Origin of the sequence: Streptomyces sp. NPDC005485 (genome assembly GCF_040606085.1) — a bacterium.
Taxonomy (GTDB): Bacteria; Actinomycetota; Actinomycetes; order Streptomycetales; family Streptomycetaceae; genus Streptomyces.
Window position 1 is genome coordinate 1 of sequence record NZ_JBEXDZ010000013.1, and the last position, 57671, is coordinate 57671.

At 70.5% G+C, this 57671-nt stretch carries 47 protein-coding genes and 1 pseudogene; 21 read left to right on the plus strand and 27 right to left on the minus strand.

From position 1 onward, the window contains the following. Window positions 1–43: 43 nt before the first annotated feature. The 7 genes from ABZS97_RS07175 to ABZS97_RS07205 all read right to left on the minus strand — a co-directional run bounded on the left by ABZS97_RS07175 (window position 44) and on the right by ABZS97_RS07205 (window position 10078). Complete coding sequence (locus ABZS97_RS07175; RefSeq protein ID WP_356134539.1) at window positions 44–3646, minus strand: DUF4082 domain-containing protein; 3603 nt, start codon at window positions 3644–3646, stop codon at window positions 44–46. Between the two features lie 68 nt (window positions 3647–3714). Next, window positions 3715–4833, minus strand: a complete 1119-nt coding sequence (locus tag ABZS97_RS07180; protein ID WP_356134542.1) for a DegT/DnrJ/EryC1/StrS family aminotransferase — start codon at window positions 4831–4833, stop codon at window positions 3715–3717. Continuing rightward, window positions 4830–5519 carry an acetyltransferase gene (locus ABZS97_RS07185; RefSeq protein WP_356134544.1) on the minus strand — a complete coding sequence of 230 codons (690 nt, stop codon included), beginning with the start codon at window positions 5517–5519 and terminating at the stop codon, window positions 4830–4832. The genes ABZS97_RS07180 and ABZS97_RS07185 overlap by 4 nt, the downstream gene beginning before the upstream one ends. Further along, window positions 5516–6655 (minus strand): DegT/DnrJ/EryC1/StrS family aminotransferase, encoded by a 1140-nt coding sequence (locus ABZS97_RS07190; protein ID WP_356134547.1) that lies wholly within the window; start codon window positions 6653–6655, stop codon window positions 5516–5518. The genes ABZS97_RS07185 and ABZS97_RS07190 overlap by 4 nt, the downstream gene beginning before the upstream one ends. Further along, window positions 6652–7650 (minus strand): NAD-dependent epimerase/dehydratase family protein, encoded by a 999-nt coding sequence (locus tag ABZS97_RS07195; RefSeq protein WP_356134549.1) that lies wholly within the window; start codon window positions 7648–7650, stop codon window positions 6652–6654. Before ABZS97_RS07195 ends, ABZS97_RS07190 begins: the two co-directional genes overlap by 4 nt. 29 nt (window positions 7651–7679) lie before the next feature. Continuing rightward, entirely contained in the window at window positions 7680–8735 is a 1056-nt protein-coding gene (locus tag ABZS97_RS07200) for a Gfo/Idh/MocA family oxidoreductase (RefSeq protein ID WP_356134551.1), read from the minus strand. A gap of 23 nt (window positions 8736–8758) precedes the next feature. Next, window positions 8759–10078: a sugar transferase gene (locus ABZS97_RS07205; RefSeq protein WP_356134553.1), complete on the minus strand. Its 1320-nt coding sequence runs from the start codon at window positions 10076–10078 to the stop codon at window positions 8759–8761. A 461-nt stretch (window positions 10079–10539) separates the two neighbouring features. Between ABZS97_RS07205 and ABZS97_RS07210 the strand changes: the two genes are divergently transcribed. The 4 genes from ABZS97_RS07210 (at window position 10540) to ABZS97_RS07225 (ending at window position 15007) form a co-directional block, all read left to right on the plus strand. After that, window positions 10540–11388, plus strand: coding sequence for a glycosyltransferase family 2 protein (locus ABZS97_RS07210; RefSeq protein ID WP_356134555.1), 849 nt, complete (start codon window positions 10540–10542; stop codon window positions 11386–11388). Between the two features lie 26 nt (window positions 11389–11414). Beyond that, a complete protein-coding gene (locus tag ABZS97_RS07215) occupies window positions 11415–12686 on the plus strand; it encodes an MFS transporter (protein WP_356134557.1) in 1272 nt (423 codons plus the stop codon). Window positions 12687–12709: 23 nt separating this feature from the next. Next, window positions 12710–13732 (plus strand): TolB-like translocation protein, encoded by a 1023-nt coding sequence (locus ABZS97_RS07220; protein WP_356134559.1) that lies wholly within the window; start codon window positions 12710–12712, stop codon window positions 13730–13732. Window positions 13733–13852: 120 nt separating this feature from the next. Then, window positions 13853–15007: an amidase domain-containing protein gene (locus tag ABZS97_RS07225; RefSeq protein WP_356134561.1), complete on the plus strand. Its 1155-nt coding sequence runs from the start codon at window positions 13853–13855 to the stop codon at window positions 15005–15007. A gap of 149 nt (window positions 15008–15156) precedes the next feature. Here ABZS97_RS07225 and ABZS97_RS07230 read toward each other — a convergent pair whose 3' ends face one another. From ABZS97_RS07230 to ABZS97_RS07240, 3 genes are all read right to left on the minus strand, one after another. After that, window positions 15157–17247 carry a SpoIIE family protein phosphatase gene (locus tag ABZS97_RS07230; protein ID WP_356134563.1) on the minus strand — a complete coding sequence of 697 codons (2091 nt, stop codon included), beginning with the start codon at window positions 17245–17247 and terminating at the stop codon, window positions 15157–15159. A 556-nt stretch (window positions 17248–17803) separates the two neighbouring features. Beyond that, a complete protein-coding gene (locus ABZS97_RS07235) occupies window positions 17804–18526 on the minus strand; it encodes a peptidylprolyl isomerase (RefSeq protein WP_356134565.1) in 723 nt (240 codons plus the stop codon). A gap of 179 nt (window positions 18527–18705) precedes the next feature. Next, on the minus strand, window positions 18706–20046 hold the full coding sequence (locus ABZS97_RS07240) for an AbfB domain-containing protein (protein ID WP_356134685.1): 1341 nt from the start codon (window positions 20044–20046) through the stop codon (window positions 18706–18708). A 318-nt stretch (window positions 20047–20364) separates the two neighbouring features. Between ABZS97_RS07240 and ABZS97_RS07245 the strand changes: the two genes are divergently transcribed. The 3 genes from ABZS97_RS07245 (at window position 20365) to ABZS97_RS07255 (ending at window position 23695) form a co-directional block, all read left to right on the plus strand. After that, entirely contained in the window at window positions 20365–21786 is a 1422-nt protein-coding gene (locus tag ABZS97_RS07245; RefSeq protein ID WP_356134567.1) for an amidase, read from the plus strand. Between the two features lie 26 nt (window positions 21787–21812). After that, the gene (locus ABZS97_RS07250; protein ID WP_356134569.1) at window positions 21813–22031 is read left to right on the plus strand and encodes a hypothetical protein; all 219 of its coding nucleotides are present in this window, start codon (window positions 21813–21815) and stop codon (window positions 22029–22031) included. Window positions 22032–22207: 176 nt separating this feature from the next. Next, entirely contained in the window at window positions 22208–23695 is a 1488-nt protein-coding gene (locus ABZS97_RS07255) for an SPFH domain-containing protein (protein WP_356134571.1), read from the plus strand. A gap of 102 nt (window positions 23696–23797) precedes the next feature. Here the strand turns inward: ABZS97_RS07255 and ABZS97_RS07260 are convergent, their stop codons facing one another. Further along, window positions 23798–24325, minus strand: coding sequence for a DinB family protein (locus ABZS97_RS07260; protein ID WP_356134573.1), 528 nt, complete (start codon window positions 24323–24325; stop codon window positions 23798–23800). A 74-nt stretch (window positions 24326–24399) separates the two neighbouring features. Then, window positions 24400–25491: a glycosyl hydrolase family 18 protein gene (locus tag ABZS97_RS07265; protein ID WP_356134575.1), complete on the minus strand. Its 1092-nt coding sequence runs from the start codon at window positions 25489–25491 to the stop codon at window positions 24400–24402. A 71-nt stretch (window positions 25492–25562) separates the two neighbouring features. On the opposite strand from ABZS97_RS07265, the gene ABZS97_RS07270 reads away from it, so the two are divergent. After that, window positions 25563–26018 carry a type II toxin-antitoxin system PemK/MazF family toxin gene (locus tag ABZS97_RS07270; protein WP_356134577.1) on the plus strand — a complete coding sequence of 152 codons (456 nt, stop codon included), beginning with the start codon at window positions 25563–25565 and terminating at the stop codon, window positions 26016–26018. 228 nt (window positions 26019–26246) lie between these two features. Here ABZS97_RS07270 and ABZS97_RS07275 read toward each other — a convergent pair whose 3' ends face one another. Next, window positions 26247–27083, minus strand: coding sequence for a TIGR02452 family protein (locus ABZS97_RS07275; RefSeq protein ID WP_356134579.1), 837 nt, complete (start codon window positions 27081–27083; stop codon window positions 26247–26249). Between the two features lie 257 nt (window positions 27084–27340). Between ABZS97_RS07275 and egtA the strand changes: the two genes are divergently transcribed. From egtA to egtD, 4 genes are read left to right on the plus strand one after another with little or no spacing between them, the layout of a single operon-like run. Beyond that, window positions 27341–28615 (plus strand): ergothioneine biosynthesis glutamate--cysteine ligase EgtA, encoded by a 1275-nt coding sequence (gene egtA, locus ABZS97_RS07280; RefSeq protein ID WP_356134581.1) that lies wholly within the window; start codon window positions 27341–27343, stop codon window positions 28613–28615. Beyond that, a complete protein-coding gene (egtB, locus tag ABZS97_RS07285) occupies window positions 28612–29937 on the plus strand; it encodes an ergothioneine biosynthesis protein EgtB (protein ID WP_356134583.1) in 1326 nt (441 codons plus the stop codon). The genes egtA and egtB overlap by 4 nt, the downstream gene beginning before the upstream one ends. After that, window positions 29937–30782, plus strand: a complete 846-nt coding sequence (gene egtC, locus ABZS97_RS07290) for an ergothioneine biosynthesis protein EgtC (RefSeq protein ID WP_356134585.1) — start codon at window positions 29937–29939, stop codon at window positions 30780–30782. The genes egtB and egtC overlap by 1 nt, the downstream gene beginning before the upstream one ends. Then, entirely contained in the window at window positions 30779–31741 is a 963-nt protein-coding gene (gene egtD, locus ABZS97_RS07295) for an L-histidine N(alpha)-methyltransferase (RefSeq protein ID WP_356134587.1), read from the plus strand. The genes egtC and egtD overlap by 4 nt, the downstream gene beginning before the upstream one ends. 31 nt (window positions 31742–31772) lie before the next feature. On the opposite strand, the gene ABZS97_RS07300 is transcribed toward egtD, so the two are convergent. Next, on the minus strand, window positions 31773–33032 hold the full coding sequence (locus tag ABZS97_RS07300; protein ID WP_356134589.1) for an extracellular solute-binding protein: 1260 nt from the start codon (window positions 33030–33032) through the stop codon (window positions 31773–31775). Window positions 33033–33376: 344 nt separating this feature from the next. Between ABZS97_RS07300 and ABZS97_RS07305 the strand changes: the two genes are divergently transcribed. Continuing rightward, window positions 33377–33592, plus strand: a complete 216-nt coding sequence (locus ABZS97_RS07305) for a dodecin (RefSeq protein WP_356134591.1) — start codon at window positions 33377–33379, stop codon at window positions 33590–33592. Window positions 33593–34025: 433 nt separating this feature from the next. On the opposite strand, the gene ABZS97_RS07310 is transcribed toward ABZS97_RS07305, so the two are convergent. After that, window positions 34026–34520 (minus strand): hypothetical protein, encoded by a 495-nt coding sequence (locus tag ABZS97_RS07310; RefSeq protein ID WP_356134593.1) that lies wholly within the window; start codon window positions 34518–34520, stop codon window positions 34026–34028. Window positions 34521–35215: 695 nt separating this feature from the next. Between ABZS97_RS07310 and ABZS97_RS07315 the strand changes: the two genes are divergently transcribed. From ABZS97_RS07315 to ABZS97_RS07325, 3 genes are all read left to right on the plus strand, one after another. Further along, window positions 35216–35449 carry an AbfB domain-containing protein gene (locus ABZS97_RS07315; protein WP_356134595.1) on the plus strand — a complete coding sequence of 78 codons (234 nt, stop codon included), beginning with the start codon at window positions 35216–35218 and terminating at the stop codon, window positions 35447–35449. Window positions 35450–35499: 50 nt separating this feature from the next. Then, a complete protein-coding gene (locus ABZS97_RS07320; RefSeq protein WP_356134597.1) occupies window positions 35500–36846 on the plus strand; it encodes a jacalin-like lectin in 1347 nt (448 codons plus the stop codon). Between the two features lie 135 nt (window positions 36847–36981). After that, entirely contained in the window at window positions 36982–37713 is a 732-nt protein-coding gene (locus ABZS97_RS07325) for a DUF4232 domain-containing protein (protein ID WP_356134599.1), read from the plus strand. Between the two features lie 10 nt (window positions 37714–37723). Here the strand turns inward: ABZS97_RS07325 and ABZS97_RS07330 are convergent, their stop codons facing one another. Beyond that, on the minus strand, window positions 37724–39700 hold the full coding sequence (locus tag ABZS97_RS07330; protein ID WP_356134601.1) for a ricin-type beta-trefoil lectin domain protein: 1977 nt from the start codon (window positions 39698–39700) through the stop codon (window positions 37724–37726). 580 nt (window positions 39701–40280) lie between these two features. On the opposite strand from ABZS97_RS07330, the gene ABZS97_RS07335 reads away from it, so the two are divergent. Beyond that, window positions 40281–42125, plus strand: coding sequence for a glycoside hydrolase family 9 protein (locus ABZS97_RS07335; RefSeq protein WP_356134603.1), 1845 nt, complete (start codon window positions 40281–40283; stop codon window positions 42123–42125). Window positions 42126–42181: 56 nt separating this feature from the next. Here the strand turns inward: ABZS97_RS07335 and ABZS97_RS07340 are convergent, their stop codons facing one another. Next, a complete protein-coding gene (locus ABZS97_RS07340; protein WP_356134687.1) occupies window positions 42182–43150 on the minus strand; it encodes an aldo/keto reductase in 969 nt (322 codons plus the stop codon). A 133-nt stretch (window positions 43151–43283) separates the two neighbouring features. Here ABZS97_RS07340 and ABZS97_RS07345 point away from each other — a divergent pair, with 133 nt between their 5' ends. The 3 genes from ABZS97_RS07345 to ABZS97_RS07355 all read left to right on the plus strand — a co-directional run bounded on the left by ABZS97_RS07345 (window position 43284) and on the right by ABZS97_RS07355 (window position 47713). Continuing rightward, on the plus strand, window positions 43284–44291 hold the full coding sequence (locus ABZS97_RS07345) for an LLM class flavin-dependent oxidoreductase (protein WP_356134605.1): 1008 nt from the start codon (window positions 43284–43286) through the stop codon (window positions 44289–44291). 53 nt (window positions 44292–44344) lie between these two features. Continuing rightward, window positions 44345–46690 carry an excinuclease ABC subunit UvrA gene (locus tag ABZS97_RS07350; RefSeq protein ID WP_356134607.1) on the plus strand — a complete coding sequence of 782 codons (2346 nt, stop codon included), beginning with the start codon at window positions 44345–44347 and terminating at the stop codon, window positions 46688–46690. Window positions 46691–47263: 573 nt separating this feature from the next. After that, the gene (locus ABZS97_RS07355) at window positions 47264–47713 is read left to right on the plus strand and encodes an RICIN domain-containing protein (protein WP_356134689.1); all 450 of its coding nucleotides are present in this window, start codon (window positions 47264–47266) and stop codon (window positions 47711–47713) included. Between the two features lie 55 nt (window positions 47714–47768). On the opposite strand, the gene ABZS97_RS07360 is transcribed toward ABZS97_RS07355, so the two are convergent. The 9 genes and pseudogenes from ABZS97_RS07360 to ABZS97_RS07400 form a co-directional block, all read right to left on the minus strand. Beyond that, the gene (locus ABZS97_RS07360; protein ID WP_356134692.1) at window positions 47769–48770 is read right to left on the minus strand and encodes an aldo/keto reductase; all 1002 of its coding nucleotides are present in this window, start codon (window positions 48768–48770) and stop codon (window positions 47769–47771) included. Between the two features lie 2 nt (window positions 48771–48772). Continuing rightward, window positions 48773–48931: a hypothetical protein gene (locus ABZS97_RS07365; protein WP_356134609.1), complete on the minus strand. Its 159-nt coding sequence runs from the start codon at window positions 48929–48931 to the stop codon at window positions 48773–48775. A gap of 169 nt (window positions 48932–49100) precedes the next feature. Then, window positions 49101–49592: pseudogene (locus ABZS97_RS07370) on the minus strand (sugar kinase); the annotation flags it as partial. Between the two features lie 6 nt (window positions 49593–49598). Beyond that, window positions 49599–50480, minus strand: coding sequence for an amidohydrolase family protein (locus ABZS97_RS07375; protein ID WP_356134611.1), 882 nt, complete (start codon window positions 50478–50480; stop codon window positions 49599–49601). 62 nt (window positions 50481–50542) lie between these two features. Beyond that, window positions 50543–50890: an L-rhamnose mutarotase gene (locus ABZS97_RS07380; RefSeq protein ID WP_356134614.1), complete on the minus strand. Its 348-nt coding sequence runs from the start codon at window positions 50888–50890 to the stop codon at window positions 50543–50545. Continuing rightward, window positions 50887–52815, minus strand: coding sequence for a hypothetical protein (locus ABZS97_RS07385; RefSeq protein WP_356134694.1), 1929 nt, complete (start codon window positions 52813–52815; stop codon window positions 50887–50889). Before ABZS97_RS07385 ends, ABZS97_RS07380 begins: the two co-directional genes overlap by 4 nt. A gap of 149 nt (window positions 52816–52964) precedes the next feature. Further along, window positions 52965–53870 carry a carbohydrate ABC transporter permease gene (locus ABZS97_RS07390; protein WP_356134617.1) on the minus strand — a complete coding sequence of 302 codons (906 nt, stop codon included), beginning with the start codon at window positions 53868–53870 and terminating at the stop codon, window positions 52965–52967. A 55-nt stretch (window positions 53871–53925) separates the two neighbouring features. Then, a complete protein-coding gene (locus tag ABZS97_RS07395) occupies window positions 53926–54840 on the minus strand; it encodes a sugar ABC transporter permease (RefSeq protein WP_356134619.1) in 915 nt (304 codons plus the stop codon). Then, window positions 54837–56201: an extracellular solute-binding protein gene (locus ABZS97_RS07400; protein ID WP_356134621.1), complete on the minus strand. Its 1365-nt coding sequence runs from the start codon at window positions 56199–56201 to the stop codon at window positions 54837–54839. Before ABZS97_RS07400 ends, ABZS97_RS07395 begins: the two co-directional genes overlap by 4 nt. Window positions 56202–56575: 374 nt before the next feature. Here ABZS97_RS07400 and ABZS97_RS07405 point away from each other — a divergent pair, with 374 nt between their 5' ends. After that, window positions 56576–57373 carry an FCD domain-containing protein gene (locus tag ABZS97_RS07405; RefSeq protein ID WP_356134623.1) on the plus strand — a complete coding sequence of 266 codons (798 nt, stop codon included), beginning with the start codon at window positions 56576–56578 and terminating at the stop codon, window positions 57371–57373. 74 nt (window positions 57374–57447) lie between these two features. Here ABZS97_RS07405 and ABZS97_RS07410 read toward each other — a convergent pair whose 3' ends face one another. Further along, window positions 57448–57654, minus strand: coding sequence for a DUF5988 family protein (locus tag ABZS97_RS07410; protein WP_356134625.1), 207 nt, complete (start codon window positions 57652–57654; stop codon window positions 57448–57450). Window positions 57655–57671 lie beyond the last annotated feature (17 nt).

The following is a 57671-nucleotide window of genomic DNA, read 5'->3' on the forward strand; positions in this document are numbered from 1 at the left end:
CCCCGGGCGGGGGTGCGGACCATCGACGGTGTGTGGGGACGGGTCAGTTGTTCTTCTTCTTGAAGACGGTCTTGCTGGTCAGGGTCCAGCTGTGGGACTTCACCGTGTGGTGGTGCTTGTCCTTGGCCGTGACCGTGACCTTGAACCGGGTGCCGTCCGGCAAGGGGGCGGACAGATGGACGGACACCTTGTGGGTGGCCCGGTCGTAGGAGACGACGCCCGTGACGTGGAGCTTCCTGGCGTCCTTGGAGCCGCGCAGGATGGTCACGGTCGCCTTCACGGACGACACCTCGGCCTTGGCCGGCACGGTCGTGACGAGGGCGCTGGCCGCGTCGGCGGTGTGCGCCACCGAGGACGCGGTCACCTCCGAGGCGGTGGCCGTCGCCAGGGACGCGCTCGGGTTGTCGGCGGTGAAGACGGGGCCGACCCAGTAGTTCGCGGATCCGTAGGAACCATTGGGGAAGGCCGCGTCGGAGCCGTACTTGTAGAGCCCGTTGTGGTGCGTGACGGTGTCGGTCGTGGCCGTGAGCGGATAGGACTTGTGAGCCGCGGCGAAGTAGCCGCCGTCCACCGCGTAGTTGCCGTTCGGCGCGTGGTAGGACACGACGTACGGGGTGTCGGCGGTGATCGCCACCGGAGTGGCGAAGGTCAGCGTCTGCCAGCCGGACGCCGTCTCGTTGGTGAAGGTGCCGCCGGCGATCAGTGTGCCGGAGTCGGTCCACAGGCTGCCGGTGTGGACGCCCGTGTTGCCGGTGCCCTTGTAGAAGGTGACGCCCGTGACCCAGCCGGCCGCAGAGGACGTGAACCTGGCGCCCAGCTCGACGGAGTTGGGGTCGGCGGTCATGTCGGTGTTCGCCGGCACGGCGGAGGAACTCCACAGCGTGCAGGGGCAGGTCACCGCGGGCGGGGTGGAACTGGTGGTGAACGACCAGGTCACCGGGTCCGCCATGGCGTTGCCCCACACGTCGGAGGCCTGGACGGAAGCGGTGTACTTCGTGCTCAGCTCCAGCTCCGTCGACGGAGTGAAGGTCGCTTTGTTCGACGCGGGGAAGGTGACGGCCCCCGGCACGGCGTTGCCGTCCGGGTCCTTCAGGGTGAACGTCACGCTGTCGGTGTCGACGGCCGCGCTGAAGGTGGCCGACACCGGTGCCGTGATCGACGTTCCGGTCGCCCCGGACGTCGCGGAGGTCGAGGTGACGGTGGGCGGGGTGGTGCTGGCCGTCGAGGTGTCCAGGACCACGTCGACCCAGTAGTTGCTGCCGGAGGCCTGCGAGGACGGGAAGGCGCTGGTCGAACCGTAGTGGTAGACACCGTTGCCGCCGTCGGTGCCGGTCTTCAGGGCCGTCAGTGGCGCCAGGCCGGCGTCGCTGCTCGCGAAGGAGGTGTCGTGGGAGTATCCGCCGTTGGGGGCGAAGTACGAGGCGACGTAGGTGGTGTTGGCCTTGACGGTCACCGGGGTGGAGAAGTTCAGCTGCTGCCAGCCGGAGGCCGTCTCGCCGGTGAAGGTGCCGGTGGCCAGGCGGGTGCCGGAGGCGGACCACAGGCTGCCGGTGTGAGTGCCGGTGTTGACGGGCGACTTGTAGAAGCGGACACCGGTGATCGAACCGGCCACCGTGGTGCGGAACTTGACGCCGAGCTCCAGAGAGCCGCCGTCGCCGGCGTTGACGGTGCCGGGCACGGCCGAGGCCGGCCAGATGGTGCAGGGGCAGGCCTGGGGGCCGACGGTCAGCGGGACGGTGGTGACGGCGCCGATGTTGACGCTGTCGTCGACGGCGCGGACCTTGATGGACGCGGAGCCCGGGCTCGTGGGCGTCCAGCTGTAGCTCCAGGACGCAAGACCCTTGGCGGCCTGCCAGGTCGATCCGCCGTCGGTGGACACCTCCACGCGGGCCACCACTCCCCCACCGGAGTCGGTGGCGGTGCCGGTGATGTTGACCGGCTTCAGCGCCGGGACGGTGGCCCCGGAGGCCGGGCTGGTCACGTGGATGGTCGGGCCGGTGGTGTCGGTGGAGGCGGTGGCGGCGACGAGGTTGCTCTGCAGGGACTTCGGCTGAATCCCCATGTCGGCCAGGATGTTCACCGTCGCCTGCTGCATCCGGGAGTCCTCGGTGACCACCGTGTCATCGGGGTTGTAGGTGGGCACGTTGGCAAGGCCCCACGACCACTGCACGGTCCCGGTCCCGAACACCAGGGCCCCGGAGTCCTGGTCGCGGAACTCGACGAGATTGTGCGTCGCCGTGCCGTTGCCGTACAGGTTGCCCCAGTCCAGCCGGTAGGTGCCGTCGGTGATGTCCACGGTCGTGGACGACACGTCGATCTGTCCGGTGGGTCTGGTGCTGTTGTCGAGGTCGCTGTCCCACTCGTAACCGAGCGTTCCGGTCGGGAAGGTCGCGGTCTGGCCGGAGTTGAGACCCGCGACGGAGGTGTTGCGCCAGATCCGGTTCTTGCCGTACGAGCCGGGGACGGTGATCGCGTCGTTGCGGTAGCCGTTCGCCTGGAACATGGAGCCGGTGAGGATGTTCGGCGGCTGGTAGGTCTGGCCGTAGCTGGTGCTGGTCGGATCCATCCAGGTGCCGGTCCAGGTGCCGCTGGGGTCGGCGATGCCGTTGTTGAACGCCATCTTGGTCATCTTGTAGCAGACCAGGGTGCGATCGGCCGTGTTGGTGCCGTCGATGCTCGGGGCGAACCGGGTCTTCCAGAAGACCTCGTTGCCGCTGAAGAAGCCCTGCCGCACGCCGGCTTTCCGCGCCGCCAGGACGTTGGAGTACTGGCTCTGTGTCCAGTACTCGTCGTGGCCGGACGACATGTACACCTTGTGCTTCTTCAGCAGGGTCGCGCCGTTGGTCGACGACACGTCCACGCCGGACAGATAGCTCACGTCGTAGCCGTTGCGCTCCAGCCAGGACAGCATCATGAACTCGGAGCCGTAGATGCCGTTGTCACCGCCGATGTCCAGCGGCCGGTTGTAGCTGACCTCGTAGGCCCGGGCGTCCGGCGCGGGTCCCGTGCCGCCGTAGAAGTCCTGGCCGCCGTAGTCGTTGTAGGCCTGCCAGGTCTGGTCGCTGGTCTGCACGACCATGTCGGAGGTGCTGGAGTCGCTGCGGACGACGAACGGGTACGACATCAGGCCGTCGCCGTCCGTCTGCGTCAGGTTCGCGATGTACAGGCCGGACACGGCGTCGCTGGGCACGGTCCAGTTCGCGGTCACGGGCCAGTTGCCGCAGTCGACCAGGCCGGTGCTGGCCTTGGTGGTGCAACTGGCGGCCTTGGACGTGTAGTTGGCCGGGTAGGTCACGGCCGCCTGCGCCGCGGTCGACATCTGGCGCGCGCCGTCGCCGCCGTACCAGCCCAGCCGGTAGATCTGCACGTTGTACGAAACCGGCGACTGGATCTTGAACTGGACGCTGTCACCGGCCTGGACGCTCTCCTTGGTGGAGAAGCCCTTGATGTCACCGTAGGCGTTGGGCGAGAACCAGTCGGATTTCGGGCTGCCCGCCTTGGAGTTCTCGCAGACGATCGGGTTCGAGCCCGATCCGCACGGATCCGATGCCGCCTGGGCCGGCACGGCCTGCGGCAGCACCGCCCATATCAACGCTGCTGCGACGGCGAGGCGGCCGCCCCGGAGCCGTCTGCTCCATCTGTTCATGTGTACCTCTCAGCGGTGCTGTGCCAGACCGACAGGTGAAGTCGGGGGGTGCGTGAAGCGGGGACCGGTCAGCCTCGGAGCGCGTCCGTGAGCGCGTCGACGACTCGCTGCTGCTGGTCGGGGGTGATCTGCGGGTAGAGCGGAAGCGACAGGATCCGGTCAGCCGTCTTCTCGGCGTTCGGGAAGTCGCCCCGGGAGTGGCCGAGATGGCGGTACGCCGCCGTGAGGTGGACCGGGGCGGGGTAGTGCACTCCCGCGCCGATGCCCTCCGCGTTGAGCTTGCCCACGATGTCGTCGCGGTCCGCTTCGGCGACCTGGACGACGTAGAGGTGCCACACGTGGACGTTGCCGACCGCCGTCGTCGGCAGCACGATCCGCCCGGCGCCCGTCAGGTCGGCGAGCAGCGTGTCGTAGCGGGCCGCGGCCGCCCGGCGGGCCGCATTTCCGTTTGCCAGTCGCGCCAGCTTCGCCCGCAGGACGACGGCCTGCAGCCCGTCCAGCCGGCTGTTGAACCCGGGCACGTCATGGCGGTACTTGGCGACGCCGCCGTGGTTGGCGATCGCGCGCACCAGGCCGGCCAGTTCCTCGTCGTCGGTCAGCACCGCGCCCGCGTCTCCATAGGCGCCCAGGTTCTTGCCCGGGTAGAAGCTGGTGGCCGCGATCCGGCCACTGCCCGGCGACCTGCCGTCGCGGGTCGCGCCCTGGCACTGCGCGGCGTCCTCGACGACCCTTACGTGGCCGGGCAGTTGGCCGGCCAGCGCCGTCACGTCCGCCATCTGCCCGTAGAGGTGTACGGGCACGACCGCGCGGGTGGCCGGGCCGACCGCGTCCAGGGCGGCCTGCGGGTCGAGCAGGTAGCTGTCGGGCAGGCAGTCCGCCAGGACCGGCCGCGCACCGGTTCTCGCCACCGCGCCCGCGGTGGCGATGAAGGTGTTGGCGGGCACCACGACCTCGTCGCCGGCTCCGACCCCGACGGCGCGCAGGGCGAGTTCGACGGCGTCGGTGCCGTTGGCGACGCCCACGCAGTGCGCGACACCGCCGAAGTCCGCGTACTCGCGCTCGAACAGGCGGACCTCATCGCCTCCGATGAACGCGGTGTCGGCCAGGACCCGTTCGAATCCGGCCCGTACCTCGTCGGCGACCTCGGCGTGCGCCGCCTTGAGATCCACCAGCGGAATCTGGTTCATGCGACTGGTCCCCCCAGTTGTTGCGTCAACAGTTCATCGAGCGCGGGCGCCCCGGCCTCGCGCAGCCTTCGGGCCGGGCTCCCCACCCAGACCTCGCCCGGCGGAACGTCGCCGAGCACACTGCTCCCCATCCCGATCTGCGACCAGGCGCCGATCGTCGTGCCCTCCCTGAGCAGGGCCCCGGAACCCACGTAGGCGCCCCGCTCCAGCCGTACGCCCCCGCCCAGGCGGACGCCGGACGTGATCGTGGCGTAGTCCTCGACGACGTCGTCATGGGTGAGGACGACGTGCGGCATCACCGCGACGTGCGCGCCCACCCGTACGGCGGCGGTCAGCACGCAGTGTGCGAGCAGGACCGAGCCGGGGCCGGCCTCGGAGGTCGCCGACACCGCCGCCGTCGGATGAATCACGGTGGCGTAGCGGTCCGCGGGCAGACCCAGCCTGCGGACCAGCCGGGCGCGGGCCGCGTAGTCCCGGGGGTTGCCCACACAGATCACCACGCGGGCCTCGGGCAGGTCGTGCACCAGGGCGCAGCCGCCGAGGACCGGGATGCCGTCCACCTCGGTGCCCTGCAGGGCGGCGTTGTCGTCGAGGTGCCCGAGCAACTTGAACTCGCCCGCGTCCTGTACGGCCTGGGCGGTCTCCCGGGCGAAGCCGCCCGCGCCGATGATCACAAGTTCGTTCATCTTCGGGCCTGTTCGCGCAGCGCGGCCACGACGCGGTCCTGCTGGGCCTCGGTCATGGTGTGGAACAGGGGCAGGATCAGCGAGTCGCGGCTGATGCGCTCGGTGACGGGCAGCGGCGCGCAGGGGTGGCCCGCGTAGGCGGGTTCGAGATGCGAGGCCATGATCCCGCGCCGGGCGGAGACGCCGGCCTCTGCGAGCGCGGCCAGCAGGTCGTCACGGCCGACGGGGAAGTCCTCGTCCGGGAGCACCCAGTAGGACTGGAAGTTGCTCTGCCCGTGCGCGGGGTCGCGTACGGGGGTGAGGCCGGGGACGTCCTTGAGCAACGTGTCGTAGCGGGCCGCCAGCTCGCGGCGACGGGCGATCATCGCGTCGAGCTTCCCGAGCTGGACCAGGCCGATCGCGGCCTGGACGTCCGTCATCCGGTAGTTGTAGCCGACCTCCAGGTAGCTCTCCAGGACCGGCTTGTTGCTCGCGTGACGCTCCGCCGCCGAGGCGTTCATTCCGTGCTCGCGCAGTCGGCGCAGGCGCGCAGCCCACTGGGCGTCGTCGGTGGTGACCATGCCGCCCTCGCCCGTGGTGACGACCTTGCGGGGGTGGAAGGACCAGGCGGCGATCAGCGCGCCGTGGCCCACCGGCTTGCCGCCGACGGTCGAGCCGATGGCGCAGGCCGCGTCCTCGACCAGGGGAAGGTCCCACTCGGCGCAGGCGGCGCGCAGCGTGTGCACATCGGCGGGCACACCGCCCTGGTGGACGGCGAGGACGGCCTTGGTGCGGGCGGTGCGGACCGCGTCCACGGTGGCCTCGGTCAGGTTGCCGGTGGCGGCCTCGACGTCGGCGAACACGGGCTCGGCGCCGACGTAACGCACGGCGTTGGCGGTGGCGATGAACGACAGCGAGGGCACCACGACCTCGTCGCCGGGCCCCAGCCCGAGCGCGACGAGCGCCAGGTGCAGGGCGGTGGTGCACGAGCTGACGGCGATGCCGTGCTCGGCGCCCACCCGCTCCGCGAAGGCCCGCTCGAAGGCGGCGACCCGGGGGCCCTGGGCGACCCACCCGGACAGCACCGCGTCTGAGGCGGCCTTGGCCTCCTCCTCGCCGAGCCACGGGATCATCACCGGGATGCGGTCGGCGCTCATCGCGAGGCCTCCGGCGCCGCGGCGGCGTCGGCGGCGCGCTCGGCACGCCACCACTCCACCAGGTCCCGCAGCCCCGTGCGCAGGTCGATGCGCGCCGTGAAGCCGAGCCGCTCGGCGGCCTGCACGGTGTCCGCGAGTCGCCGGCTCACGCCGTTCACCGCGCGGGCGGGCCCGTGCACCGGCTCCAGGTCCGAGGCCCCCATCGCCTCCAGCAGTCCGTCGGCGAGTTCGCGCAGCGAACTCTCCGTGCCGCTCGCGACGTTGAACACCTCGTCGGTCAGATCCGACTCCGCGGCAAGCACGTTGGCTCTGGCGATGTCGCGGACGTCGACGAAGTCCATGGTCTGGGTGCCGTCGCCGAGGATCAGGGGCGGCTCGCCCGCCTCGATGCGCTCCATCCAGCGGATGAGCACCTCGGTGTAGAGACCGTGGATGTCCATCCGGGGGCCGTAGACGTTGAAGTAGCGCAGCGCCACGTAGTCCAGTCCGTACATGGCGTGGAAGCTGCGCAGCATGCCCTCGTTGAAGGCCTTCGCCGCGCCGTAGAACGTGTCGTTGTTGTACGCGTGATGGCGCTCGGTCGTCGGGAAGGTCTCGGCCATGCCGTAGACGGATGCCGAGGAGGAGGCGATCACCTTGCCCACCCCGGCCTCGACCGCCGCCTCCAGCACGTTGAAGGTGCCGTCGACCAGGACCTCGTTGGCGAGGCGGGGCTCCTCCGCGCACTGGGTGATGCGTATCGCGGCGAGATGGAACACCAGGTCGGCGCCCTCGGTGGCCTTCCGTACGGTGTCGGCGTCCCGGATGTCGCCCTCGACGACCTCCACCACGCCGCTGGGCAGGGCCTGGGCGAGGTTGGCCCGCCGCCCGCGCACGAAGTTGTCGAGCACCACGATCTCGCGGGCGCCGCCCTCGGCCAGGAGGTCGACGAGGTTGGAGCCGATGGTGCCCGCTCCGCCGGTGACCAGGATCTTCTTGCCTCGTACGCTGCTCAACTGCCTTGCCCTCTCAGTGAAATGAACGGTCAACGCCCGGCACGCAGGCCGACGACCGCGCCCCGGAATTCCAGACTCCGGGATGCCGCCTCAAGAATGTCCAGCACCCGCAGGCCCGCCCGGCCGTCGGTCAGTGGCGCCCGGCGTTCCCTGATCGCGTCGGCGAACTCGTCGACCATGCTGCGCAGGGCCTCTTTTTCGCCGATGGCGGGAGCGACCATGTCTCCGGAGCGGTACGAGATGAGCATGTCCCGGCGCTCGTCCGCGCCGATCTCCTGGGGCGCGGCCAGGTCCACCCCGCGGTCGAAGATCGCCACGCGCTGGGCGGGGTTGAGGTCGTCCCAGATAAGGGTGCGTTTGGCGCCGCCCACCATGGTGGTCCGCACCTTGGTGGGCGAGAGCCAGTTGACGTGCACGTGGGCGATGGCCCCTGTGGTCAACTGGAGCGTCAGATAGGCCACGCAGGCCTGTCCCGCGCCGATCGGGTCGGCTCCGTGGGCGGCGACGGCGACCGGCTCGACGTTGTCGGGGAGGATGAAGTCCAGGATCGACAGGTCGTGCGGAGCCAGGTCCCACATGACGTCGATGTCCTTCTGGACGAGTCCGAGGTTGATGCGGACGGAGTCGACGAAGTGGATCTCGCCGAGTTCGCCGGAGCGGACCAGCTCCCGGATGCGGCCGACTGCCGGCGTGTAGCAGTAGGTGTGGTCGCACATCAGGGTGAGGCCGCGCTCCTCCGCCTCGGTCACCAGGCGCATTCCGTCGGCGTACGTCGCCGCGAGGGGCTTCTCCACGAGGACGTGCTTGCCGGCGCGCAGGGCGGCCAGGGCGATGTCGAGGTGGGTTCCGGCGGGCGTGGCGACGGCGACGGCGGCGACCGACGGGTCGGCGAGGACGGCCGCGTAGTCCGAGGTGGCCTGGACCGTCGAGTAGCCGCCGAGGACCCGCTGGGCCCGGTCCACGTCGAGGTCGCACAGCCAGTGCAGCCGGAACTGCGGACTGGCCTGGAAGTTGCGTACCAGGTTGGGGCCCCAGTATCCGGCCCCGACGACCGCGACCCCCAAGGGCTCCGTGGTCTGCGTCACTGTGTTCCTCTCCCCTTGGTCCATCAGTAGGCCCCTGTTCCCCGCACGACCGCCGACGCGGTGCGCAGCAGGATGGACAGGTCGAGGCTGGTCGACCAGTTGTCCACGTATCCGAGATCGAGCCGGACCGCTTCGTCCCAGGGCAGGTCCGAGCGACCGCTGACCTGCCACAGCCCGGTGAGGCCGGGCTTCACGAGCAGCCGGCGTTTGACCTCCGGCGTGTACGCCTCCACCTCTTCGGGCAGCGGGGGGCGGGGGCCGACGAGCGACATGTGGCCGCTGATCACGTTGATCAGCTGCGGCAGTTCGTCGAGCGAGGAGCGGCGCAGCAGCGAGCCGACCCTGGTGATCCGTGGGTCCTGTTTCACCTTGAACAGCAGGCCGTCGCTGTTCTTGTTGAGGTGCGCCAGTTCCGCCCGCAGCGCCTCCGAGTCCTGCCGCATGGTGCGGAACTTCAGCATGGTGAAGTGGTCGCCGTACCGGCCCACCCGCTGTTGCCTGAACAGGGCGGGACCGGAGCTGTCCCGCCGGACGATCAGGGCGATGCACAGCATGGGCAGGGCGAGGACCGTCAGGAGCAGTGCCGCGAGGGTGCGGTCCAGCAGTTCCTTGGGCAGCCGGGAGATCCGGGACAGGTTCGGCGCCTGTATCCGCAGCAGCGGCGTCCCGTTGGCGGGCCGTACCGCCAGCCGGGAGGCGGACACGTCGGTGAGCATGGGGGCCAGCAGGAAGTCGACACCCTGCACGGCCGCCGTCCAGGACATCCGGCGCAGGACGGAGGCGTCGAACTCGGGCGCGGGCAGCGCCACCACGGCACTGATGCCGAGGGCCCGGATGACGTCGTTCATGGTGTCGACGCCGCCGAGGACGGGGAGCCCCAGTTTGCGGACCTCCGTGGCGTTCTGCGGATCGCTCAGGCACACTCCGGCGACCTGCAGTTCATGTGCGCTGCCGCGCCGCAGCACGGTGACCAGCTCCACGATGCCCTGCGAAGGCCCGACCAGGAGCGTCGCACTCCGGTCCCGGCCTCGTGCCCATCGCCTGTGCAGGCGGCGGCGAAGCGCGTAGCGGACCGGCAGGGCGATCGCCACGGTCGGCGCAGTCGCCATGATCATGTCATGCAGGAGCCCCGAGTCGTGCATGAAGAACCAGTACACGCCCACGGCCAGCGCCGGCACAGCGACAGCACCGCGCAACACCCGCACGCACTCCTGGGTCCCCAGGCCCAGGGCACTGCGGTCGTAGGAGCGATGGGCGAGCATGGCCCCGATCCACGTCGGGGGCAGCACCAGGGCCACCGTCCAGCGGCCGTACACCGCATGGATCACCAGGGCCGCAGCCACGGCTGCGAAGGCGTCCGCGACCAGCAGGACTAAACGATACTTCTGTTCCCAGCGTCTTCGTCGAGCCTCTGGACTTCTGTGATCCACAGCCAGTTGCTCATGCGTGACCTCAATGGTCATGCGCCCCCCACCACATGCGCGGCTACCCCTGACCGAACGACACCGGGCAAACGGCCTCAAGTCCGTGGCCCGGGAGCTGAATCAGCGCCGCTGCGCCTTCCACGCAGTGGCACCCGATATCGACGGAGCCTCGGCGGTTCCCCAACCGCCTCATGCTCCCTGCATGTTGGCTACTGCCTGTACCGCATCCGCTTTCACGTGCCATGACATGAAGCGCACTCGGAACATGTTCCCCACCCAAACCGGTGCGGCGGACCTCAATCTAGACCACGGGACGCAGTCGCGGGAACACTTGGACGAAACACACCTCGCAAGGGTGACACCGACGACATACTGCCCAGGTGACGAGCATCGTGATCCCGGCCCACAACGAGGCACAGGTCATCGGCCGGCTCCTCGATTCCCTGCTGGCCGACTCCTTCGAGGACGACACCGACATCGTGGTCGTGTGCAACGGCTGTACGGACGACACCGCGCGTATCGCGGCTGCTCACAGCCCGCGCGTTCGCGTCGTCGAGATCCCCGTGCCCTCAAAACACGCTGCCCTGCGGGCGGGTGACGATCACGCGCGCGGCTTCCCTCGCCTCTACGTGGACGCCGACGTCCTGCTCACCGGCGCCGACGTACGGGCGCTCACCGAGCCCCTCGGCGACGACACCTCGGGCATCCTCGCCACCGCCCCCGAGCGGCAGATCCCGCTGGCCGCCTGCGCATGGCGGGTGCGTGCCTACTACCGGGTGTGGCAGCGCCTGCCCGCCGTACGGGAAGGGCTGTTCGGCCGGGGAGTCATCGCGGTGTCGAAGGCCGGGCACGCCCGGATCGCCGCGCTGCCGCCGCTGATGGCGGACGATCTGGCCGCGTCGCTGGCCTTCGCCCCCGAGGAGCGGCTCGTGGTCGGTGCGGCCCGCGTCGTGGTCCACCCGCCGCGCACCTGGCGGGACTTGATCAAACGCCGGATCAGGGCCGCGGTGTCCACAGCGCAGGTCGAACAGCATCAGTCACCCGAAGAAGCGTCGGCGCGCACCAGCACGGCAGATCTCAAAGCCATGCTCCGCACGGAGCCGAGGCTCTTCGTGAGCGTCGCGGTCTTCGTCGCGGCGGCGGTCGTCGCCCGGCGGAGAGCCAAAAAGGCCATCCGGGCACAGGACTTCGGCACCTGGCTACGGGACGAGAGCAGTCGGCAGAACTGACCGCACCGCACCTGGAGTCCTTGATCATGTATCTCACCGACCGCTCCGCTCCCGCGGGCGCCGACACCGAACAGGGCCGAAGACGCGGCCCTGCGTCCAAGGTCGCCCCGGTCGTGCTCGTGCTGGGCACGGTCAGCCTGGTCACCGACATCTCCTCGGAGATGGTCACCGCCGTCCTGCCGCTCTACTTCGTCACCACGCTCGGCTTCAGCCCCCTGGGATTCGGCGCCCTCGACGGCGTCTACAACGGCGTCAGCGCACTGGTCCAGCTCACCGGCGGCCACCTCGCCGACCGGGTGCGCAACCACAAGCTGATAGCCGGGCTCGGCTACGGACTGTCCGCGCTGTGCAAGCCGCTGCTCCTTCTTGTGAGCAGCGTCGGCGCGCTCGGCACCGTCCTCGCCCTGGAACGGACCGGCAAGGGCCTGCGCACCGCCCCACGCGACGCGATGATCTCCCTGTCCACACCTCCCGCGAGACAGGGCCGGGCCTTCGGCGTGCACCGGGCCATGGACACCACCGGCGCGATGCTCGGCCCGTTGGCCGCCTTCTTCATCCTGCGCGCGGCGACCGACGGCTACGACGCCGTGTTCGGCGTGAGCGCGTGCGTCGCCGTTCTCGGCGTGCTCGTGCTGGTGCTGTTCGTACCCGGCAAACGGCAGGGCGCGCCGACGGACGAAGCAGCCGCGGCGGACGACAGGCAGCCCGTCCGCATACGCGAAGCACTGGCGCTGCTGCGCCTGCCGCGTCTGCGGGCGCTCGCCGGCTGTGCCGCGCTGCTCGGCCTGACCACCGTCAGCGACGCCTTCGTCTACCTGCTCCTGCAACGGCGCGCGGGCATCGGCGAACAGTGGTTCACGCTGCTGCCGCTGGGCACCGCCCTGGTGTTCCTGCTGCTGGCCGTGCCCGTCGGCGCGCTGGCCGACCGGGTCGGGCGGCGCGCCGTGTTCCTCACCGGGCACGCAGCTCTGCTCACCGGCTACGCGCTCCTCCTGTGGGCCCCGGCCACGCCGGTACTCCCCTTCGTCGTGCTCGCCCTGCACGGCACGTTCTACGCGGCCACCGACGGCGTACTCCCGGCCGCCCTCGCCGACGTCGTGCCCGCGCAACTGCGCGCCAGCGGCCTCGCCATCGTCGGCACCAGCCAGGCGCTCGCCCGGTTCTGCTGCTCGCTCGCCTTCGGCGCCGCCTGGACGGTGTGGGGAGACGGCCCGGCGCTGGCCGGCTCGGCGGCAGGCCTGCTGTGCTGCGCCATCGTCGCGGGTATGGTGCTGCGGCCGACCGGCGGGACCCGATGACCACCACAGCCACAAGGATCCGGATGACACCATTGCGCCGCCGCCTGCTCATACTCCTCACCGCGGGGCTGCTCCTCGCGGGCCTGGCGACCGGCGTGGTCCTGCATGCCGCCGCCCGCGCGGATCGGGCGAATCAGGCGCAACCGGGTGGACCCGCCGTCAGTACGGGCAAGTTGACGCTCGACCAGAAGGGCCGTCTGACGTTCCTCAACGCGGCCGCCGGCCCGCACCGCACCGCGGTCGCCTCGGTCCCGTCCACCGACACCGGTGGCGGGCGGACCGCCTCCGACCTGAAGTGCGCGCGCTTCTACGCGGCGGCCGGCACGGGCGTCTGCCTCCAGTCCAACCCCGGCGTCCTCAAGCAGAGCAACCGTGCCCTGCTCCTGGACGCCGACCTCCGCACCCGGCGCACCTTCCCGCTCGCGGGCACGCCCAGCCGGGCCCGGGTCTCGCCCAGCGGCCGCTTCGTCGCCTGGACCGTCTTCGTCTCCGGTGAGTCCTACGCGTCCGCCTTCTTCTCCACGCGGACCTCGATCCTGGACACCCGCACCATGAAGCTGACGCCCAGCCTGGAGAAGTTCTCCGTCGTCCTGGACGGCAAGCCCTACCACGCCTCGGACATCAACTTCTGGGGCGTCACCTTCGCCTCCGACGACGACACCTTCTACGCCACCCTCAACACCGCCAACCGCACCTACCTGGTGCGCGGTTCCCTCTCCCGCCGTACGGTCACCACCTTGCTCCAGAACGTGGAGTGCCCCTCGCTCTCCCCCGACGGAACCCGCGTCGCCTTCAAGAAGCGGGTCCTGTCCCGGACCGACCTGTGGCGCGAGTACGTCCTCGACCTGGGCACTCTCAAGGAGACGGCGCTCGCCGAGCGTCACAGCGTCGACGACCAGGCCACCTGGCTGGACAACCGCACCGTCGCCTACGCCCTCCCCGCCGACGGCAAGGTCGGCAGCAGCGATCTGTGGACGGTGCGCGCGGACGGGACGGGCACCCCTCGCCGGCTGATCGCCGGTGCTTCTTCCCCGGCGCCCTTGTAGCGCAGTAACCAAACCTCAACCTCATCCCCCTTCACAACACGCACACAGGGCGTGCGAAGATGCGCTTCCCGGCGTCCCCAGTGCCGGTGAAGAGGGGAATCTTCAGTGAAGTCAAGGAAATTGAGCCGTACGCGGCGCCGCGCCACCATACTCGGGGCAGCTGCCGCCTCCGTCGTCGCCGGAGTGGCACTGCTGCCCAACTGGAGCGCCGGTGCGGCCGTCGTCGACGACCCCACCGTCGACGCGCAGACGAAGGCCACCTTCCAGCGGCTGGCCGACGCGGTCTTCACCGACCGTACGGACGCCCTGGTCGAGGGCAAGCAGGGGGATCGCGAAAAGCCGCTGGCCGGCGGCTTCTCAGGCCACGTCCGCCTGTCCTCCGGCACCGCCCGCACCGAGGACGCCACCCTGTCCTCGCTGGGCCGGCGCAAGGACAAGCTGGCGAAGGCCGGCGAGAAGTACAGCAAGTCCACCACCACCGTCACCCTCAACGCCACGCGCGTGACGGGCCGTACGGCGAAGGCCGCGGTCACCGAGACCACCACCCTGACGTACGCGCAGGCCCGCGGCGGCGCACCGAGGACCACCGGCTTCCAGGCCCAGCACGAGCTGACCTTCAAGGCCGACGAGCAGGGCACCTGGCAGCTCACCAAGGTCGAGGACACCGACCAAGGTGGTCTCGCGGTGAACACGCTTTCCAAGCCGACGTCCGTCAAGGCGACCACCGCGGACGACACCATGCCGAACGCCCCGCGCGCGGCAACCACCCGCAACCCGGTCGCCGTTCCGAAGACCGGCACCGCCTACAACTACAAGGCGATGGCGGCGTATGCCGAGAAGTACTGGAGCGTCTACAACACGGACTATCCGAACTACAACGGCCACGCCGACGGCGGCGACTGCACCAACTTCGTCAGCCAGTCCCTGAAGGCGGGCGGCTGGAAGCACGTCCCCGGCTACGTGTACGACTACACCAAGTGGTTCGGCAACGCCGACATCCAGTCGGACTCCTTCGTCGGCGTCAACGAGTGGTCCTGGTTCGCCCAGAACTCCAAGCGGACCAAGCCGCTCGCCAACGTCTTCCAGCTCGAGGTCGGCGACGTCCTCCAGATGGACTTCGACAAGAACGGGTCCAAGGACCACACGATGATCGTCACGTCCAAGAGCGGCGGTGTGCCCTACGTGACGTACCACTCGAACAACACCTTCCGCAGGTCGGTGGCGAGCCTCGTCGCCTCCTACCCGAACGCGGCGTACTACGCGTACCGCACCTGACAGGTGCCCCTCGGGGCGGGAGCCGGGCTCGATGGCCGGCTCCCGCTCCTTGCGGCCGCCTTCTTCGGCGGCCGCCACCAGGCATCCGCCCAGTGACACGGCGAGGTCCGCCTCCGTGACCTGGTGCCAGTAGTGCGAAGGCGGACCGGTCAGGTCAGTTCCTGCTCCGCCCAGATCGTCTTGCCCGTCGCCGTGTGCCGTGTGCCCCAGCTGCTGGTGAGCTGGGCGACCAGCAGCAGCCCGCGACCGCCCTCGTCGAACATGCGGGCCCGGCGCAGGTGAGGTGACGTGGAGTTGCCGTCGGAGACCTCGCAGATGAGCGTACGGTCGTGGATCAGCCGCAACTGGATCGGCTCGGCGCCGTAACGGATCGCGTTGGTGACCAGTTCGCTCACCACGAGTTCGGTGACGAACGCGGCCTCTCCGAGGCCCCAGTCCTCCAGTTGAGCCAGGGCGAGCCGACGGGTCTCGGCGACCAGCTCGACGTCGGCGGACAGATCCCACACCCTGACCTGCCCTGCATGAAGCGCCCTGGTGCGCGCGAGGACGAAGGCCACGTCGTCACGGGGGTGCTCCGGAATCAGCGTGGTGAGCACGGCGTCGCATCGGCTCTCCAGCAAAGTGTCCGGGCCCGCCAGCGCATCGCACAACCGTGCGATACCGGCGTCGGGGTCGTGATCGGCGGCCTCCACCAGACCGTCCGTGAACAGCGCGACCAGGCTGCCCTCCGGAAGTTCGACCTCGGTCGCTTCGAACGGCAGACCACCCACGCCGAGCACCGGACCGGCGCTGACGTCGAGGACGCGGGCGGTGCCGCCCGGCTCCAGGATCACGGGCGGTGGGTGCCCGGCGCTGGCGGTCGTGAGCATGCGTGACACCGGATCGTAGACGGCGTACAGACAGGTACCACCCGTCTCGCCGCCCCCGTCGGCCCCGGCGCGATCGCCGATTTCGTCGGTGGCGGTCACCCGGAGCACCAGGTCGTCCAGGTGCGCCAGCAGTTCGTCGGGCGGAAGGTCGACGTCGGCGAGTGTCTGGACGGCCGTACGAAGCCTGCCCATGGTCGCCGATGCCTGGATGCCGTGCCCGACCACGTCACCGACCACGAGACCGACGCGCGCGCCGGACAGCGGGATGATGTCGAACCAGTCGCCTCCGACGCCGGCCCGCGCGTCGGTGGGCAGATAACGGCAGGCGACGTCCACGGCGGACTGCCGGACGGGGCCGCGCGGCAGCAGGCTGCGCTGCAGTGTCAATGCGGTGGTGCGCTCACGGGTGTAACGGCGCGCGTTGTCCACGCACAGGGCCGCCCGGCCGGCGAGCTCCCTGGCCAGCGTTGAATCGTCCTGGTTGAACGGGTCCGGCCGGGTGCGCAGAAGGGCTGCGACACCGAGCGTGGTGCCGCGCGCGATGAGCGGGACCGCGAGGATGGACGTGACGGTCAGGCCCCGCGCCCTGCCTTCCCGCAGCTTCGCGGCCCGCGCCGGCACGCTTTGCAGCCAGCGTTCGAGGCCTGGGTCGCCGCCGGTGCTGAGCACCGCCTCCCCGGTGCGCAGCGCCTGCACGAGCGGCGAGTGCGGAGGGTGGGCATCCGTGCCGCCCAGTTCGATCACCGCCTCCGGGGTACCGGACTCGAGAGACAGATGGGCAACACGACGCAGTGTGACCAGGTCGGACCAGCCTTCGGACGTGGGTTCCTCGCCCTCCATCACCGACTGGAACAGGTCAACGCTGGCGAAGTCCGCGAAGCGGGGCACGACCAGGTCGACGAGTTCCTGTGCGGTGCGCGTGAGATCGAGGTTCCTGCCGAGGCGGACCGCCGCCTCGTCGAGCACGGCGAGCCGCTGCCGTGCCCAGTGCTGCTCGCTGCTGTCGAAGGCAGCCAGGCCCACCGCGCAGACGTCACCCGCGTCGTCGCGGATGGGCCAGAACTTCAGGTTCCAGGCATGCTCGCGAATGCCGGACGGGGCCCGGGTGAAGCTCTCGTACTGGGTGGGCCTGCCCGTCGCGGCCACGTCCCGCAGTGCCTGCAGCATGCCCTGGTGATCCACGTCCGACGGAACCCCGTAGGGGTAGGTGAGCCCCCGCAGCTCGTCCTCCCCGACCCCCATGACCAGGCACGCCTCCTTGTTGAGCCGGAGGTAACGCTGGTCTGTGCCGAACATCGACATCGAGAAGGTCGCCTGGCGAAACGCCTGCTCCACCAGCGCACGTCCGTCGTCCTCACGCGCGGGCTCCATGAACTCAGTGTGCTCCGGCACTCACAGTGCAACAACCGAGCCCCGAGGTACCCCACCGGGCCGCCCGACACCTACGGCATGGCCCGCGCCACCGCATTTGCGTCTGCACGAAGCCGGGACCGCCGCCGTCGGCCCTTGTCCGGCGTGGTGACGATGATGCTGCCCTCGGGACCAGCGTGGTGGTTCCGTCGTAGGTGTGAAGGTCAGGCTTCGGGGAGGGCACGGCGAAGGTGGCGAGTGTGACGGCCTCGGGTTCGGGGCCGCCGCGTCGGCCGGTGTCACGGGCGGCGAGTTCGTCGACTGCTCCGGAACGGCACCCGACGCCCGACGCGCTGAAACCCATGCCCCATGTACCGCGGGGTCCGGCCCAGGCAGCGTGTGGGCTTCGAGCAGGCCGAGGTACAGCCAGCCCAGTGCGGGTCCCGGCGTGGTTTCGGCGATCGCTTCGTCCTCCGTGGCCCGTTGCCCGACGCCGCCGATACCCTCATCGGCGTACCGGCATCACCGTGGCACGGTCAGTCACATAGCTGGACCGCGCTGACCGCGCCACAGTTCGTCAAGGCCGACAGGACGGCCGGACGCTGCGCAGCTCGGTTCGCAGCACGGGCGCGCCGTCGACAGGTGCCGGGTCCTCCGCAGTTGGCTCGATACCGCCGGCGGCGATCTTGTCGAGCGACTCCAGACCGGTGGCGCCGACCGTGCCGAACACCGTGTAGTTCGGTCGCAGCGCGGAGTCACCGTAGACGACGAAGAACTGCGAACCGTTCGTGTTCGGCCCGGCGTTGGCCATCGCCAGCAGGCCGCGGCCGTAGAGGCGACGGACGCCGGTCGGGTCACTCGGTGCCGGCGGCAGGTCCACCGGCAGCTCGTCCTTGTACTTGTATCCCGGCCCACCCTCGCCGGTGCCGGTCGGGTCGCCACACTGCAGGACCTTCAGCGTCGGATACGCCGTCAGCCGATGGCACACCGTACGGTCGTAAAAGCGGTGCTGCGCAAGGTGCACGAAGCTCTGGACCGTGCACGGCGCCTTCGCCCGGTCCAGGCGCAGCGGGAGCGGGCCCTGGCTGGTCGGGACAGCCATGTCGACCGCGCCGTGACTGGGGGTGTGTCGCGGGTCGGGCGGCAGTGGAACCGGCCGCGCCGCCGGCTCGTCCGGGGTCTGGGTGTACTGGCAGGGGCCATGCGTGGTTCGCGGCGGGGCGTCGGAAGCGGAGGCGGTGCCGCCCCCGGACGCGACCAACGCCGCTGCCGCCAGTACGGCCATGAGTGCTCGGTTCATCCTGCACACCCTCCCGAAGATCACCTGTTTCGGAGCGGTCGCAGTCTAGGGCCCGACCTGGAGGGCGGGAACCCTCCCTCCAAGCCACATCCGCCTCAGCAGCCTTCGGCCACTTCGTTCGGATGTGGCGCAGCGTTGACGGATCTCCAGCGCCACACCCCAGGTCAACAGGGCCCAGCTCAGCCCCAGGCCCCCACCGGCACAAAGGAACTGTCCTGCCGGAACTGGTCCGTGCCGTCCGTCGGGTCCACGCGGAGTTGGTAGTTGTAGTGGCGCAGGTAGTAGCCGGGGTAGTTGTACGACTCGAAGCGGACGGCGGCGGAGGTCGTGCCGGTGCGGGCGGTGAAGGTGGCGTCCTTGGCGAACTTCGCCGTGCCGTCGTCGGCGTCGAAGCGGCCTCGGAAGCCGTAGTGGCGCAGATAGTTGCCGGCGGCGTCGCGGAAGGAGAAGGCGTTCGCGTCGGCGAGGCCCGCGACGACGGTGAAGGTGGCGGCCTGCTTCTCGGCCGTGGTGCTTGAGCTGCTCACCACGGGGAGGTTGAGGAGGGAGGACTGCTCCTGCCAGTAGCGGGTGGAGTAGTTGGCCGACCGGAAGGATCGGGTGACGCCGGTGGGGAGGGTCACGCCTCCGGAGACGGTCTCCTTGACCACGGTGAAGTGGCGTGCGGTGCCCGAGATGACGGGCAGCTTGGCGGGGGCGCTCCAGGTGGCGAAGGTGTCGTAGCTGTCGCTGGAGTAGTAACTGCCGTCGCTGTAGCCGTCGAAGAAGATGCGCCAGCCGCCGTTGTCGAGCTGCACCAGGGCCGGGCCCTCGCGGTAGCTGCCCCAGCCCGCCCAGTCGCCGGTTTTGCTGATCGTGTAGGGGCCGGTGAGACGGGTGGCGGTGGCGTACTCGATGTACTTGGTCGTCTCGTTCTTGGTGAAGGCGTGGTAGGTGGAGCCGACTTTCACCAGGAAGGTGTCGATGTGGTTGCTGCCGATGCCCGAGGGCGCGACCGGTGAACTCCAGGCGGTGAGCGCCGAGTTGGTGGCCTTGAGCAGATACGGCGTGAAGATCCACTCGTCGTCGGTGGTCGAGCAGGACACGATGACGTTGACGCTGCCGTCGCTGTCGACGAACCACTCGGGGGCCCAGGCGCGTGAGAGATTCGTGAGCGGGACCGTGTAGTCGTACAGGAAGGTCCAGTTGGCCCGGTCGGAGCTGCGCGCGAAGCCGATGGTGGTGCTGGTGTCCTGCCAGGTGTGCGTGGTGTAGGTCAGGTAGTAGTAGCCGTTGGTGTGCTTGAAGACGCTGGCGTCGCGGATCCGGTTGCTGGGCGGGGTGTAGGCGGAGGCCTTGACGAGGCGGAAGTCGGTGGCGTCGTCGGACTGGTAGACGTTGACGGTGCCGTCGTTGCTGTTGAGGAACGGCACGATGGTGTAGCGGGTTGCGGAGCCTCCGGGGGGTGCGGCGGCCGCGGCCGTGCCGAGCAGGCCGGGCAGTTCGCCCAGGACGAGCACCGAGGCGGGCAGAGCGGCCATCGCGCGCAGCAGGCTGCGGCGGGACGGCGGGAGGGACCTGGCAGGCCCGGCGTTGGCCGATGCGGTCACGTGCAACTCCCCAGAGAGGTTCGGCATGCCGAACGTAGTTCGGAAATTCGGTCAGACCGTAAGGGTGAGCCCAGTGCGCGTCAATGCTTTCCACAGGGACGGATGGCCACCGTGTGAACCCTGTGTTGCGCCTGGTGCGCCGACTTGAGGCACGAACTCCGTTTCGCTGAAAGGAAGTTCCCCTTCCCGTACCGCGGCCGGCGCGCGGACGTTACCGTTCGGTAGACATCGTGCTTCCGGAGGTGCCCCATGACTCCCGACCGTGCCGCGGGTCTGGCCGAGTGCGCTCGCGCCCTTGCCGCCGGCGAGGTGACCTCCCGCGCCCTTGTCGAACAGGCCCTCGCCCGGGTCGAGTCGACGCAGTCCTCCATCAACTCCTTCCGGGTCGTGCGGGCCGAGGCGGCGCTCGTCGAGGCCGACGCCGCGGACAAGGAACTCGCGGCCGGTGTGCGGCGACCGCTGCTGGGCGTGCCGGTGGCGGTCAAGGACGACATGGACGTGGCGGGCGAGCCCACGGCGTTCGGCTGCGAGGGCGCATTCCCGCCGGTGACGCAGGACGGCGAGGCGGTACGGCGGCTGCGCGCGGCCGGCGCGGTGATCCTCGGCAAGACCAACACCTGCGAGTTCGGGCAGTGGCCGTTCACCGAGGGCCCCGCGTTCGGGGTGACCCGCAACCCGTGGAACCCCGAGCACACGCCGGGCGGTTCCTCCGGGGGTTCGGCAGCCGCGGTCGCCGCGGGTCTGGTGCCGGCCGCCCTCGGCTCGGACGGCGCCGGGTCGGTCCGGATCCCGGCCTCCTGGACCCATCTGATCGGCATCAAACCGCAGCGCGGCCGGATCTCGACCTGGCCGCGCCCGGAGTCGTTCCAGGGCATCACGGTCAACGGGACACTCGCCCGTACGGTCGCGGACGCGGCCCTGCTCCTGGACGCGGCGAGCGGCAACCACGAGCAGGACCTGCACCGGCCGCTCGCCCTGCGCGTCTCGGAAGCGGCGAGCCGGGAGCCGGGCCGGCTGCGCATCGCGCTCGCCCTGAAGCCGCCGTTCACCGCGCTGCCCGCACGGCTGCAACCCGACGTACGTGCCCGAATCGTCCAACTCGCGAACAGGCTCGCCGCGTTGGGGCACACCGTCGAGGAGGCCGACCCTGCGTACGGGCAGATCGGGCTCACCTTCATCCCGCGCGCCACGGCCGGGCTCGCCGAACGGGTCCGCGAGGCCCCCTTCCCCGCACTCCTCGACCGGCGCACCCGCGACGCCGCCCGGCTGGGCCGACTGCTGGGCGGCGCCCCGCTGCGGGCGGCCCGGCGCGCGGAGGCGACCCTGCACCAACGCGTCGGGGCGCTCTTCGACACGTACGACGTCATCCTCGCGCCCACAACGGCCGCTCCCCCGCCGAGGATCGGTTCCATGCTCAGCCTCGGCGGTCTGGCCACCGACCGCGCGATGATCGCCGCGTGCCCCTACGCCTGGCCCTGGAACATCCTCGGCTGGCCAGGCGTCAACGTCCCCGCCGGCTTCGTCAACGGGGGCCTTCCGGTGGGCGCGCAGCTCCTCGGCCCGGCGAACAGCGAGCCGCTGCTCGTGTCGCTGGCCGCGCAGTTGGAGGCCGACCTGCGCTGGTACGAGCGGTGGCCGCCGCAGCAGGCCGCCACGGACGCGGCCGCGTAGGCGGGAGAAGACCGTACGCTGTGACCATGGGTGACGCTCCGATGGTCGGGTTGATGGGACGGGTGACCGGCACGGTCGGACCGGGGCTCGTCGGCGAGGTGATCGTCCGGGTGCGCGGTGGCGCCGAGCACTTCCTCGCCTACCCCGCCGCGGCGAAGGACCGCCTGGAGCGGGGCACGGTCGTGATGGTGGTCGAGTACCTGCCGCCGCGCACGGTGTACGTGTCGGCCGCCTACGACGACTGATCGGCTCCGTAGGGCAGTTGACGCCGCGTCATACGACACCTGAGCGCGCGTCCTGCCAGGTGAGAGCCGTACGCGTCAAGATTGCAACAAGGATTCGTCAACAGCTGTACCCGGGTCTCGCGCAGGAGCACACTCCCTTCGTTCGGTGCCGAAAGGGCACCATTCAAAGGGGGCGTATGCCGATGATTGTCGGCGTCGTAGCGGGGGCAGTTGTCCTCGCACTGGTCTGCATCGTTGTGGTCTTCAAGCTCATGTGGCGCGTCGCGGAGCCCGACGAAGCACTGATCATCTCCGGTTCGAAACACCGGACCGAAGGCCTTGAAGAAGGCATGGGATTCCGCATCGTCACGGGACGCGGCACGCTGGTGATTCCGGGCGTGCAGGCGGTGCGCAGGCTCTCGCTCGATCTGAAGGAGACCGAGCTGTCCGTGGACTGCGCGACCACCCAGGGCATTCCGCTCAAGGTGCGGGGCGTGGTCATCTTCAAGGTGGGCGACGACTTCGTGTCGATCGCCAACGCGGGCCGCCGCTTCCTCGACCAGCAGAAGATGATGTCCGAGCGGGTGCACAACGTGTTCGCCGGTCATCTGCGGTCCATCGTCGGCGGGTTGACCGTCGAGGACATGATCCGCGACCGGGAGAAGCTGACCGGTCAGACGCGGGCCGCGTGCGGGACGGAGATGGAGAAGCTCGGTCTGATCGTCGACTCGCTGCAGATCCACGAGATCGAGGACCCGACCGGCTACATCAAGAACCTCGCCATGCCGCACGCCGCCGCCGTACAGCGCGACGCGCGCATCGCGCAGGCGGAGGCGAACCGTCTCGCCACCGAGGCCGAACAGGCGGCCGCGGCCCGCATGTCGGAGGCGACCCGGGACAGCGAGATCCTCCAGGCCGGCTACCAGGCCGAGCGGGACAAGGCGGCTGCCCGGGCCCAGCAGGCCGGGCCGCTCGCCCACGCCGCCGCCCAGCAGGACGTCGTCGTGCAGGAGACACGCGTCGCCGAACTGGAGGCGCACCGCCGCGAGCAGCAGCTTCAGGCGGACGTCCGCAAGCCCGCGGACGCCAAGGCGTACGAGACCCGGGCCCGGGCCGAGGCCGAACGCGACGCGCGGATCTCCGCCGCGCAGGCGAAGGCCCAGGAGACCGAACTCGCGGCGGTGGCCGAGGCGACCCGGGTCAAGACGGCCGCGGGCGCCGAGGCCGAGGCGACGAAGGCGCGAGGTCTGGCCGCGGCGGAGGCGACCCGGGCCACCGGTGAGGCCGAGGCAGCGGCCGCTCAGGCCAACGGGCTCGCGATCGCCGAGGCGACCCGGGCGAAGGGTCTCGCCGAGGCGGAGGCCATCAAGGCCCGGGCCGCCGCCCTCGCCGAGAACCAGGAGGCCGTGGTCGCCCAGCAACTCGCCGAGAACTGGCCGGAGATCGTCCAGGCCGGTGCGAGCGCCTTCGGCAACGTCGAGCACATGGTGCTGCTCAACGGTGCCGACGGCATGTCGGACATGTTCGCCAAGGCCCTCACGATGGGAGGCACGGGCCTCGGCCTGGCCCGCCGGCTCCTCGCCTCGATGAACCAGAACGACGTCGTGACACCGGGCAACGCCGGCCTGAACGGCTTCGTGGCGCCTCGGACGGAGAAGGTTCCGGTCGAGAAGGACGAGGAGTGACCCACCGGCTTCTCCCCGGCCTCTCACCCGCTTCCTGGTGAGTGCTCGTTGAGCGCCCTTCCCGGCCGTCGGACGGTCCGGGGAGGGCGCTCGCCCGTGGGATCACCGTTGGGCGGTGCTGTTGGCGCCGTCGAGGGTTTCCCGGATGATGTCCGCGTGCCCGGCGTGCTGGGCCGTCTCCCTGATCAGATGCAGCAGGATCCGGCGGGCCGACCAGTGGACGGTCTCCGGCGGGGACCACGGGGTCCTGGGAAGGGGCACGCTCCGGTCCAGGTCGGGCAGGGCGGCCACGGCCGCTTCCGTCGCCTGCGCGACCCTCTCGTACTGCTGCACCAGCCCGGCGAGCGTCTCACCCTCCGCCATGCGGTACTGCTCCAAGTCGAGCATGCCCTCCGGGAGTTCACCGTCCCCCTTCACCATGATCCGCATCCATACCCGCTCGCCGCGGACGAGATGGGTGAGGATCCCGCCCAGGGTGAGTTCACTGACGGTGGTGCGCTCGGCGGCCTGGGCGTCGCCGATGCCGCGAACGGTGATCAGCAGCAACTCCCGCTGCTCCGCGAGTGCTTGCAGCAGCTCCCCCTGTTCACCAGGAGGAAAGGGGGCCGGGTTCTGCGACGAAGTGGTCATGGGTCGACCGTAGGAGGCATATAGGCCAGTCCATGTCCTCATTGCCGTCGTGACTTCGGGGACCTGCCTGACGATCAGGCAAGAGTGCGCCACAACTGAGGGTCCTCGAAGTTGAGGGCCCACAGCACCGTGTTCGTCACACCGTACTTGCGGAGCACCGGCAGGTCCTCGGCGATCCCGCGGGCGTCCTGGTACCAGACGGTGCGGCGGGTGCCGTTCTCCTCGTAGGTGAAGTGGGGGGTGCGGGAGACCGGGTCGAGGCTGTAGGGGGCCCTGACGCGACGGCGGAGGGCCTCGGCCTCCTTCGAGGTGACGTGGCGGGCGTGGCCAGGGGTGTCGGCGGCCCAGTCCCAGCCGTACGCGGGCAGACCCATCTCCAGTTTCCGGACCGGGACTTGTGCGGTGGCGCGGCGCAGGATGTCGTCGTACCAGTCCGGCGAGGAGAGCGGGCCGGACGGACCGCCGGACCAGTGCAGGTCGTACCCCATGATGCGCAGCCGGTCGGCGGCGGCGCCCAGTCGGCGGTAGTCCCAGACACGGCCGGTGTTCGCGGTCTGCGGGGAGACGGTGACGAAGCACTGTTTGTGCAGCTCGTGCAGGCGGCGGCAGAGGCCGGCGACGAAGGTGGCGTAGTCGGCGCGGACCTTCTGGTACGCGGCGTCCCCCGTGGAGGCGATGGACTCGTAGTCGAGGTCGATGCCGTCGTACGCCCGGCTGAGGACGAGGCGTTCGAGCGCGCGGATGTGGGTGGCGCGGCTGTCCGCCCGGGCCAGGACGGCGGCGAGGGCGCCGGGTCGCAGCTGCTCCATCACGGTGGGAACGACCTGGATGCCCGCGCCGTGCAGTCCGTCGATGATGCGCCGCTCGCCGGCGCCGGGATGGCCGTCGATGCGGTCGGCGCCCTTGGCCTCGTACCAGAACGGGCTGACGGTGCGCAGTTGGGCGGCGTGGCTGAGGGCGTTGTCGTACGCGGCCCGCTGGTCCCACCAGGGCAGCCAGGCGGAGACGGTACGGGATGATAGGGCCGTTCCGTGTGCCGGCATGGGTGTCGATGGGGGTGCCGATGCGGGTGCGGGCGCCGGTCCGGGTGCGAGGGTCAGGGCTGCCAGGGCCAGTGCGAGGGCTCCCCAGTTGGCCCGGGTGCGCCATGCGTGTCGTCTCACCATGGGGCGAGCCTGTGGGCCATCACACGGACCCGCGCGGCGGGTTGGGCCGGACAGCCTCTAACGTGACCCGCGTGACTGCCTATACCGATGAGACCGACGCAGAGATCCCCGGCCGCCACGGGGCCACCGCGACCACCGAGGCCGAGCCGCGCGAGGTGGGCCGGGTGCGGACGGAGTACTCCCCCGCGCACGACGGCGACCCCGACCCCGGCGAGATCGTGTGGACGTGGGTGCCTTTTGAGGAGAACGACGGACGGGGCAAGGACCGCCCGGTGCTCGTCGTGGCCCGCGAGGCCACCGGTACGTTCCTCGCCGTCCAGCTCTCCAGCAAGCGGCACGACGGTGACCGCGAGTGGGTGGCGATCGGGAGCGGGCCGTGGGACCGGTCCGGGCGCGACTCGTGGGTGGACGTGGACCGGGTGCTGCGGCTGCACGAGGACGGCATGCGGCGCGAGGCCTGCGCCCTGGACCGGATGCGGTTCAACCTGGTGGTGCACCGGCTGCGGGAACGCTACGGCTGGCGCTGAACGGCGTTCCGGGCGCCTTCGGCCACGGTGGGGCTCTGTGGCGGGCGGCGGCTCGGCTTCCCGGCGGCCACCGCCACACCCCGGGAGGGTCCGAGCAGCCCTCCGGGCAACCAGCTGCTCGAACGGCGCTGAGCCCGATGGCCGACGCTCAGCGCCCCCGGACGCAAACCCCACCACACCGCCCGACCGCCCGATCGGGCACCTCTCCAGGCACCCGGCCGCCGGAGCCTACGGCAGGCGCGCAGCGACCTCGCGGGCGAACACCTGCTCGAACTCCGACCGGACCGCCGCCCCCGCCGTGCGGTCCAGGACGCCGAACACCACGTGGTCGAATCGCCCGGCGAAGCGGCCCCGGTCGGTGAGCAGGGTCCGGAAGGCCCCGGCAACCTGCCCGGGGTCGTTCTGGAACACCCCGCAGCCCCAGGCTCCGAGCACCAGCCGCCGGTATCCGTGCGCGGCGGCCGTCTCCAGTACCCGCTCGGCCCGCAGGGCGAGGGCACCCGGCAGTTCGGCCGCGCGCTCGGGGGTGGTGCGCCTGACCACTCCGGCGTTGGGTGCCGCCGCGGTCAGGAATCCGGCGGTGTACGGCTCGTCCAGGAGTCGTCCGCGGTCGTCGCGGAAGACGGGCACGGCGGGTGAGTGGATGACACGGTCGGTGTAGAACGGGTCGCGGTGGGCGCGGTGGTGGTCGTAGAACTCCCTCGCCCGCAGTACGCACGTGTACAGCGCCGAGGCCCGGCACAGGGCCTCTTCCTGGGCCTGCGCCCCGTTGAGGTAGCCGCCGCCGGGATTGCGCGCCGAGGCGAAGTTCAGGACGGCGACGGGGTCGGAGCCGGTGAGCCGGCGGGCCGCCTCCAGGCTGCTTTCGCCGGTGACCTCGAACAATGTGTCCACGGGATCGGCAGGCGATATCGGCACGGGGCCCGGCCCGACCATCCGCGTTCCGCTGCGAGCGGCCTCGACCGCCGCGGCGATCGGAACCTCGCGCCCACCGGGCGCGCGGTACGCACCCGCCGCGACGATCTCTTCCGTTTCCTGTGCGATCGCACGAAGGCGCGCGCTCATGGCGCCACCCCCGTGGACGCCTCGAACGCGCGCCGCGCGATCTCCCCCGTCGTGCTCATGAACGCATCGTGAGCGATGCTGGTCATGCGGCGCAACAGAGTTTCGCGGCCCCGCGAACAGTGTGACCCGGCCCCGAAAGAGCGGATCTGCACCCTTGTGCGAACCCGGTCGCGTGGTCTTGGGTGGGACAAGCTGTGCCGGTTCGGCCCCCGAAAAGCCGGGTCGGCGGCATGGTGGAATCTCAGGAGGATCCCGACATGTCAGATTCGGTGAGTGACTGTACGGAGAAACGCTCCGTCGTCACCGAGGCCGAGGTGGAGGCGCTGGTCCGCGGCATCTGCTTCAAGACCGGCCCGCCCCGCACCCTCGGTGTCGAAGTGGAATGGCTCGTACATGACCTGCGGCTACCGCAGCTCCCCGTTCTGCCCGCACGACTCGAAGCGGCCTACGCCGCTCTGCGGACCCTGCCCCTGCGTTCGGCGCTCACCGTCGAGCCCGGTGGCCAGCTGGAGCTCAGCTCCCGGCCCGCCGACTCCCTGATGGAGTGCATCGGGTCCGTCTCCGCCGACCTCGACGCCGTACGCGCGATCCTGCGCGAGGCTGATCTCGGCCTCAGTGGTCACGGCCAGGATCCCTGGAACCCCCCGAGCCGGTATCTCCATGAGCCGCGCTACGACGCCATGGAGCGCTACCTCGACCGCGCCGGGCCCGAGGGCCGCGCCATGATGTGCTCCTCCGCCTCCGTGCAGGTGTGCCTGGACGCCGGGTACGAGGAGCCGGGCCCGCTCGGCCACGGGCGGCGCTGGTGGCTGGCGCACCAGCTGGGCGCAGTGCTGGTGGCCGCGTTCGCCCACTCCCCGATGGCCGAGGGCCGCTACACCGGCTGGCGCTCCACGAGGCAGTCGTTGTGGGCCGCGATGGATCCCGGCCGCAGCAGCGCCCCGTCCCTGCACGGCGACCCGCGCGCCGCCTGGGCCAGGCGCGTGCTGGACGCGCCGGTGATGTGCGTACGGGAGCCGGAGGGGCCGTGGGGTGTGCCGGACGGCATGAGCTTCCGCTCCTGGACCCGCTCCGACACGCCGCCCGACCGGGCGGATCTGGACTATCACCTGACCACCCTGTTCCCGCCGGTGCGTCCGCGCGGCCATCTGGAGCTCCGGATGATCGACGCCCAGCCGGGCGACGACGGATGGATCGTGCCGCTCGCGGTGACGGCGGCGCTCTTCGACGACGCGGAGGCCGCGGAGACGGCGTACCGGACCGTGAAACCCCTCGCGGAGCGGGCGGGTTCGCGGCCCGCCCCGTGCAATCCGCTGTGGGACGCGGCCGCCCGGACCGGGCTCGCCGATCCGGATCTGCACGAGGCCGCCGTCACCTGTTTCGCGGCCGCGGCCGAGGCCCTGCCCAGACTCGGCGCCAGTGCCGAAGTGCAGGACGCCGTCGCGGAGTTCACCGACCGCTACGTCGCCCGGGGCCGCTGCCCCGCCGACGATCTGCTCAGCCGGTTCCATGGGAAGGACAGCCTCACATGACCGCCCCCGATGCACTCACGGATCCCGAGGCGCTCCGCGAACGGGCCCGGGACACGCTGACCACGGCTCGCGAGCGGACCGCGCTTCTCACGTCCTGCGTGGAGGAGCCCGAACTGACCGCACAGCACTCGCCGTTGATGTCCCCGCTCGTGTGGGACCTCGCGCACATCGGCAACCAGGAGGAACTCTGGCTGCTGCGCGGGGTCGCGGGGCGTGACGCGATGCGGCCCGAGATCGACGGGATCTACGACGCCTTCGAGCACTCGCGCGCCGAGCGGCCCTCGCTGCCGCTGCTGCCGCCGGACGAGGCCCGCCGCTATGTCGCAGAGGTACGCGGACGGGCCCTCGACGTGCTGGAGAGCACTCGCTTCGACGGCTCGCGGCTGACCGAGGCGGGTTTCGCCTTCGGGATGATCGCGCAGCACGAACAGCAGCACGACGAAACAATGCTGATCACCCATCAGCTGCGCACGGGCCCGGCGGCCCTCACCGCGCCGGACCCCGCGCCCGCGCCCCCGTTCACCGGTCCGGCCGAAGTCCTCGTTCCCGGCGGCCCGTTCACCATGGGCACGTCCGCCGAGCCGTGGTCACTCGACAACGAGCGGCCCGCGCACCGGCGCGAGGTCGCCCCGTTCTTCATCGACACCACGCCGGTGACGAACGGCGCGTACCAGGCCTTCGTCGAGGACGGCGGCTACGGCAACGAGCGCTGGTGGACCCCGCAGGGCTGGGACCACATCCGCACGCACGGGATCGAGGCACCGCTGTACTGGCGCCGCGAGGGCGGCCAGTGGCTGCGGCGGCGCTTCGGCGTCACCGAGGTCGTCCCGCCCGACGAGCCGGTGCTGCACGTGTGCTGGTACGAGGCGGACGCGTACGCGCGCTGGGCGGGGCGCCGGCTGCCCACCGAGACCGAGTGGGAGAAGGCTGCCCGCCACGACCCGGTCTCCGACCGCTCCCGGCGCTACCCGTGGGGCGACGCCGACCCCACTGCCGAGCACGCCAACCTCGGGCAGCGGCATCTGCGCCCGGCGCCGGCCGGCAGCTACCCTCACGGCGAATCCCCGCTCGGTGTACGGCAGTTGATCGGCGACGTGTGGGAGTGGACGGCGAGCGACTTCCTGCCGTATCCGGGGTTCTCGGCGTTCCCGTACAAGGAGTACTCGGAGGTCTTCTTCGGGCCGGAGTACAAGGTGTTGCGCGGCGGTTCGTTCGCCGTGGACTCGGTGGCCTGCCGTGGCACGTTCCGCAACTGGGACTATCCGATCCGGCGGCAGATCTTCTCCGGGTTCCGTACGGCCCGCTCCTCGGAGGATGTCTGATGTGCCGTCACCTGGCGTTCCTGGGACCGCAGGAGCCGCTCGGCCGACTTCTCACGGAGCCACCGCACAGCCTGTTCCGGCAGTCCTGGGCACCTCGACGCCAGCGGTACGGGACCGTCAACGCCGACGGTTTCGGGGTGGGTTGGTATGCCGAGGGAGACCCCGTTCCGGCCCGCTACCGGCGCACCGGGCCCATCTGGGGTGACCAGTCCTTCGCCGACCTCGCGCGCGTGGTGCGCTCGGGGGCGCTGCTCGCCGCGGTGCGGGACGCGACCGTGGCGGGCGCGGACGGGGAGGCTGCGGCGGCTCCGTTCGCCGCGGGCCCCTGGCTGTTCAGCCACAACGGGGCGATCATCGGGTGGCCGCGCTCCCTCGCCCCACTCGCGGCGACCCTGCCGTCCGGCGAGTTGCTCTCGCTGGAGGCCCGCTGTGACTCGGCGCTCGTGTGGGCGCTGCTGCTGCACCGGCTGCGCGGCGGTGACGAGGCGGGGCAGGCGCTGGCCGACACGGTGACCGAGGTCGCCGAGGCGGCTCCGGGCTCCCGGCTCAACCTGTTGCTCACCGACGGCGAGACCATCACCGCGACGGCCTGGGGCGACACCCTCTGGTATCTCTCCGAGCCCGGCCGTCGCACCGTCGTGGCCTCCGAGCCCTACGACGACGACCCGCACTGGCAGGAGGTGCCGGACCGCACGCTGCTCGCGGCGAGCCGCACCGACGTCCTGCTCACCCCGCTCAAGGAGCCGTACCAGCCGAACGGCCCGCACCGGCGCGGCGACACGCCCCACCAGGGCGCCCCGCACGCGCGCACGGCACCCGTCACACCCAAGGAGCCCCGTACGTGAGCCCGTTCCTCCTCACCCGCACCCTGCCCGAGGACGCCACCGACGCGGCCCTGCGCGCCGACGTCCTGCACGGCCTCACCCGCACGCCCAAGACGCTGCCGCCGAAGTGGTTCTACGACGCGCACGGCAGCGAGCTCTTCGACAAGATCACCGAACTGCCCGAGTACTACCCCACGCGTGCCGAGCGCGAGATCCTGATCGCCCGGGCCGCCGAGATCGCCGCGGCGACGGGCGCCCGCACGCTCGTCGAGCTGGGCTCCGGCTCGTCGGAGAAGACCCGGTACCTGCTCGACGCGCTGCCGGGACTGCACACGTACGTGCCGGTCGACGTGAGCGAGAGCGCGCTCACACAGGCCGGGCATGTCCTGATCGCCGAGCATCCGGACCTGGCCGTGCACGCGCTGATCGCCGACTTCACCGGCGGTCTGGCGCTGCCGGGCACGCCCGGGCCGCGGCTCGTGGCGTTCCTCGGCGGCACGATCGGCAATCTGCTGCCCGCCGAACGCGCCGCGTTCCTTTCCTCCGTACGTTCCCTGCTGTCACCGGGCGACGCCCTGCTGCTCGGCACGGACCTGGTCAAGGACGAGTCGGTGCTGGTGGCTGCCTACGACGACGACGCCGGAGTGACGGCCGCGTTCAACAAGAACGTGCTCTCCGTCGTCAACCGTGAACTCGGCGCCGACTTCGACCCCGACACCTTCGACCATGTCGCCCTCTGGGACGCCGAGCACGAGTGGATCGAGATGCGGCTGCGCGCACGGACCGCGGCGACCGTGAAGATCCCGGCCCTCGACCTCGCCGTCGACTTCGCGGACGGCGAGGAACTGCGCACCGAGATCTCGGCGAAGTTCCGCGAGGAGGGCGTGCGCACCGAACTGGCTTCGGCCGGACTGGAGTTGACCCATTGGTGGACGGATGAGGCAGGCCGGTTCGCGCTGTCGCTGAGCGTGGCCGGGTGACGCGCCCGCCAACGCCGCCGAGGGCCCGCGCTCACTCCGGGTTGCCCTTGAGTGTCTCGGTGATCCGGCGTGAGGCGCGTCGGGCCTCGGTCGCCGGGTCGGATCCGGTGAGGACCTTCGTCATGTAGTCCTTGATCGGGTTGTCGGCCTCGACGGCCGCCCACTCGGGTGAGGAGGGGGTCGCCCGGCCCTGTGCGGCGCCCGCCGCCATGGCCGCGACTCCCTCCTCCCCCGCTACCGCACCCGCGAGGCTCGTCTTGTTCGGCACGTAGTTCATCGTCCGGGCCAGCTCGGTCTGCCACTTTGCGCCTGCCAGCGCGGCGACGACGGCCACGGCTCCCGGCCGGTTGTCGGTCTTCTTGCGCACCACGAGGTCGGAACCGCCGGTGAACACGGCGCCCGGCTCGGCAGCCGTCTTGCCCGGCACGGGGAAGAAGCCCAACTTGTCCTTGAGGTCGGGGTTCTGCCCGACGATGGCCTGCGCGAGCCCGGGCACGGCCACGAGCTGCGCCACGTGTCCCCGCGCGAACACCCCGGCCTGCGGCGGGTGTTCCTCGTCGGCCTTCGCGGGCCCGTCGCCGAGGGCCTGGAGCCGCCGGTAGAAGTCCATGCCGCGCAGCGCGGCCGGCGTCTGCAGTGTGCCCTCCCAGTGCCCGACGCTCTCCTTCGCGAGGTCGCCGCCCTCGTCCCAGATGAACCCGGCCAGGGTGTACCAGTCCTGTCCGGCCAGGTAAATCCCCTGGTCTCCGCCGGAGTTGAGCCGCTCGGTGTCCGCGAGCCATTCCTCGCGGGTGGCCGGCGGCCGTTTGATGCCGGCCTGCGCGAACAGGTCCTTGCGGTAGATGACGACACGGTTGGCGGCGTACCACGGGATGCCGTACTGGTGGTTGCGGACCTGACCGGGATCGGCCAGGCCGGGGAGCCAGCCGTCCGAGCCCCAGTCGCGCACGGACTCCAGGGTCAGGTCGTCCAGGCCGCCCTTGTCCACGTACTGCGCGACCTGGGTGTTGCCCACCTCGATGACGTCGGGCGCGCCCGCGTCGTCACGCTTGAGCGCCGCCTCGACCTTCTCGCCGATCCCGGTCCACTGCTGGATACGGATGTCGAGGTCCACGTCCCCGTGCCCCTGCTCGAACGCCTTGGTGAACCGCTCCAGGAACTCCGGGGAGGCACTGTCCTTCATCAGCCACACCGTGACGGTCCGCCGCTCGGCCCCCTCTCCGGGCAGGACACCGCACGCGGTGAGCAGGGAGGCGGATACACAGAGAAGGGCGAGGAGTCGACGTCTCACGAGCGGTCCTGTTCTGCCTTGTCCGCCGTGCGGACAGGGGAAGGGAGGCCCGACGTGGGGGACGAGCTCGGTGCTCGTACGGGTGTGCTGGATTTTGGTATGGACCAATCCGGTCGTCAAGGGTGGATCCGGCCACCGGGACGGAATGGGCACCGTGGAGCCGCCGCGTACGGGTGCTGTGCGCGCGTTCGGGCGCTGTGCGGGCACCGTACGGGCCAGGGGGCGGCAGGGAAGGTCGCCTCCGGTGTCTCCGCCATTTCCTCCGACATCTCGCGGACCGCCGCGCAGTGGGGCACCGTGGAATGACGCGTGGCACACCCGCCACGGCGGAGAGGAGTTCCCGCATGTCCGACCACACGTACCGGGTCACCGAGATCGTCGGCACCTCACCCGAGAGCATCGACCAGGCCATTCGCAACGGCATCGCCCGCGCCTCGGAGACCCTGCGCAACCTCGACTGGTTCGAGGTCACCCAGGTTCGGGGGCAGATCGCGAACGGACAGGTCGAGCACTACCAGGTCGGCCTGAAGGTGGGCTTCCGGCTGGAGGACGCCGGCTGATCGGACGAGGGCGGGGCGGCGGGCGGCTCGACGGCCGGGTGCTTGACGCGCGGGCCGGTGGGCCTGCGCCGCGACCGGTGACTCCGTAGGGCATGACCCACGCGGACATGGCCGGCCTTTCTCGGCCGACCGCGTGGGTCAGCCTTCGCTGCGCCCGCCGCCCGCCGGTGCGGATCGCCCCGGCCACGACTGCCGCTCGCCGCCCCGAGAGCGGCCGACAGGGCCTCGCATGTCGGCAGGCGCCAAGGCGCCACAGCACCCAGAGGCGTGCCGCGCCACCACCCGCGCGGCGCCCTCAGGTCCGCCCGTCCCTCTCCTGCGCGACCTTCAGCGCCGCCGACGCAGCCGCCCAACGCGCCCGTACGACAGTGAAGCCGACCCGCGACCGACAGGGCCTCGAAGGCCGGCAAGCGCCACCACCCGCGCGACACCCTCAGGTCCGCCCGTCCCTCTCCTGCGCGACCTTGAGCGCCGCCGACGCAGCCGCCCAACGCGCGCGTACGACAGTGAAGCCGGCCCGCTCCGCCTCGTCGCACACGAGTTCGTCGTCGTCCACCAGGACGTGGATCTCCCGGTTCCGGGCGAGCCGGCGCAGGATCTCCAGTTTGGTGCGGCGGGCGGGCCTGCGGTCGTCGTTGCGCCGCATCCAGATCTGCCCCTCGGGCAGCCCCTGCGCGGCCAGCCAGGCGACGGTGTCGCGGCGGCAGCGCTCGGGGCGGCCGGTGAGGTACGTGACCTCGCACTCCTGGGCGCTCTCCAACGCCATCGCGACGCCTTCGGCGAGCGGCGGATCCTGCGGGGCCGCCGCGAAGAACGCGTCCCAGTCCCGCGGCTTGCGCTCCAGAAACCGCTGCCGGTGCGCGCTGTCGGCGAGCGTGCCGTCGAGGTCGAACACGGCGAGCGGTCTGGTCCTGTTGTTCTCCGTCACGCGGGCCAGCCTAGACAGGACCGGGGACTCTCGGCGGGCGCCCCCGGCGAGCGCGTACCTGCACCGCACGGCGACATCACGCCCCCGTGCGCCGGGAGCCGAGGCGGGCCCTGCGGCTCGGCGCCCGCGCCGGCCGGCGGAGCACCACGCTTCGGACGTGCAGCCGACGGCACCGCGACGTACACCGCTGTCCGGCTGAACTCCCGCCCGCACCAAGGAGGTTCACCGCCGGGCGCACGGCACGCGCTCCGAGCGGAACGCCACCCCTCCCGGCATGCAGCCGTCGGACCCACTACGTACGCCACTCCCCCGCCGATCTCCCGCCCGCACCAAGGAGGTTCACCGTCAGGTGCACCGCACGCACTCCGAGCGGAGCGTCACGCTTCCCGGCTCAGCCGGCGGCGCCACCACGTACACCACCCTCCACCCAACTCCCGCCCGCACCAAGGAGGTTCACCGTCAGCTGCACCGCACGCACTCCGAGCGGAGCGTCACGCTTCCCGGCTCAGCCGGCGGCGCCACCACGTACACCACCCTCCACCCAACTCCCGTCTGCCCCATGGAGGTTCATTGCCAGGCGCACGCACGCGGTCTATTGACGTGCACACACCCACCCCTTACAGTCCGACCGGTTTTCCGAACTTTGTTCGACATATCGACCAACCGTTCAGCATCTCCACGTCCCCGGAGCGCACATGAACGACAGCCCGAGCCGCACGCCCAGGGCCCGTATGCCCTACCGCATCACGGCGTTCGCGCAGGATGTGCCGTTCCATCGGACGGCGGGTACGGCCGACGCCTCCTGGTCATCTTCCCGTTCCCGCAACCACCCGGACCGTTACGTCCGGCGCGCAGACTACGTGCTGCGCCTCGACGTGATCTCCACGGCCACCGAGAAGTCCGACGCCGTGTTCCGGGTCGGCCACTGAACCTTGGTTCGCCCTCAAGTCCACCCCCCGCACCCCCTGGAGCCTCCTCCATGCCTCGCGTTCGCAGACTCCTCGCCACCCTGGCGGCGACAGCCGCCACCCTCGGCGGCCTCACAGCGGCCGCTCCCACCGCTGCAGCCGCCGACTCGGGCACCTTCAGCGTGTTCAGCTACAACGTCGCCGGTCTGCCGGAGTCGCTGTCCAGCGCCTCGACCCCGCGCGACACCAGCACCACGGAGATCGGCCGCCGTATCGCGCCGTACGACATCGTGAACGTCCAGGAGGACTTCAACTACCACGCCTACCTGTACTCCACGGACACCCACGCCAATCGCACCGCGACCAGCGGCGGCGCGGGCATCGGCAGCGGGCTCAACACCGTCTCCAACTACGCCTGGGACGGCGACGACTTCGAGCGCGCCCACTGGAACTCCTGCCAGCTCGACTCGGGCGACTGTCTCACCCCCAAGGGCTTCACGTTCATGCGTGAACGCCTCGCCGAGGGTGTCTACGTCGACTTCTACAACCTGCACACCAACGCCGGTACCAACGACGGCGACGAGGCCTCCCGCGCAGACAACCTCAACCAGCTCACCTCGTTCATCGGCACGCACTCGGCCGGCAACGCCGTCGTGGTGATGGGTGACACCAACACCCGCTACACCCGGTCCGCCGACACCATCGCCGAGTTCGCCGCCTCCAACGGGCTGACCGACGCCTGGGTGAAGCTGATACGCGGCGGCAGCGCGCCCGCCAAGGGCAGCGACGCGCTGGTCTGCGACCAGACCGGGCCCACCGTGCCCAACACCTGCGAGGTCGTCGACAAGATCCTCTACCGCGGCAGCAAGCTCGTCACCCTCAACGCCACGTCGTACAACAACGAGCACGCCGCGTTCCTCAACTCCGAGGGCAAGATGCTCTCCGACCACGACCCGATCACCGCGAAGTTCTCCTGGTCGCGCAACTCCGCCTTCCAGCTCAGCGACCAGTACGGCGGGCCGCACGGCGACTACTTCAACGACATCGACCGCGTCCCGGCCGGTGCCCGCGCCACCACCCTCTCGCTGCGCGGCGGTTCGCGTGTCGACCAGATGGGCCTGACCCTGAGCAACGGCACGACGCTCACGCACGGCGGCACCGGCGGCACCGCCTCCTCGCTGACCCTCGGCAGCAACGAATACGTCACGTCCGGCCAGCTCTGCCAGGGCTCGAAGGACAACCGCACGCGGATCTTCTACGCGAAGTTCACCACCAACCTCGGCCGCACCCTGGCCACCGGAACGACCACGTCCGACTGCGTGACCCGCACCGCACCGTCCGGCTGGCAGATCGCCGGCTTCCACGGTCGTACGGGTGACGAGGTCGACAAGATCGGCTTGATCTACACGCAGCGCTGAGCGAAGGCCGACGCGAGCGCGGGAGGGCCCGGGGATCCTTCCCCGGGCCCTCCCGTGCATCGGAAGCCGGTGACGGGGCACACGGGAACGTGCGCACACGCCACAGGCGTACGGTGATTCCCGAGGAGTGAAGACATGGCGATCTTCCGGCCCGGCGCGTCGGCCACCACCCACCACGACCCCGGCCGTGCACACGGGACCGCGCTCGTCGCCTGCGCGGCCGCGGTGCTGGGTCTGCTCTGCGGCTGCGGAACCGAAGAAGGCTCGGGCGGGCAGGCTCAGAAGCTTCCCGGCACAGGCGAGCCGGCCACCGCCGCGCAGCCGCCGACCACGTCCGCGCGCACACCGAGCAGCGCCGCACCGCTCACCGGCAGCAGCCTCACCTCGTCCCGCGCCGGCTCGTCGCAGCCGCCCGGTGCCTCGGCGGCGTCCACCCACAGCTCCGCCGGCACCCGCTGCCACACCTCCGAGCTGCGCGCCTCGGTGGGCCGCAACAATCCGGGCGCCGGGCAGGAGAACTTCCCTCTCGTCCTGACCAACCGCTCCCAGCGCACCTGTACGGTGCACGGCTACCCCGGAGCGGCCTTCGTCGACGCGTCCGGCAAGCAGTTGGGCCCCGACCCCGAACGGTCGCCGCAGACGCCCACCACGCTCACGCTGGCACCCGGCCGGAGCGCCTCGGCCGGGCTGACGTTCTCCAACCCGCAGATCAGCGGAGCCCGTACGGCGACGCCCGCCGCGCTGCTCGTCACGCCGCCCGACGAACGGGACTCCCTCAGGGTGCCGTGGACACAGGGCGAGGTCCCCGTGTCCGGCAACTCCTCGTCCGTCTTCCTGACGGTCGTGCGCTCAGGAACCGGTGCCTGAGCGCCCCGCGTCAGCCCTGGCCCCCGCCGTAGTAGCCGTAACCGGATCCATAGCCGTAGCCCCCGTACCCGCCGCCGTACCCGGGTCCGCCGTACTGGCCGGTCCCTGAGCAGTAGTTGGGGTAGTAGCAGCTACTGCTTCCCCCGGGATACGAGGGATACGCCGGATAGGTGGGGTAGGCGGGACTCGTGGACGGGGCCGTCGGTTTCGGAGTCGACGGGGTCGGAGCGGGCTTGGTCCTGGAGGCGGTGGGCGACGGTGTGGTCGAGGGCCGGGGGGCGCTGGAGGCCGCGGGAGCCGGCTCGTCGTCGCCGTCCCAGTTGACCACCTCCATCTGGAGCGCGGGGGCCGACGTGTCGAGCGTCCAGCTCTGCGGCGCCTCGTCGTCGCGGGGCTTGAGAACGAGTGACGCCTTCTCCTTGGTGGAGGTGGGGGTCAGCGCCAGGTCCTGGTTCCAGCGCGGTACGAGGAGGCCCTGAAGGGTGAGGTCGTAGCGCACGTTCTTCGTGTCCGGCTTGGACGGGCCCGTGCACGGCTCCAGTTGGACCGAGTAGCCGAGGTGGGAGTCGAGGCAGAGGTCGGGGGTGTCCTGCAGACGCAGCAGCCCGTCGGACTCGTACGCCCACTGCGGGCTCGCCGCCGAGTTGCAGGAGGCGAGTTCGGTCTGCGCGCCGGCCACGGGTCTCTTGCCGACGAGGCCGATGCACAGCCCGGTCGCGGCGTTGCGCAGCCGGCCGCGCACGGTGCCGTCCGCCGAATCGCCGCTGCCGATCCAGGAGGGGTTGGCGCCGGGCTGCCGGCTGCCGTCCGAACTGGCCGTGCCGGTGGGCGCGTTGCCCGACGTTCCGTCCTCGCCACCCGAACCGAGCGCCGACCACAGCACGAGCGGGACCAGCACCAGGCCGCTCACCGTCAGCACGGCCAGGGTGAGGTTGCGACGGCGCGCGGAGCGACGCGGGGCCTTGTGGGCAGGCGGGCGTGCCTCTCCTCGCCCTTCGGCGCGCGGCGGGCGTCGGTCCGCATGCGTGTGGCGTACGGCGGTGGCCGCGCCGGCGGGTATGCCGGTGCCCGCGTCGGCGCCGGCGTCCGTACCCGGGTCGGTGCCCGTGTCGGTCCGCTCGGCGGCCGCGGTCGGCGTCACCTCCACGATCTCGGAGGCGCGAGCCGCCCGAGCGGTGAGGTAGGCCCGCGCGCCCCAGCCGAGGACCGACTCGGCCAGCGGGACGGCGAGTTCGCCGTGAAACTGGTTCAGCTGGTCGGCGGCGTGCCGGCAGTGCTCGCAGCGGTCCATGTGCGCCCGCAGGTCGGGATCGAGGTCGACGCCGCCGCGCCGTACGGACACATCCAGCATGCGGCTGTAGCGGCGGCACTCCTGCTCGGGGGCGAGTTCGCGATGGACCTCCAGGCAGGCCTCGCGCAGGCGTTCGCGGGCGCGCCGCAGCTCCACGCCGGCGTCGTCGACACTGAGACCCAACAGCGCGGCGGGTATGTCCAGTTGCTCGGCCTCGACCTCTGTGTGCCACAGCAGGCAGCGGCTGGGCTCCGGAAGCCGCTGGAACGCCCGGGCCAGCAGGCGCCTGTTCTCCCGCGGGAGGAGACGGTCCGCGGCCCGCTCGCCGCCCGAGCCGGACTGCAGCTCGGGATGGAGCAGCGTCTGTCGCTTGTCCGCATCCCATTCGGCGGCGATCCGGCGCGCGGTGACCAGCAGCTGCGGCCGCCATGCCGTCGCCGGGCCGGTCTGCCGCAGCGTGTCCCCGAACAGGCGGGTGAATGCGGCCGTGGTGAGGATTCCGGCGGAGCGTACGCCGTCGGTGCACAGTCGTGCGTAGCAGAAGACGGCTTCCCAGTGCCGGTCCAGAAGTTCCCCCACGGGATAGTGCGACGGCCGCTTCCCGGGGTTCTTCTTCAAGTCGGCCGCGAGCTGTCCGTCCGTCATGTCGAACGTCCGGCCGGGGGTGGGGGAATCCGACTGGGCTGGGTCATTCACGTTCGATTTCCTCCCAAAGGTAACGCAAGAATTAGTCCATACCAATGGGTATGTAGCCCACCCGACGAGACGGAAGGACTACCCATGGGGGGTTGACGCCTTGAACTCCCCCCTTCCGCAGCCCTTTTGGAGCAAGGAGGGAACGGGCGCTTCACGCGCGCGCAGAGAGAAGAAATTCGACTGCACGCCGACAGGGCACACCTTTGCACAGGCCACCGAGGCGAAACAAGAGATGCTGTCAATTTCCTATTCCCACCCCACGCGTGGACATTGACAGTACGTCAGCGAAGGCACCCCGAAAAGAAATACCCAATCCCTCCGGGTGGTCACGGAAGGGACGCATCCTGCCGCGTTCCCTTGTCCGTCGACGTTCGGGTGCACCCTTTGCCTGTTCGGCCGTCCGAGGTCGCCGGCCGGCCGCCCACCAGGCGAACACCCCGCCGACCGGAAAAGGCCTTTCACTCCTCATTGACGCCATGGCATGCTCATGCAATCCTCCGCTATGGGAGCGCTCCCAAGCAGCAGCCGCACGCGTGTTCGGTGTCCGCCTTATTCACCTCACTCCTGCCGGGAGCCGCTCATGCCCGAATTCCCCTTGCCCCGCCGTCGCTTCACGCACATCGCAATCGCCTTACTGACCGGGGCCGTGCTCTCCGGCGGTCTCGCGCTCGCCCCGGGAGCGGCCGCACTCCCCGCGGCACCCGCCGCCGCCACGACGCCGACTCCTGTGCGGGTCAACCAGGTCGGCTATCTGCCGGACGGCCCCAAGCGCGCGACGGTGGTGACCGCAGCCGCCCAGCCGCTCACCTGGCGACTGGTCAACGCGACCGGCGCGACGGTCGCCTCGGGCTCCACGGTCAGCCACGGGGCGGACGCCGCCTCCGGGCAGTCGACCCAGGTGGCGGACTTCTCCGCGTACCGGCGGGCGGGCACGGGATACGTCCTGGTGGTCGACGGGCAGAGCAGCGAACCCTTCGACATCCGCACCGACCTCTACGACGGGCTGCGCTCCGACACGCTGGCCTTCTTCTATCACCAGCGCAGCGGCATCCCCATCGAGGCGTCGCTGGTCGGCCCGGCGTACGCGCGCCCGGCCGGTCATCTCGGTGTCGCCCCGAACCAGGGCGACACGAACGTGCCCTGCCAGACCGGGGTGTGCGACTACACCCAGGACGTCAGGGGCGGCTGGTACGACGCGGGAGACCAGGGCAAGTACGTGGTCAACGGCGGTATTTCCACCTGGCTGGTGGTCAACTCCTTCGAGCGGGCGAAGAGAGCGGGACACGCCTCGGCGCTCGGTGACTCGACCCTGCGCGTCCCCGAGCGCGGCAACCGCGTACCGGACGTCCTGGACGAGGCACGCTGGGAGCTCGACTTCCTGATGCGGATGCAGATACCGGCGGGCAAGCCGTACGCCGGAATGGCCTTCCACAAGGTGCACGACGCCGCCTGGACCGGTCTGCCCACCCGTCCCGAGCAGGACTCACAGCCGCGCGAACTGCACCCTCCGTCCACCGCGGCCACCCTCAACCTCGCGGCCACCGCGGCCCAGTGCGCCCGCGTCTACCGGGCCTACGACGCCAAGTTCGCCGACCGGTGCCTGACCGCCGCCCGCCGGGCCTGGAGCGCGGCGCAGGCCAACCCGGCGCTGTACGCGCCCGATTCGGACAGCACGGGCGGCGGCGCGTACGGCGACACACGCGTCACCGACGAGTTCTACTGGGCCGCCGCCGAGCTGTACGCCACGACCGGCGAGCGCACCTACCGCAGCGCGGTCACCTCCTCGCCCTGGCACACGTCGAACGACGCCTTCACCCCCGGGGGCTTCAGCTGGGCGGACACCGCCGCGCTGGCCCGCCTCACCCTGGCGACCGTCCCCACCAAGCTGCCCGCCTCCGACATCGCGCGCGTGCGCTCCTCGGTGACGGCCGCGGCGGACGGCTATCTCTCGACGATGGCCGGCCAGGGCTACGCGGTCCCGATCCCCTCCACCGGGTACGTGTGGGGCTCCAACAGCGCGGTCACCGACAACGCGATCGTGATGGCCGTCGCCCACGAGCTGACCGGCAAGAAGCGGTATCGCGCCGGCGTGCTGGAGTCGATGGACTACCTGCTGGGCCGCAACGCCCTGAACCAGTCGTACGTCACCGGGTACGGCGAGCAGTACTCCCAGAACGAGCACCACCGCTTCTGGTCGCACCAGTACGACGCCTCGCTCCCCCATCCCCCGGCGGGCTCGCTGGCGGGCGGCCCCAACAGCGGGCTGCAGGACCCGGTCGCGCAGGAGAACCTGCCCGGTTGCGCGCCGGCGGCCTGCTACATCGACGACATCGGCTCGTACTCGACGAACGAGGTGGCCGTGAACTGGAACGCGCCGCTGGCATGGCTCGCCGCGTATGCCGCCGAGCGGCCGAAGCAGGCCTGACGGCGGCGCACGGGCGCCGGTCGCGGTGACGCGCCGGTGCCCGTGCCCCGTCGGCGTCAGTGCCCGCTGATGGCGTGCGGCTTGTAGGGCTGCTCCAGCTGTTCGACGTCCTTCTCGGTCAGCTCCAGGTCCACCGCGGCGACGGCGTCGTCGAGGTGCTCCGGCCTGGTGGCGCCGACGATGGGCGCGGTGACGGTGTCCTGGTGCAGCAGCCAGGCGAGGGCGACCTGGGCGCGTGGCACGTCCCGCCCGGCGGCGATCCGGGCGACGGCGTCGACGATCTCCCTGTCGCCCTCCTGGTACAGGTTCCGGCCGAACCCGTCGGTCCGGCTGCGCGCGGTGGCCGTGTCCCAGTCGCGAGTGAGCCGGCCGCGCGCCAGCGGGCTCCAGGGCACCACGCCCACGCCCTGGTCACGGCAGAGCGGCAGCATCTCGCGCTCCTCCTCGCGATAGAGGAGGTTGTAGTGGTTCTGCATGGAGACGAACCGCGTCCAGCCGTTCATCCGGGCCGTGTACTGCGCCTTGGAGAACTGCCAGGCGTACATCGAACTCGCCCCGATGTAACGGGCCTTGCCTGCCTTGACCACGTCGTGCAGGGCCTCCATCGTCTCCTCGACGGGGGTGGCCGGGTCGAAGCGGTGGATCTGGTAGAGGTCGACGTAGTCGGTGCCCAGACGGCGCAGGCTGTGGTCGATCTCCGCCATGATCGCCTTGCGGGACAGGCCGCGGCCGTTGGGGCCCTGGTGCATCGCGCCGTTCACCTTGGTCGCAAGGACGACCTCGTCGCGGCGGGCGAAGTCGGCCAGCGCGCGGCCGACGATCTCCTCGCTGGTGCCGTCGGAGTACACGTTCGCCGTGTCGAAGAAGTTGATCCCGGCGTCCAGCGCCCGCCGGATGAGCGGCCGCGACGCCTCCTCGTCGAGCGTCCACTCGTGCGGGCCGCGGTCGGGGACGCCGAAACTCATGCAGCCCACACAGATCCGGGACACCTCCAGGCCCGTCGCCCCGAGCTTCACGTACCGCATGCTCATTTGCTGCCTCCCGTGAGGATCGACACCGACGCCCTGATCCCTGCCCGCCAGGCGGACGGCGAAGCCCGGTGAATCCCGCCGGGCCGGGGCCGGGGAATCTTCGCGCGCCGCAGGTGTTGAATCCCATGTGAGCTCAGTGATCGCAGGGACCCGCTTCTCCGTGCTCGACCGCTCCCGCACCCGCGAGGGGCACGGAGGCGCCGAGGCGCTGCGCGACACCGTGCGTCTGGCCCAGGACCTGGAGGGGCTCGGCTACCACCGGATCTGGGTCTCGGAGCACCACGGCGTGCCCGGTGTGGCCGGCTCCGCGCCGACCGTACTGGCGGCCGCGGTCGCAGCCGCCACCCATACGATCCGGGTCGGCACCGGCGGTGTGATGCTGCCCAACCACCAACCGCTGGTCGTCGCCGAGCAGTTCGGGGTCCTGGAGTCGTTGTTCCCCGGGCGGATCGACATGGGCCTGGGCCGCTCGGTCGGCTTCACGGACGGGGTGCGCAAGGCGCTCGGCCGGGACCGGGACGACGCCGACGACTTCGCGGTACAGCTGGCCGAGCTGCTCGGCTGGTTCAGCGGCACCTCGCCGACCGGCGTGCACGCGCGTCCCTCGGAGGGGCTGGCCGTGCCGCCCTTCGTGCTCGCGATGGGCGAGGGTGCCACGATCGCGGCTCAGGCGGGCCTCCCGATGGTCATCGGGGACCTCAGGAACCGCGAGAAGATGCAGCGCGGCATCGAGCACTACCGGGCGACCTTCCGCCCCTCCCCCTGGGCGTCCCAGCCGTACGTCGTCATCTCCGGCACGGTCGCGGTCGCCGCCACCCCCGAGGCGGCGCACCGCCTGCTGCTCCCCGAGGCCTGGTCGATGGCCCACTCCCGTACCCGTGGCACGTTCCCGCCGCTGCCGCCCGCCGAGCGCGTCGAGAACCTCACGCTGAGCGCCAAGGAGCGGGGCTTCTTCGAGTCCGGGCTGACCGGCCACATCGCCGGAACCGAGGAGCAGGTCGCCCACGAGCTGGAGACGGTGATCAAGGAGACCGGCGCGCAGGAGGTGCTGGTCACGACCAGTACGTACGACCGTGACGCCCTGCTGGACTCCTATCGGAGGCTGGCCCGGGTCGCGGGACTGGCCGCGGCCTAGAATCGTGGGGTTTGCCCCGGCCTCACACCACCCGTGCCCCAGGAGCCCCGTCGATGCCCAGCCCTCATGACTCCTACGTCCGCGTCCGGGGCGCCCGCGAGCACAATCTGCGGGGCGTGGACGTCGACATCCCGCGCGACGTCCTCGCGGTCTTCACCGGCGTCTCCGGCTCCGGCAAGTCCTCGCTGGCCTTCGGGACGATCTACGCGGAGGCGCAGCGGCGCTATTTCGAGTCGGTCGCGCCGTACGCGCGGCGGCTGATCCATCAGGTCGGGGCGCCGAAGGTCGGGGAGATCACGGGGCTGCCGCCGGCGATCTCTTTGCAGCAACGCCGGTCGGCTCCCGGTTCGCGGTCCTCCGTCGGCACGGTCACCAATCTCTCCAACTCGCTGCGGATGCTGTTCTCGCGGGCCGGCGACTACCCGGCGGGGGCCGCGCGCCTCGACTCGGACGCCTTCTCGCCGAACACGGCGGTCGGGGCCTGCCCGGAGTGTCATGGTCTCGGTCAAGTGCACCGTACGACCGAGGGGTTGCTGATCCCTGATCCCTCGCTGTCGATCCGTGAGGGAGCCATCGCCGCTTGGCCGGGCGCCTGGCAGGGCAAGAACCTGCGCGATGTGCTCGACACGCTGGGGTACGACGTGGACCGGCCGTGGCGCGAGCTGCCCGCGAAGGAGCGCGAGTGGATCCTGTTCACGGACGAGCAGCCGGTCGTCACCGTGCACCCGGTGCGGGACGCCGGACGCATCCAACGCCCTTACCAGGGAACGTACATGAGCGCCCAGCGCTATGTGCTGAAGACGTTCTCCGACACCAAGAGCCCGACCCTGCGGGCCAAGGCCGAGCGGTTTCTGACCAGTTCGCCGTGTCCGGCGTGCGGCGGCAGGCGGCTGCGGCCCGAAGCGCTGGCCGTGACGTTCGCGGGCCGCACGATCGCAGAGCTGGCCGCGCTCCCGCTGGCCGAACTGGCCGGGACCCTGCACGGGAGTTCGGAGACCGCCCGGGTACTCACCGACGATCTGAAGTCCCGCATCGCGCCCGTGGCCGAGCTCGGTCTCGGCTATCTCAGCCTCGACCGCGCCACGCCGACCCTGTCGGCGGGTGAGCTGCAACGGCTGCGGCTGGCCACGCAGTTGCGCTCCGGGCTTTTCGGTGTCGTCTACGTCCTCGACGAACCGTCCGCCGGACTGCACCCGGCCGACACGGAGGCCCTGCTCACGGTCCTCGACCGGCTGAAGGCGGCGGGCAACTCGGTGTTCGTGGTCGAGCACCATCTCGACGTCATGCGCGGCGCCGACTGGCTCGTCGACGTCGGCCCGCGCGCGGGCGAGCACGGCGGACGCGTCCTGCACAGCGGCCCGGTGGCCGCGCTCGCGGCGGTCGAGGGGTCCGCGACGGCCCGCTTCCTCTTCGACCGCTCCCCAGCACCCGTACGTGAAGTCCGGCCGCCGCGAGGCCAGTTGAAGGTCGGCCCGGTGACCCGGCACAACCTGCGCGGAGTGACCGCCGAGTTCCCGCTCGGCGTGCTCACGGCCGTCACAGGTGTCTCCGGCTCCGGCAAGTCCACCCTCATCGGCGAGGTGACGGAAGAGCTGCCGGGTGTCGGGCGGCTCGTCTGCGTGGACCAGAAGCCCATCGGCCGTACCCCGCGCTCGAACCTGGCGACGTACACCGGCCTCTTCGACGTCGTGCGCAAGGTGTTCGCCGCGACGAAGGAGGCGCGGCGGCGCGGCTACGGCGTGGGGCGCTTCTCCTTCAACGTCGCCGGCGGGCGCTGCGAGACCTGTCAGGGCGAGGGGTTCGTCAGCGTGGAGCTGCTCTTCCTGCCCAGCACGTACGCGCCGTGCCCGGACTGCGGCGGTGCGCGCTACAACCCCGAGACCCTCGAAGTGACCTACCACGGACGCAACATCGCCCAGGTGCTCGACCTGACGGTGGAGGCCGCGGCGGAGTTCTTCACCGACACCGACACCGCGGTCGTCACCCGGAGCCTGACCACGCTGATCGACGTCGGCCTCGGCTATCTGCGTCTCGGCCAGCCCGCGACGGAGCTGTCCGGCGGCGAGGCCCAACGCATCAAGCTGGCCTCGGAGTTGCAGCGCGTGCGCCGCGGCCACACTCTCTACGTCCTCGACGAACCGACGACCGGTCTGCACCCGGCCGACGTCGAGGTACTGATGCGCCAGCTCCATGGCCTCGTCGACGCGGGCCACACCGTCGTCGTGGTCGAGCACGACATGGCGGTGGTCGCGGGCGCCGACTGGGTCATCGACCTCGGCCCGGGCGGCGGCGACGCGGGCGGACGGATCGTGGCGACGGGACCGCCGGGCGAGGTGGCCCGGACGACCGGGAGCGCGACGGCTCCCTACCTTGCCCGCACGCTCCCACCCGGCCAATAGCCGAGACGACCGGTGGTGGGGCCGTCACCTGGCGGATGACAGCGACAGGGCACCTAAATGAGTAGTACTCATTTCAGACGTCAATTTCGCCGGCCAAGTCGCGCGGGCCGCAGCGAGCATGCCGACCCCGTCAACCAACCACGCTTCCACCTGGGGAATCTCCTCGCCGCCGAGGGTGCGTACGGGCGCCGAGCCCGATGCGTCCGCATGTCATCGGTGTTGCGCCAGTGAAAAATAAGCATGCCTATCTCCTTGACTCAACTGCCTTCCTGCATCGATAAATGCAACTCATAAGTAGCGGGGTTCGAGGAGGGACACCACAGATGAGACCCCTACGCATCGGCGCGGGGACGGTCCAGGCGCTCGCAGCGGCAACCGTCGTCTTCGCTGCCGTGCTGCCCCGCTCAACCCGCCTACGCGGCCACGACGAACTTCTACGTCGACCCTGTCAACGGCAGTGACAGCAACTCGGGAACCGGCACCGCCGCGGCGTTCAAGACCGTCCAGGCCGCCAAGACCGACGGCGCGTACTTCTTCATCGCGGACTTCAGTGTCCAGCAGGCCGGCGGTGCGCTGGAGGACGCGACCGGCACGCCGACCGTCAACCCGTCGACGTACTACACGATCAAGAACGTCAACAGCGGGCAGATGATGGACGTCAACGGGGCGTCCACCGCCGACGGCGCGAGCGTCCTGCAGTGGCCGAGCACCGGTGGGGCCAACCAGCAGTGGAACATCGTTCCGGTGAGTGGACAGCTCTACAAGATCGTGAGCAGGAACAGCGGCAAGGTCCTCGACATCAACGGTGGCAGCCACTGGAAGGGGACCACGCTGCAGCAGTACGCCTACGGCGGCGGGAACAACCAGCTGTGGTACTTCGAGCAGACCAGCGGTGGGTACCGCATCCGCAACTTCGAGAACAGGCAGACCCTGGAGGTGAGCAACGCATCGACGGCGAACGGGGCCGCCATCGATCAGTGGATGCCCCTGAACCAGTCCAACCAGGTTTGGACGATCCAGTGACAGGGTGATCCCGGAATGTGGAAGCCGCCCCTTCGCGAAGGGGCGGCTTCGGCATTCACTTCTCCTCGGCCGGGGTCGGTACATCGGCGGGCAGCAGTCCCCGTTCCTTGAGCTCCGCCCAGAGCGCGCCGGGAATGGGGTGGTCGACCATCGCGGCGGCGTCCCGCACCTCGCCGCCGCTGCGGGTGCCGACCAGGACCGACGCGACGGCCGGGTGCCCGAAGGGGAACCGGAGCGCGGCGGCACGCAACGGGACGCCGTGCCGCTCGCATGCCTCTTTCAACTGCGTGGCCCGGGCGAGAAGTTCGGTGGGGGCTGCGGCGTAGTCGAAGGTGGCGCCGGGCTTCGGGTCGGCGAGCAGGCCGGAGTTGAAGACCCCGCCGGCGACCACGCCGACGCCGCGTTCGGCGGCGACCGGCAGGAGCTCGGCCAGGCCTCGCTGGTCGAGCAGGCTGTAGCGGCCGGCCAGCAGCACGGCGTCGATGTCCGTCTCACGGACGAACCGGGCAGGCAGCTCGGCCTGGTTCATACCGACGCCGATCGCGCCGAGCACGCCCTCGGCGCGCAGGCGTTCCAGCTCGGGGTAGGCCTCGGTGAGGGCCCATTCGGCGTGGTCGTCCGGGTCGTGCAGGTAGGCGATGTCGATCCGGTCCACGCCCAGGCGCTCAAGGCTGCCCTCCAGTGAGCGGCGTACGCCCTCGGCGCTGAAGTCCCATCGGCGGCGGTGCGTTGCGGGGACGGCGAAGCCGCCGTGGGCCAGGTCATCACCGTCAACGTCGCCGGAGCCAGTGGGCTCCAGGAGACGGCCGACCTTGGTCGAGATCGTGTACTCCTCGCGGGGCATGCCGCGCAACACGGCGCCGAGCCGGCGTTCGGACAGGCCGAGGCCGTAATGCGGGGCGGTGTCGAAGTACCGGACACCGCACTCCCAGGCGGCGACGACGGCTTCCTCGGCCTCGGTGTCGGTGACCGGGGTGAACAGATTGCCGATCGCTGCCGCGCCGAAGGCGAGTTCACTGACCCGCACCGGCCCGGGTCCGAGCATGTTCTGGCGCATCGTCATGGCCTTACCTCGGGTCGCACGCGCAGGCCCGCCATGCCGCCGTCGACGGCGAGGGCGGTGCCGGTGTCCTCGGTGCTTCCGGTAGCACCGATGCCGATCCCGGAGGCGCCTCCGCTGACCAACGCCGTGAGTCCTTCGAGGTCTGTCGTCGTCATGCCTGCGACTCCTTATGGAAGATCATGTTCTTGGCAGCGGATGCCGGTGACAGGCCGCGTTGAGGGCGGCTGTCGCGTCGGCGGCCGGGATGAGGCGGCAGAGGTTGCCGATCACGGACGCCCCGAGCCCTGTTGGTGCGGGTGGTGGGGCGCCGGTTTGGGGGGCCGGTCAGCGTCTGACGTGGGCTGATCCGCCCGCGATGAGGGCTTCGACCTCGGCGAGGGTGGCCATGGAGACATCGCCGGGGGTGGTCGAGGTGGGTGCGCCGTGGGCGGTGCCGTAGGCCAGGGCCTGCTTCAGGCCGGTGTTGCTGAGCAGGCCGTGGATCAGGCCGGCCGCGAAGCCCTCGCCGGAGCCGACGCGGTCCAGGACGTGCAGTCCGGGCGTCCGGCGGCCGGCGACGAAGCCCGTTTCGGCGGACCAGACGGCTGAGGACCAGTCGTTGACTCCGGCCGAGGGGACCTCGCGCAAGGTCGTTGCCGGCACCCGTGCGCCGGGCAGCGGGCCCGCCACCTCGGCGAGCGCGTCCGCCGCCTCGTCGGCACTGAAGCGCGCCTGACCCGGGTAGGTTCCGGCCACGCCCAGGGCGCCCACGATGACGTCGGCGTGCCGGGCGAGTCGCAGGTCCACCTCGCGGGAGGCGTCAGCGCCGGCCCACAGGCCCGTTCAGTACGTACGAGTGAGGCGGTAGAAGGTGGTCGCGGTGCCCGCGAGGATCGCCGAGGTCTCGTCGGCGGAAAATCCGTCGAGCAGTTCGTCCACCGTGGCGGCCCAGCGGTTCCAGCCGCCCGCGAGGTTCGCCACCGGCCAGTCGGAGCCGAACATCAGGCGGTCGGGACCGAAGGCGGAGAGCAGGACGTCCCACACCGGGCGGATGTCGTCGACGGTCCACCTCTCGTGGTCCGCCTCGGTGATCAGCCCCGACACCTTGCACACCACATGCGGGTGTGCGGCGAGGAGGCGCAACTGGCTTTCCCATTCGGCCAGTTCACCGTCGGCGATCGACGGCTTGCCGGCGTGGTCGAGTACCTGGGGCAGGTCCGGGAAGCGTTCGGCCAGCCGGATCGCCTGGTCGAGCTGGTGGTTGCGGACGAGCACGTCGTAGCAGAGCCCGCGGTCCCGGGCCGCCGCCAACCCGCGTTCGACATCGGGGCGTTGCAGCCATTCCGGATCCGTCTCGCCCTGTACGAGATGACGCAGGGACCGCAGGTAGGTGCCGCCCGGCCCGGCGAGCAACCTGTCGAGCCCGTCGCCGATCTCCGGAGAGGTGAGATCCGCCCAGCCGACCACGGCTGCGATCAGCGGCTCCCGCTCCGCGAGCGCGAGCAGGTCCTGTGTCTCGGGAACGTCCGGCACGCACTGCACGGCGACCGTGCTGTGCAGACGCCGGCCCGCGACGGGCCGAATGGCGGTCGTACGCAGGTCGTCGGGGGTGAAGGTGCGGCGGATCGTTGCCAGGGCGGGGTCGTCGAGCCAGTGCTGCGGACGCTGGTCGAGGTCCCACAGGTGGTGGTGGGCGTCGATGAGTGGGGCGGCGGTGCGGGTCACTGGTGGTCCAAGTCGGGTCGGTCCACGCCGGGTGGGGTCCATGTGGTCTGGGGCGAGGTGTGTCAGGCGCTGGTGGTGTCACCTGGCGGGTTCAGGTGCCAGATCTCGGCGAGCTCCGTCCACTGGCGTGCGTCGCCCTGGTCGGGCCAGGGCTCCTGGCAGGGGTCGGTGAGTTTCCACCACTCCTGGGTCTCGGGGTCGGCTTCGAGGGTGGCCATGTCGGTCTCGAAGTCGGCGCCGTGGTACTCGAAGTAGGCGAACAGCGCGTCACCGTGGAGGTAGATGCTGTAGTTGCGGATGTTCGACCGGTGCAGGGCGGCTTCGACGCCGGGCCAGACGGCCGAGTGGAGTTCGAGGTACTCCTCGCGGTGCTCGGGTCGGAGCCTGATGGTCTGGGCGACGCGCTTCATGCGGTGCTCTCCTCCTTGCCCGGGGAGGGCCGGCCGACCGGAGTGTCGAACGGTGTGCGGTAGCTGGGAGCGTTCGTGCGCAGGTCGAGCCGCAGGGTGAGCCGGATACGAGTGGACGCGGGCAGCCGGACCGTCAGAAAGGCACTGTCACAGGCCTCCTCCGCCTCGGCGACGACCGGCTCGGTGTGACCGTAGTCGTACATGTCCCCCGTCCAGGTGTCGTCCTCGCAGGTGGTGTACCTGACGGTGGTGATGGTGTGCTCGGCGAAGGCGCCGGCCTGCACGATCACCGTGCGCGTGGACTCGGGGGAGAGGTTGACGAGCTCGACGGTGGTCGCTTCGGGGTCGATGGAGGTGACCAGCGCGGCCACGTCCGGCGGCAGACCGGCACGGCGGGCCTCGGCGTCGTGGTAGCGCAGCCGAGCCTGCTGCAGACCGCCGTTGTACAGCACCTGCGGGCCGCCCCACGTCAGTTGGACCAGGGCTTCGGTGACCACGGGGTTGGACTGCTGCCACACATGGATGTCGGCCTCGGGCACGTCCAGGTCGCGGTAGCGGTCCATGCGCCGCAGGCGGTGGCGGACCTGGGCCTGGGCGGTCGCGAGGATCCGCTCGGGGTAGCCGGGGTCGTCGCCGGCGAGGAAGGCGAACCAGGCCTTCTCGTGCCCGGACTCCTCCTTGGCCCTGAACGGCCGGACGGTGCGCCAGTCGATGCCGTCGACTTCGCGCAGTCCCTCCAGCCGGGCACGGTCCGCTTCGGAGGCGGTGTGGTGCCACAGCGCCACCGGGACGGGCGGGGTGGCCGGGTTGTAGTCGAACCAGCCCGAGTCGTTGTGGCGGAAGGGGAGGTGCGGAGTGGGTGTGCGGATGTCGGGGCCGAGTTCGACCGCCCACTTGGAGGGGAGGCTGGAGTCCGCTTCGGTGTGGGGCATCACCTTGGCGTGGCCGATGAGGGCGTCGAGGGATGTCGCGACCATGGAGAGGTAGCCGTCGTCCCCGGTGACCGTGGCCGCCGCGAGCGCCGCCACACAGGCCGCGTGGCCGACGCTGTGCCAACCGTGCGGCCAGGACCAGCCGTAGTGGCCGCCGTACCAGCGGCCCTCCAGCAGGCTGCCGACGACGCCGTCCGGGCCGGCGTTGTCCGGGATGAGACCGCCGTTCGCCTCGGTGCGCTCCCGCCACGCGCCGACGTACTCGACGATCCAGTCGCGGTAGCGCTCCTCGCCGGACAGGATCCAGGCGTTGAGGACCAGGCCGGCCGCCGCGAGGTTGACCGCGGTGTCACCGACGCCCGTCCGGTCCCGCATCTGCGCGCCGAGACGCGGGTCCGCGGAGAGCGGGTGGGGGCCGCCTTCGGCCTCGGGGATCCAGTCGAGCGGGAAGCCGTACGTCTCTGCTTCCTTGAGCATCCAGGGATAGACGTCACCGTCGAACAGGCCCGTGCGCTCGGGGTCGCTGCCGTTGTGCGGGCGGGTGATGACCCGGTGCTCGGGGTCGTAGTTGCCCTTGGCCGGGTCGACGTACAACTCGGCGAAGCGCAGGGCGCGTTCGGACCAGCGGTCGGGCGCGGCCATGCTGAGGAAGTAGAGCAGGAGCAGGCTCTCGCCCTGGTGGAACCAGTCGTATCCGCGCTCGAACTCGTCGTGCAGCATGTCCAGTTCGGTGAGCTGCCGGGTCACGCCCTCCCAGTGCTTCTCACTGGCCGGCAGCAGGTCGTCGGCGCCGCCCAGGAGGTAGAGCTGGGGCCAGTTGAAGAACACCTCGTAGAAGTCGTCCACACCGTCGCGGGTGGTCAGCGGGCCGGAGTAGTTCAGTCGTCCGTCCGATCCGGTGAAGTCGCGGGCGAAGCGCCGCCAGGCGTGGTCGAGGAGATCGAACAGAGACCGCTGCGCCACGGCCCAGCCGGGTGGTTCGAGCAGCGGCACCCTCGCCTCTGTCTCGGGTGGCGGGACCGGCTGGTCGTGGGGGGCGTCCTTGGCCGAGGTGCGGTCGGCAGAGCTGTAGGGCACGGGGATCTCCGTTCGGGGTGGGCGGCGGGGCGGCGCAGGCCGGAGACGGCGGCCGGGACGGGCCGCTATTCCTTGGTGGCGCCGGCGAGCATCCCGCTGACCAGGAAGCGCTGGGCGAAGAGGAAGACGACCAGCACGGGCGTGATGGCGACGAGGGTGGCCAGAGCCAGCTGCGGCCGCTGGATCGCGAGGTCGCCGACGGCCGGGTTGAAGGACGGCACGTTGCTGAGCAGGCTTCCGACCCCCACCTGGATGGGCATCTGGCTGCTCTCGGGGAGCATCACGTACGGCAGGAAGTAGTTGGTCCAGTTGGCGACGAAACTGAAGAAGCCCACGAGCGCGATGACCGGTGTCGCCAGCGGCAGCGCGATGTGCCAGAAGACGCGGAACTCCGAGCAGCCGTCCATCCGGGCCGCCGCCAGCAGGTCCTTCGGTACGGCGGTGGTGAAGTAGATGTACGTCAGGTACACGCCGAACGGGTAGAACGAGTACGGCAGGATGATCGACCACATCGTGCCGATCAGGTGCACCGCGTTGATCTCCAGGAACAGCGGCACCACCAGCGTGGCGTTCGGCATGAGCATCACGACCAGCGTCGCGATCAGCAGGGTGTGCCGGCCGCGGAACTCGGTCATGGCCAGGGCGTATCCCGCGGGAATGGCGACAGCGAGCGTGATGACCAGCGAGATCACCGCGTAGAGGGCCGAGTTGCCGAGCCACTGCATGACGGCGTTGTCCTGGAACGCCGTGAGGGCGTGCCAGTTCGACTTCAGCGCGTGGAAGGAGCCGAAGGACAGCGGATTGTCGTGGACCAGTTGCTGGTCGGTCTTGGTCGCCGCGAGGACGAGCCACAGCACCGGCAGCACGAAGAAGGCGAGGAATGCGGCCAGTACGGATCCGGTCAGCAGCCGGGAGCCCAGGTGCCGTACGGGCCGGCGGTGCGGCGGCCGGTGGTGGTGAGATCGGCTCATGAGGGGCGCTTCCCGTTCCGGGCTCGCTGCGACGGCGACTCGACCGCCAGAGGTTTTAGTCGGCATCGAAGAACCCCGACCGTGCGACGAAGACGGCGGCGGCCGACACACTGACGACCAGGAGTTCCACCGAGACCGCGGCGGCGCCGTTGATGTTGTTCATCTGGAAGGCGAAGTCGTACGTCAACTGGTTGAGCGAGTAGTCGCGTCCGGCCACGCCCACGCTGGCGAGGGACAGCAGCTGCGGCTCGACGAAGAGCTGCGCGCCGCCCGCGAACGCCAGGATCACCATGTACACGATCCACTTGCGGAGCATCGGGATCTGCACGTGCCAGGCGGTCTGCCAGGCGCCCGCGCCATCGATGCGCGCGGCTTCCATCACATCCGTGGGGATGTTGTTGAGTGCGCCGTACATGACGACGATCCAGCCGCCCGCACCGGTCCAGAACGCGATGATCGTGAACAGCACGGGCAGGTTGCCGGGTGCGATCACCTCGCCGAAGGTGTGGAATCCCAGCACGCCCAGGAGCGAACTCACCGGGCTCACCGTCGGGTCGAGCATGAACAGCCACACCAGCACGCTCGCGGCGCCGGCGAGCGCTCCCGGGATGTAGTAGAGGAAACGCAGCGCCTTGCCGGCGGAACCCGAGGCCAGGCGGTGCAGCAGCAGCGCCAGCGCCACCACGAACACGACCAGGGACAGGAGCCAGAAGGCGAGGTAGACGGCGACATGGCTCACGGAGTCCAGGAAGCGGAAGTCCTGCGCCGTGGTCACGAAGTTGGAGAAGCCGGTGACCCTGCCCCCGGCGTCGGTGAAGGCGAAGTAGATCGCGTAAGCGGTCGGAAGGACGCCGAAGGCGATCAGCAGGACCACGTAGGCGGCGACGAAGGCCGTGCCGGCCCGGCTCTGCCGGCCGGCGCCGCGAGGACTCCGGCGGGCAGAGCCGGTCGAGGAGCGGGCGAGGGTCACTGGGAGACCTTGTATCCGTTGGACTTGGCGTACTTGACGATGGAGTCCTGCCAGGCCGGCAGCAACGAGACGACACTCTTGCCCTGGGTCAGACCGGGCTTGACGGTGGCGGCCCAGATCGCCTCCTGGCTGAACTGGCCCGAGCCCCACCCGTTCCAGACCTGGGAGGAGGCTGCCTTGAGAGCGCTCAGGTCGCCGGCGAAGTAGCCGGAGGCGTCCTGTCCTTTCAGCCACGTCTCGGCCGCCGGCGCGTACGCGGGGAAGCCCGGCGCCTTCTCACCCTGGTAGGCGTTGTCGGTGGTGACCCACTTCAGGAAGTCGGCAGCGGCCTTGACGTGCTCGGAGTGCTGGGACAGCAGCCACGTGCCGCCGCCGACGTTGCCGGTGGACGGCGAGGTCTCTCCCTGCCACTGGGGGATGGGTGCGGCCGCGATCTGTTTGGCCGGCGTCTTGAAGGTGCCCTCGAACAGCGCGCCGCCGTACCAGGCGGGGCCGGGCATGAGCAGAACCTTGTCGGCCTGGTTCTTGCCGAAGTCGGTGCTGAAGACCCCGCTGATGGACATGGACTTGTTCTTGATCAGCACGTCCATGAGCCTGGCCATCTTGGTGCAGGCCTCGCTGGAGGTGTTCACCGACACAGCCTTCGGGCCGGTGATGTGGTTGGCGCCGCACTTGCTCGCCCACAGGTAGATCTCGGGCGTGAAGGCGTCACCCGCGTCACCCACGAGGTAGCCCGGGTGGTCCTTGGCCACCTTCTCGCCGAGCTTCTGGTACTCCTCCCACGTCGTCGGCACCGCGTAGCCGAACTTCTTCAGCAGCGGGGCGTTGTACCACAGCACCGCCTGGGAGAGGTCGTTGCGCAGACAGTAGAGGGTGCCGCCCACCGTGCAGACGTCGTTGGCGCCCTTCGCGAACTGCCCCAGGGACGCCGAGGGGATCAGGCCCTTGTTGAGCGGAGCGGCGAAGCCCGCGTCGACCGCCCAGGAGGCCTCGTTGTTCTGCGAGCTGAACACCACGTCCGGCCAGCCCTTGTGGGTGCGGTTGAACAGCTGGACCTTGGTCTGGAGGTAGTTGGAGCCGTTGGCGTCGCCGTCATAGCTGACTATGTTCAGCTTCACCTCGGGGTGCAGCTTCTGGTACAGCTTCGCGGCGTCCATACGGGTCGCGTCCACCCAGACGGTCAACGCGCCGTCCTTCTGCGGCACCTGAGCGAAGCCGTCCTTGGTCGTCGTACCGGCCGTGCCGCCGCCGCCACAGGCCGTCACGGTCAGCAACACCGTGACCGCGCACCCGGCCAGCAACGCCGCACGCCCTTTGCTGATCGCTCTCTTCGGGCTGGACGAAGGCTTGTAGACGGTCATGTGCGACTCCACTGGTTTCACAGGGCGCCCCGAGCAGATGGACTGGTGGCGCGCGAGGATCGGGCGACGTGGCCGTACCGGCCGGGCGTCAGGGACCGCAGACGGCCGTCTCGCTTGCCGTCGCGGAAGAAATTAGGCGCCTCATCCAGGATCCAGTCAAGAGTTTGTGCGCCCTTTTCCCAGCAATATGCGGGTAGTGATGCCTGATTTGGGCACTAAATGTCCCGATAGGTCACGATTCACACATTGACAGATCCGCCTCATACTGTGGATCTACGTGCCAGATGAGTACGACTAATCGATGCTTGGGATACGATGAGCACGGCTCCACAGCGATCAGCCGCCCCAGTTGCGCCAGCCAGGAGGCAGGACAGATGAACGACACGCCCGCGGCCCAGGCGGCCTTGCCGACGCAGGCACCCACGGCTGCGACCGCAGCGGTGAACGGCACGGGCGCGCGGAGTGAGTACCGGCCCGGCTACGAGGTCGTGGCGGAGCGGATCCTCGAGTTCATCGCCGAGGCCCGTCTGGTGGCAGGTGATCGGCTGCCCACGGAGAACGACCTGGCCCAGAGGCTGGACACCAGCAGGGCGGTGGTTCGGGAAGCCGTGAAGATCCTTTCGGCGCTCGGCCGGGTCCGGGCGCACAAGGGGCGTGGACTGTTCGTCGCGGACGACGAGGGCATGCTCATCACCAGCCGCTGGGGCGGCTTCTTCCGCCCGGTCGACATCGATCACGTGCTCATGCTGTTCGAGTTCCGCCGGGTCCAGGAAACGGCCGCGAGCAGCCTGGCCGCCACCCGGGCCACGCCCGCCGAGCTGCGGACCATCGAGGTGGCCATGCAGCAGTGCCGGCACGGGTTCACCCACGGGCAGGTCGAGGTGTTCAACCAGGCGGACGAGGACTTCCACATGGGCGTCGCCGTCGCCTCGCACAACACCTTCCTCGTCAGCGCCGTGCGTGACGCACGACGACTGCAGCGGCAGTCCAGCGCGATAGGGATCCACGACACGCTCGGTGAAGGCACCGAGTCCGCGGTCGTGGAGCACGAGCAGATCTACCGGGCCATCCGCGACGGCCGGCCCGACGAGGCGGCCGAGGCCACGGCGACACATCTCGACAGGACACTCGAGGACTACCGGCGGGAGATCCAGCGCCGCCTGTTCGGATAGCGCTCAGCGTCGGAGTTCCCTCAAGCGGGCTCCTGCGAGCCGCGCAGGATCAGCGGGACCGCCCGGTTTAACGCCTACCCCGGGAGTTCCGTGCGCTCCCACCACTCGTACACGGGCAACAGGCCCTCCGAGGTCTCCTGCTGACGCGTCGTGGCCCTGAAGTGCTCATATCCCCCACGGAACAGGAGCTTGATGTCGACCCCGGGCTCCGGCGCGGAGACGATCCGCTCGGTGAGATCGTCAGGGCCGCCCTGGAGAACTGCTTTCGTCACATCGGTCATGGCCAGATCTTCTCCGA

Bases quoted from the DNA above. Each gene is read 5' to 3' on its own strand.
- ABZS97_RS07175 (WP_356134539.1), bottom strand. From the start codon at position 3,646: ATGAACAGATGGAGCAGACGGCTCCGGGGCGGCCGCCTCGCCGTCGCA.
- ABZS97_RS07180 (WP_356134542.1), bottom strand. From the start codon at position 4,833: ATGAACCAGATTCCGCTGGTGGATCTCAAGGCGGCGCACGCCGAGGTC.
- ABZS97_RS07185 (WP_356134544.1), bottom strand. From the start codon at position 5,519: ATGAACGAACTTGTGATCATCGGCGCGGGCGGCTTCGCCCGGGAGACC.
- ABZS97_RS07190 (WP_356134547.1), bottom strand. From the start codon at position 6,655: ATGAGCGCCGACCGCATCCCGGTGATGATCCCGTGGCTCGGCGAGGAG.
- ABZS97_RS07215 (WP_356134557.1), top strand. From the start codon at position 11,415: ATGTATCTCACCGACCGCTCCGCTCCCGCGGGCGCCGACACCGAACAG.
- ABZS97_RS07220 (WP_356134559.1), top strand. From the start codon at position 12,710: ATGACACCATTGCGCCGCCGCCTGCTCATACTCCTCACCGCGGGGCTG.
- ABZS97_RS07230 (WP_356134563.1), bottom strand. From the start codon at position 17,247: ATGGAGCCCGCGCGTGAGGACGACGGACGTGCGCTGGTGGAGCAGGCG.
- ABZS97_RS07235 (WP_356134565.1), bottom strand. From the start codon at position 18,526: ATGAACCGAGCACTCATGGCCGTACTGGCGGCAGCGGCGTTGGTCGCG.
- ABZS97_RS07240 (WP_356134685.1), bottom strand. From the start codon at position 20,046: ATGGCCGCTCTGCCCGCCTCGGTGCTCGTCCTGGGCGAACTGCCCGGC.
- ABZS97_RS07245 (WP_356134567.1), top strand. From the start codon at position 20,365: ATGACTCCCGACCGTGCCGCGGGTCTGGCCGAGTGCGCTCGCGCCCTT.
- ABZS97_RS07250 (WP_356134569.1), top strand. From the start codon at position 21,813: ATGGGTGACGCTCCGATGGTCGGGTTGATGGGACGGGTGACCGGCACG.
- ABZS97_RS07255 (WP_356134571.1), top strand. From the start codon at position 22,208: ATGCCGATGATTGTCGGCGTCGTAGCGGGGGCAGTTGTCCTCGCACTG.
- ABZS97_RS07260 (WP_356134573.1), bottom strand. From the start codon at position 24,325: ATGACCACTTCGTCGCAGAACCCGGCCCCCTTTCCTCCTGGTGAACAG.
- ABZS97_RS07265 (WP_356134575.1), bottom strand. From the start codon at position 25,491: ATGGTGAGACGACACGCATGGCGCACCCGGGCCAACTGGGGAGCCCTC.
- ABZS97_RS07275 (WP_356134579.1), bottom strand. From the start codon at position 27,083: ATGAGCGCGCGCCTTCGTGCGATCGCACAGGAAACGGAAGAGATCGTC.
- egtA (WP_356134581.1), top strand. From the start codon at position 27,341: ATGTCAGATTCGGTGAGTGACTGTACGGAGAAACGCTCCGTCGTCACC.
- egtB (WP_356134583.1), top strand. From the start codon at position 28,612: ATGACCGCCCCCGATGCACTCACGGATCCCGAGGCGCTCCGCGAACGG.
- egtC (WP_356134585.1), top strand. From the start codon at position 29,937: ATGTGCCGTCACCTGGCGTTCCTGGGACCGCAGGAGCCGCTCGGCCGA.
- ABZS97_RS07305 (WP_356134591.1), top strand. From the start codon at position 33,377: ATGTCCGACCACACGTACCGGGTCACCGAGATCGTCGGCACCTCACCC.
- ABZS97_RS07315 (WP_356134595.1), top strand. From the start codon at position 35,216: ATGAACGACAGCCCGAGCCGCACGCCCAGGGCCCGTATGCCCTACCGC.
- ABZS97_RS07320 (WP_356134597.1), top strand. From the start codon at position 35,500: ATGCCTCGCGTTCGCAGACTCCTCGCCACCCTGGCGGCGACAGCCGCC.
- ABZS97_RS07325 (WP_356134599.1), top strand. From the start codon at position 36,982: ATGGCGATCTTCCGGCCCGGCGCGTCGGCCACCACCCACCACGACCCC.
- ABZS97_RS07335 (WP_356134603.1), top strand. From the start codon at position 40,281: ATGCCCGAATTCCCCTTGCCCCGCCGTCGCTTCACGCACATCGCAATC.
- ABZS97_RS07340 (WP_356134687.1), bottom strand. From the start codon at position 43,150: ATGCGGTACGTGAAGCTCGGGGCGACGGGCCTGGAGGTGTCCCGGATC.
- ABZS97_RS07350 (WP_356134607.1), top strand. From the start codon at position 44,345: ATGCCCAGCCCTCATGACTCCTACGTCCGCGTCCGGGGCGCCCGCGAG.
- ABZS97_RS07360 (WP_356134692.1), bottom strand. From the start codon at position 48,770: ATGCGCCAGAACATGCTCGGACCCGGGCCGGTGCGGGTCAGTGAACTC.
- ABZS97_RS07365 (WP_356134609.1), bottom strand. From the start codon at position 48,931: ATGACGACGACAGACCTCGAAGGACTCACGGCGTTGGTCAGCGGAGGC.
- ABZS97_RS07380 (WP_356134614.1), bottom strand. From the start codon at position 50,890: ATGAAGCGCGTCGCCCAGACCATCAGGCTCCGACCCGAGCACCGCGAG.
- ABZS97_RS07390 (WP_356134617.1), bottom strand. From the start codon at position 53,870: ATGAGCCGATCTCACCACCACCGGCCGCCGCACCGCCGGCCCGTACGG.
- ABZS97_RS07400 (WP_356134621.1), bottom strand. From the start codon at position 56,201: ATGACCGTCTACAAGCCTTCGTCCAGCCCGAAGAGAGCGATCAGCAAA.
- ABZS97_RS07405 (WP_356134623.1), top strand. From the start codon at position 56,576: ATGAACGACACGCCCGCGGCCCAGGCGGCCTTGCCGACGCAGGCACCC.
- ABZS97_RS07410 (WP_356134625.1), bottom strand. From the start codon at position 57,654: ATGACCGATGTGACGAAAGCAGTTCTCCAGGGCGGCCCTGACGATCTC.